Below are 56,233 nucleotides of genomic sequence, written 5' to 3' on the forward strand. Positions count from 1 at the left end.
CACCGGCGAGTTGCTCAGTCACGCGACGACCACGGTGACCGACAACCAGACCCTCGACTATGTGCTGTTCGTGCGCAAGGAGCGGGCCGACCGGACCACCGGGAACGGCTGCGCCTGACGTCACCCGCAGCGACGCTGCACGTAGTTCGGCCAGTTGCGATAGGGCGACGCGTCGCCGCGGACCCGGTTTCCCGCGCCGACGTCGAAGAGCCTGGTGTCGTAGTAGTAGAACGAGACCGAACCGCTCGTGAGGTTGTAGTGCGCCGACTCGACGCGGAACTGCCAGTACCAGGTGGCGAGGCTCTGCCGCCCACAGTCGGAGAGCCGACCCCGGGGATAACCGTAGTTGGGCCACTCGTAGAAGCAGTACCACCCCGACGGACAGTCGGCGACGGCGAGCGTCCCGATCGGCCTTCGCAGGGTCACGACGAACGCCCCACCGTCGTAACTGATCTCGTTGTCGTTGATCGCCTTACCGCCCGGGTGGGTTGCCAGATAATCGGCTATTTCCTGACTTCCCGACGAGGCAGCACCGGCCGGACCAGGCGTCGGAAAAACGATCAAAAACCAGCAGAGTACGGCCGCGAGCGCCGCGACAACGGGACGGGGAATGACCATTCGACACCTCGCGATGGATGGACCGCCCGCTCAGCGTATTGAGGGCACCAGATTGATCGCCAGCTCGAATAGGTGCAGAGTCCTGACAATGCGCTATTGGGACGCGCCGCACCACATCCCCCGCCAACACGTGAGACATCACATTGATCTGCATGCATTGCCGCTACCATTCGGCCATGCCTGCTCGCCGATTGACCGCCGCCGTCGCCCTCGCCGCGCTGGCGAGCCTGCTCGCCGTCGACACCGCCCGCGCCGACGGCCCGGCGATCAGCACCCCCGGCAGCCCCACGGTGGTGGTCAACCAACCACACCAGCTCACCCTCAGTTGGGCGCCCGCCACCTGGATCGGCGATCCGGCCGCCGAGCAGCCGATCACCTACGAGGTGCAGGTTCCGCTGGGTCCGCACACGTACCGCTGGCTCGGCACGTCGACCGACACCACGATCACGCTTACCGACCTGGCCCCCGGCACGACGTACCAGATCGCGGTTGCCGCCCGCGCGCTCGGCGGCTTCTCCGACCCCTCACCCGTCACCACCGTGCGCACCGCCACCGGCCGCGCGACGGTCAGCTACCTCAACCTCGACTGGTCCCCGACCAACAACCAGATCCAGCACACCCTGAACGTCACGAACACCGGCACCGGACCGCTCGACCTGAGCACCGCGCGGCTGCGCTACCACCTGCGCTTCGAGGGCGCCAACACCTCGCTGGTGCCCAACTGCGACTGGGCCGCCCTGGGCTGCGACCGGATCCGGCAGACCGTGCAGTTCTTCATCCCACCGGCCGGGCCGCCCCCGCTGACCACACCCACACCACCGGGCTACCCGATCCCGGGTACGCCGGTCTTCGGCTGGGTCGAGCTGACCGTCACCGACGGCACGCTGGAGCCGGGCGAGTCGACCGGGCCGATCCAACTACGGCATCACCGGCACAGTTGGAGCGACATCGACGAGCGCGACGACCCGAGCTGGCTCGCCGCCACCAGCCAGTGGACCGAGAACACCCGGATCACGCTCGACGTCGACGGCGTACGCGAGTTCGGCGACCCGAACAATTGACACGCTGTCGGATGACCTCTCCTGACTGTCGATTGTCACAGTCCTCGGTCTTGACCGATCACCCTACGATCCGCACATGCGGCGCGAGGAGATAGACGGAGTTACTGTCATCCAACGCAATCTGCCCGGCATGCTGGCCGCGTCACTGACGTTCGGCTGCGGTGGCCGCGACGACGAGATCGACTCCATCGGCCTCACTCATCTCGTGCAGCACCTGGTGGCCTGGACCGATGATCACGTCGCGGAAAACTTCGAGGACTACGACTGGATGAACGAGACGTCGTTCGTCGCAGGCGGTCCGCCCGACCAGGTCGTGGAGCATTTCGCCACCATCTGCTCGGCCATCAGTGCTCTGCCGCCGGAGGATCTGTCCGACGCCGTCGCAGGTCTCGATGCGGACAGCCGGAGCGTCACGAACATCGACGAGGGCGTGCTCGACCCCTGGGGAGCGCTGCTGTCGCGCCGGTTCGGGCCGCGCGGAGTTGGCCTGTCGCGCTGGCCGGCTGTGGACTACCGACTCTTCACGCCGGACGAGATCCGACGGCATGTCGCAGGGTTCTTCACAAGTGGCAACGCCGTCCTCACCCTGACCGGCGACGCACCTGAGGCGATGCGACTTCCGCTGCCCGCCGGCCCGCGAGTCACTCGCGGCACCGCACTCGCCAACCACCAGATCGGACCAATCTGGTACGCGGACGAGGTCCGCGGCGTCGCGCTGATGGTCAGCGTCGAGCCCAGCGCGGAAGCGGTCCTTCTGATGTGGGCGCTGCGGTCGCGGGTCGCCGAAGCAGTAGACCTGGCCGGGGTGGCCAGAGGTGCCGAATTTATGTGCGAGGTCGTCGACAGCACGCGGCACGAGCTCGGGTTGAGGGTCGAGCCGGAGTACGGCAGGAGGGGCAAGGATTTCGACGCCACCGCCGTGGCCGAGCTGATCTGGGACGAGCTGCAACGGCTCGTCTCTGACGGGATTGATCGAGTGGAGCTCGCCGACCTGGTGCCAACGCTGCGGATGCCCATGACGGGCGATGTCGAATGGACGCAGGCGATTCACGACCTCGAACCCTTGACCCACCGGGAGCTGCTCGGCACGGCTGAGATCTACGGCTCGGAAGCGCTCGCCGAGCTGGCCGGGATCACCCCGCAGGTGGCGCGGGACGTCGTGGCGAGCTGGCTCCCATCCGTCATGCTCGTCGTGCCGTACGGGACGAAACCCAACCTGCCTGGCGCCACCGCCGATTCCTGCCCCACCACCCGCTTCGTGCCGGCGGGCGAGGTGGTCAGGCCGCCGTTCGCCAAGCGATTCCGCAACAAGGGCTCGCTGGTCATCGGCATCGACGCGATCTCCACAGTCGATGGCGACGGCAATGTCCACACCGTTCCGCTGTCCCAGGCGCTCGTGGTCGAGCGGTTTGGCGTCATCCGGCTCGCCCACCTCGGCCACGGCTGCGTCACCACGATCTCGGACTTCACTGACGCCGTCGACAAGCTTCGGTCCATCCTGCCGCCCCGGCGTTTCCGTCAGGCCGCCATGCAGCTCAGCGCACGCCTCTAACCGGACGTCGACAGTCAGCAGGTGAAGCTGTCGGGCAGGTGGATGCGCTCGGCGGCCATGCCGATGGCGCGCAGCCGTGACCGGGCACCGGCCAGCATCGCGGGTGGGCCGCACAGGTAGATGTCCTGGCCGGGCCGGTGGTGGTCGAGGGCGATGGTCAGGGCGTCGCCCTGCTCGGCCGGCTCCGCGCAGGGATCGGCGGAGAACGCCGGCACGATCGTCAGCCAGTCGTGGGCGCATTGCAGCTTGTCGAGGGTGATCGCGTCGTAGAGGTCGGTGAAACTGCGGGCACCGACGACAAGCGTCACCCGTCTGCCGTCCGGTGCGGCGGCGACCTGCTCGACCAGGGCGCGCAGTGGTGCCAGTCCGGTGCCACCGGCGACGAGCAGTAGATCGTTCGCGCGCGACGGGTCGAGGCTCAGCCCGATGTCGCCGGGTGGGCCGAGCCAGAGCTGCTCGCCGGGGCGTACCTCGTGGACCAGGCGGTGGGAGACGATGCCGGCGGGTACGGCGCGGACGTGCAGCTCGACGGTGCCGTCGGCGCGCGGGGCGTTGGCCGGTGAGAGCCAGCGCCAACGCCCCGGCAGGCGCGGCGTGCACACCGGGACCGCCTGGCCTGGCTGGAAGGGCAGTCGCCGCCAGGGACGTACCGTCAGGATGGCGATGTCGGGCGACGGCCGCTCGTGGCCGATCACCTGGACGTGCCACCAGGCCCGGCCGCAGCCGACCCGCGCGGCGGACTGGCGGATGGCGTGCGTGGCGCGGCACAGGGCGCGCTCCGCGACGAGGGTGAGCCGTGGTGTCCACAGTGGGCGGGCGTGCCGGGCCACGGTGGCGAGCAGCGCGTCGCCGATGGTGGTGGAGTGCGGGAGCAGGTCGAAGTGACGGTACGCGCGGCCGAGCACGTTGAGCAGCGCGGATCGGCCCGCCGGGTCGTCGCCGCCGACAATGAGTTGGCCCAGCGCGGTGAAGAACAGTGGCGCGTCGCGGTGCCGGAGCAGGCCGGGTCGGCGGTCTTCGAGCGTGCACCAGAAGTCGCCGGCAGCCCGCACGTCGACCGACGCCCAGGCAGCGGCCAGGCTCGCGGGAGACGGATGGTCGTCGTCGATCAGGGTGGGCATGCCGGCTCCGAGACGTTGACGGATCGAGCGGCACCGGGGCGGGCGGGGACGGAGCTGCGCCGTTGAGGGCCGGCGCAACTCCGGGACAAGGCACCCGCCCCGGGCCATGCGTCGACTCTCGCGGCTGAGCAGGGACAACGGCATGCCGTGGTGATCGTCGGCAGCATGCGCGGCAGGTATGCGGTCGATGACGCGTCATCGCCGTCGGGCAGACTGCGGGCATGACGGAACGTCCGGTGCTGTATCTGGTCGTCTGCGCCGCGGGGCCGGCGGAACACATCGACGAGTTGGTCGACCTGCTGATCGCCGCCGGGTGGCGGGTGTGCATGATCGTCAGCCCGACCGCCGCGCCGTGGCTCGACCGTGAGGCGTTGCAGAACAAGACCGGTTATCTCGTACGCGTGGAGTGGCGCATGCCCGGCGACCCGGAGCCCCACCCGCCGGCGGATGTGGTGGTGGCCGCCCCGATCACGTTCAACACGGTGACGAAGTGGGCGCTCGGCATCAACGACACGCTGGCGCTCGGTGTCCTCAACGAGTCGCTGGGGGCGGGGCTGCCGATCCTCGCCTTCCCACACGTGAAGACGGAGTTGGCCGCCCATCCGGCGTACGCGGGTCACCTGGCGGTGCTGCGCGGCGCCGGTGTGATCGTCGCCAAGGGAAAGGTGCTCGACCCGATGGATGAGAAGGGTCGTTGGGTCATGGTCATCGAGGCGCTGCGGTTGCTTCGTCCAGCCTGAGCATCTGCTCCCTTGTTGGGCTGACCTTGAGATATGCGTCGTGTGTATACCAGCGCGCCACGCAGCGTGTTCAATGGCTAGGTTCGATGAGGCGAGACGGACGGAGCCGCCGGTGACCCACGCGAACTGCCCCCGGTGCGGCGGACGGCTGGCCCGGGACAACGACAGCGGCCGGTGTACGCCGTGCCAGGCCGCCGAACGGGACCGGTTGAGCGCGCCGCCGGTGGTGCCGGCGAGCTTCTGGGAGCACGAGCCGGTGCGACTTGCCCTGTTGGAGCGGCATCTCGGGCGGGTGATCCGGGCGTACCGCTGCCACCCGTACCACGGTCGGGTCGCGTTGCCGCAGAGCGTGGTGGCGGGGTGGCTGGGGATCACGCAGGCGCAGCTCAGTCGGGTGGAGAACGGCCCGCCGCTGGTGCACCTGGATCGACTGGCGCACTGGGCACAGCTTCTCGGGATACCCGCTTCCTGCCTCTGGTTCGGTCTTCCTGATCAGCCTTACCTCGCCGAAAACGGCGCAGCAGATGGCACGACAGACGATCTTTATGCCCACGACCAGGTAACTGAGCAGAGCGACCTGCCAGCCATGGCGGTTACCGTGGAGGGGGCAGCAACCGGAGGGGGTGGCGCTACGGACCGGCGACGTTTCAACGCAATGGCCGCGCTCGCGGGACTCGCCGCAGCCGGACACTCCTACCTGCTCCCGGAAGCCGCTGACCCGAGGAACATCGGCATGGAGCAGGTACGACTGGCCAGCTCGCTGGTCGAAGATCTCCGGCGAGCCGATGCGGCAGCCGGTGCCGACCAACTCTGTGACGTCGCCGTCCAGGCGCACGCCAGGCTCTCGGCCTGGGCCGCGAGAGCGACATACAGCCGAGAGGTCGGCGACGCACTCCAAAGCACCCTGGCTGACCTCGGCATCCAGGCGGCGTGGCTAGCCATCGATGCCTGTCGCAGGTCGCAGGCTAGGCCGTTTCTGAACGAGGCCATTGCCCGTGCCCGCATCGCAGATGACCCTCGCGTGGAAGTACGTGCGCTGACTCAGCTATCTCTGCTGCTCCGTGAGAGTCAGCCCGGTGAGTCGCTGCACTGCACCGAAGCCGCGCTGCGAGTCTCTGCTAGATGGGCGACACCTCGACTCACCACGCTGCTCCACCTTCGGCGGGCGCACACGTACGCCGTGCTGAGGGATGCGAGCGGCTTCAGTCGGGAGATGACCAAGGCTCGCCGCGAGCTGGAGCGTGGACCCCACGAGGACGATTTGGGCTTTGTCGACTTCGTGAACGCGCAAGAAGTGAACGGCATCCAGGGGCTTTCCTACCTCGCGATGGAGAGGCCCGACCGAGCCGCTCAGTCGTTCCGCGCCATCATCGCCAATCCGTCGCCGGGCCATCGACGCAACCAGGTCCTATACACGGTCGACCTCGCTGAGGCCGCGTACCAGCAAGGTGACACCAACGGGGCAGCACGCATAGCACTGGACGTCCTGCCGGCAGCCAGTCAGATGAACTCGGGGCGCATAAGCCGCCAGCTTGCGCACGTGCGCTCAAACCTAGCCGCGTTACGGCACCCGACCACGGCAACGCGGCAGTTCGTTCACGCCTACAACCGAGCGGTGAGTGTGTGATCGAGGGCCTGCAACTTCGCCATCACAGCGCCGAGGAGGCAGTGGAGATCCTCGATCAGCTTGTGGACCTTTTCTTGCAGGTCTACGCGGGTGGCGGCGATTTCTACAGCGAGGATCGCTACCGGCGTCAGCTCGACCTTCACATGCGGCGCGTTGGCTGGGAGTTGGTCACCGCCAGCGTCGACTGCGCTTTGGTCGGCTACATCTACGGCTTCCCGCTACCTCCGCAGACACGATGGTGGGAAGGCATCCACGAACCCGTGCCGCCCGGGTTCACCGAAGAGGACGGCAGCCGCACCTTCGCGCTCAGCGAGCTGCTGGTCCACCCCGCCTGGCGCCGCCGGGGCATCGCTGCCACGTTGCATGACGAGCTGATCGCTGCCCGAGGTGAGCCGCGAAGCACGCTCCTGGCTCGCCCCGACAATGCTGCCGCTCAATCGGCCTACCGCTCCTGGGGTTGGACCAAGGTGACCAAGCTTCAGCCGACCTGGGAGAACGCGCCGGTATTCGATGTCCTGGTCCGAACACCCGCCCACAACACCGCGGCCTTGGGCGGCAGAGTGGACAGGTGAGCAAAACGCGTGCCGCCCTAATCGTCATCGACATGCAGAACGGGTTCCTCAACGACCGCAGTCGAGGAGTCATCCCAAAGGTCGTCGAACTGGTCGAGCACTGGGAGGCGATCGGGCGGCTGGTCATGTTCACCCGCGCGGGGCACGTGGCGGTGCTGCGCGCCGCCGGCATTGTCGTGGCCGAGGGGATGCCACTTGACGCGGCCCACGCGTCCGGCCGTTGGGGCGTGGTCATCGAGGCGCTGCGGTTAGTTCGTCCAGCATGAGTGGGCGGTTCTCCGAGGCGGCGATGACGGCGGCTATGCGGCACATCGCCAGCACCCTGGGCGTTTCGGCCGACGGCGCACAATTGCTGCGACTGACCAACAATGCCGTCTTCGCGCTGCCCCGGGCCGGAATCGTCATCCGTATCGCACGGACCCATCAGCTTCAGGACAGGGTGCGGAAGGTGGTCCGGCTTGCGCGTTGGTTCGCCGAGATCGACGCCGCGACGATCCGTCTCGCGCGAGACGTCGAGCAGCCAATCGAAGTCGGGGATCTCGTCGCTTCGGTCTGGCAATACCTCCCGCCGCAACCACCTACCCTCACGGCGGAGGACCTTGGCACGGTCCTGCGTGAATTTCACGCACTCGGCGTGCCACCCTTCCCGCTGCCCATCTGGGACCCAATTGGCGACGCACGGCGAAGGCTGGCCGACGCCGACGGGCTCAGCAAGCCCGAGCGGGACTTCCTGGTCGACTGGTGTGACCGCCTGGAGCCACAAGTCACGACCCTCATCGAGGGTGGGACGCAGACGCTGATCCACGGGGACGCCCACGCAGGCAACCTGCTCAGAGATACGTCGGGTCGAACGGTCCTGTGTGACTTTGACGCGACATGCATCGGCCCCTGGCAGGTCGATCTAGCAGCGGTTGCGGTCGGCGAGGCAAGGTTCGGAGGAACAGGGGGACACCGCGCGTTGGCCACCACGTACGGCTTCGACGTCACCTCGGACCCGTCCTGGCCGCTTCTTCGGCAAGCACGGGAGTTGAAGATGATCGCAGCCGCGGTGCCGCTCCTGACGACCTCGACGGCCGTGGCTGCGGAATTCGTCAACCGCCTCAACTCAGTGCAGAAAGGGAGCCACGCCCAGCCCTGGCGGCCATTCGCCGACCTCGTCACGCCTCAGCCCGAGCGGAATTCTCCGATATCACCACCTGAGGGCGAAAACCTTTCCAGCACGTGCTGAGACGTGGCTGCCGCGAGCCTCAACGCCGTGCTCGTCGATGTCAGACCCAACTGGTACCAAGGATCACCATGGGGAAGGCACGAGTTTGATCATTATCGCGCAGGGCAACCTGCTGACCGCTGACGCCGTTGCCCTGGTCAACGCGGTCAACACCGTGGGTGTGATGGGCAAGGGGATCGCTCTCCAGTTCAAGCGCGCCTACCCGGCCAACTACGCCGCCTACCGGGCAGCATGCGCCGCCAAAGAGGTGAAGCTCGGTCAAATGTTTCTCTTTGATTCGGCTCGTCCAGGACCAGGCCGCTACGTGATCAACTTTCCGACGAAGGGCCACTGGCGTACCGGCTCGAAGGTGACAGACGTGCAGGCCGGGCTCAGCGACCTCGTCCGCGTTGTCCGCGCGCACGACATCTCCACGGTCGCGGTGCCGGCGCTGGGCTGCGGTAACGGCGGCCTCGACTGGGAGGACATCCGACCGTTGATAGAACGGGCCTTCGCTGCCCTCCCGCACGTACGGGTGCTGGTGTTCCCACCGGAGGGTGCGAACGACAGCCCGACGTCAGCTTCCACAGCGCGGCGAGCGGCAGTACAACCGCAGAGAGAGCTACCGTGCCGTGATGACGGATCTTGAGCGGGGCGTCTACGAGCACCTGATCACCCGTGAACTGTCCGACCGCCTCCGGCACGTCGACCCCGCCCTGGTCCAGCATCACAAGCTCGACCCCGCCGACGCCCACCACACCCTCGCCCGCCACCTCGCGACCCTGGCCGCCCGCGCCCTACAGTCCGTCCCCAACGGAGACGACAAGCTCCACCACCAGATCGAGATGGCGAACCAGATCGCCGACGCCATCGCCGCCCTCAGCCCGAAAGCGGCAACCGATCAGGACCAGGTGACCGACGCCAAGCACCTGCTCCACGCCATCGCCGCCCCGCCCACCCCACCTGCGGAGCCCACCTTCCCGCAGCGCCCCACCACTCCCCTCTCCACCGGCGCGCTGCTGGTCAACGGCCGTCACCAGCCGCGCATCGGCCACGAGGTCAACCACGAGATGGCCTCCGCCGAGAGCGTCGATCTGCTCTGCGCGTTCATCAAGTGGTACGGCCTGCGCATCGTCGAGCCGGCCATCCGCGAGCTGATCGCCCGTGGCGGCACGGTCCGCGTCATCACCACGACCTACCTCGGCGCGACCGATCAGCGAGCACTCGACCGGCTCAAAGAGCTCGGAGCCGAGATCAAGGTGTCGTACGAGACGAGGACGACAAGGCTGCACGCCAAGGCGTGGCTGTTCCGCCGGGCCAACGGCACCACCACCGCGTACGTCGGCTCGTCGAACCTGTCGAAGACCGCGCTGGTGGACGGCGTGGAGTGGAACGTCCGCATCTCGAACATCGAGCAGCCACACGTCATCGACACGTTCACGGCGACGTTCGAGGACTACTGGAACGACCCGGCGTTCGAGACGTACGACGCGACCAGGGACGCCGAGCGCCTACGGCACGCGTTGAGCGGGGAGCGCCGCGACCAGGCACCCACCGAGATCTCGAACCTGGACGTGCGCCCGTACCCGTACCAGGCCGAGATCCTGGCCGACCTGGACGCCGAGCGGCTGGTGCACGGGCGTTGGCGCAACCTGGTCGTGATGGCGACCGGCACCGGCAAGACAGTGGTCGCCGCGCTCGACTACCGCCGGCTACACAAGGCGGGCAGGGCAGACTCGCTGCTCTTCGTCGCTCATCAGGAGCAGATCCTGCGGCAGAGCCTGTCGACGTTCCGGCAGGTCATGGGCGACGGCAGCTTCGGCGAGACGCTCGTCGCGGGCGACAGGCCGAACGGCTGGAAGCACGTCTTCGCCTCCATCCAGTCGCTGCATCGGCGGGAGGTCGACCCCGAGGCGTACGACATGGTGATCGTCGACGAGTTCCACCACGCGGAAGCGCCGACGTACACGCGGTTGTTGGAGCGCCTGCGTCCCCGCGTACTCCTGGGGCTGACGGCGACCCCCGACCGGGCCGACGGCGGCGACGTGCGCCGGTGGTTCGACGGGCGCGCGGCCGTTGAGCTGCACCTGTGGGACGCGTTGGAGCGGCAGTTACTCGCGCCGTTCCAGTATTTCGGGCTGCACGACGACGTTGACCTGTCGCACGTCACCTGGAAACGCGGCCAGGGCTACGACCTGGGCGAACTCACCGTCCTCTACACCGCCGACCACGCCCGGGCACGGACGGTGCTGCGCGCGGTTCGCGAGAAGGTGGACGTCGGGCGGATGCGGGCGCTCGGGTTCTGCGTGAGCATCGGGCACGCGGAGTTCATGGCCGACTGGTTCCGGCAGCACGGCGTCGAGGCGGCGGCGGTGACGTCGGGAGTGGACCGTGCGACGCAGAAGGGGCTGTTGCGGGACTTCAAGGCCGGCAAGTTGCGGGTGCTCTTCACCGTCGACCTGTTCAACGAGGGCGTCGACCTGCCGATGGTCGACACGATCCTGATGTTGCGGCCCACCGAGAGCGCCACGATCTTCCTGCAACAGCTCGGCCGTGGCCTGCGCCTCGACGACGACAAGCCCTGCCTGACCGTGCTCGACTTCATCGGCGGGCAGCACGCCAACTTCCGCTTCGACAGGCGGTGGCGTGCCCTGACCGGGGTGAGCCGGCGGGCGATCACCGAAGCGGTCCGCGACGACTTCCCGAGCCTGCCGAGCGGTTGCCACATCGAACTGGACCGCGTGGCGAAGGAGAAGGTGCTCGCCAACCTGAAGAGCGCGCTGCCCACCTCGAAGGCAGGCCTGCTGTCCGAGCTGCGGCAACTCGGTGACGTCAGCCTGACGACGTTCCTGCACGAGACCGGCCTGGAGATCGAGGACGTGTACCGCTCGGCCAGCATCGGCGGCTGGACCGGTCTGCGGCGGCTCGCCGGCATCGACACGTCCGCGCCCGGCGAGGATGACCGGGAGTTGGGCCGGGCCATCGGTCGCATGCTGCACACCGACGACGTCGACCGGCTGGAGCTGCTGACCCGGGTCGCGGCCGGACCGCCCGCGCCAGGTCAGCAGGTGTACGACGGAAACGGCCGCCTGCTGGACATGCTGCACTTCAGCCTGTGGGGGCCAACCGCGCCACTGGCGACGCGGGACGAGCGGTTGACGCGGCTGTGGAAGGACCCGGCGCGCTGTGCCGAGGTGCGGCAGGTGGCCGAGGTGCTGCGGGACCGCATCCACCGGGTCACACCGACCGCCGCCCCGGGTGCGGTGCCGCTGCGGGTGCACGCCCGATACAGCCGCAACGAGGCGTGCGCCGCCTTCGGGGTGACCAACCCGGGCTCGCTGCGCGAGGGGGTGAAATGGCTGCCCGCCGCCCGAGCCGACCTGTTCTTCGTCACCCTGGTCAAGTCGGAGGCGCACTACTCCCCCACCACCATGTACGCCGACCGGGCCGTCACCGAGACGCTGTTCCAGTGGGAGTCGCAGAGCACCACCTCGGCGGCGTCGGCGACCGGGCAGCGTTACAGAACGGGCGGTTCGGCAGTGCACCTGTTCGTCCGGGAGACCCGGGTCCCCGACCGGGACCTGGGCGCTCCGGCGTACCTGTACGCCGGCACCATGACGTACGAGTCGCACACCGGCGACCGGCCCATGCGGATTCTCTGGCGGCTCCACCACGCCCTGCCCGCCGACGTCTACGCCACCGCCCGCACGATCGCCGCCTAGTGCTGCTCCTGGAGTGGGTCAGGGACAGCGGTGTCGAATTGACTCGCCTCCTGCTGGCGCAGCGTGACTAACTCGGTTGGTCGACGGCGCGGGCGTGTCGCCCGCCGGCCGGCCGCTCGTCCCCGTGGCCCGGCCACCACGCCTTGTGCCCGATCAGCGCGGTCAGCGCCGGGACGAAGAACATCGACATGACGAACGCCGACAGCACGATGCCGATCGCCACCGCGAAGCCCATCTGCTGAAGGAAGGAGATCGGCGCGAGCAGCAGCACCGCGAACGTGCCGGCCAGGATCAGTCCGGCTGCCGCGACGGTTGGGCCGGCGTGTTGCACACCGATGGCGGCGGCCTCGTGTGGTGCGTTGCCCTCCCGCGCTTCCTCGCGTAGTCGGGCGATCATCAGGATGTTGTAGTCGGTCCCGATCGCCACCACGAAGAGGTAGAGGATGATCGGCAACTGGAAGGTGACACCGGGCTCGCCCTGAAGCCCTTGGAAGAGGTAGACGGTCGCGCCCAGTGTGGCGGCGAAGTTGAGCAGCACCGCGATCACCAGATAGATCGGCGCGACCAGGCTGCGCAGGAGCAGCGCGAGGATGAGCGCGATCAGGCCGGCTGCGACCGGCAGGATCACCGACAGGTCGCGGTTGTTCGCCGAGTTGATGTCCGCGAAGATCGCGGTGGTCCCGCCCACCAGCGCCCGGGTGCCGGGCGGCGCCGACGCGTGCACGGCATCGCGCAGGTCCTCGCGGACGAGGGTGATCGCCTCGTTGGAGACCGGGTTCTCGTTGAGCAGCAGGTTGACCCGGGCCACACTCGGGTCGGTGCTGCGCTCCGGCGGCTGTGCCTGGCCCACACCCGGGGCTTTCGCTACGGCCGCCGCGAAGTCGTTGACCTGCTGCTCGGTCAGCTGCGACCCGTTACTGGTGGTCAGGTAGACCTCGGTGGGGGCGAGCGCACCGGCGGCGAACCCGCGCTGGAGGTCCTGCGCGGCCTTCGCCGACTCGGTGTCCTGCGGGAAGCCGGCGCTGAAGTCGTAGTCGGCCTTGTAGCTCAGCACGCCTGCGGCGAGCGCTACCAGGATGATGCCGGAGATCGCCGCGACGAGTGCCGGCCGGCGCCCGACGGTGCTGCCGAGCCGGTGCGAGATGGTGGCCTTGGGCGTACGCTGCCAGGCCTTCGACGGCCAGAAGACGTACCGGCCGAGCAGCGAGACGACCGCCGGGACGAGGGTGAGCGAGGTGACGAGCATGACGCCGACCGCGATCGCGAGCGCCGGGCCGAGCGAGCCGAAGAAGCCCAGGGAGGCGAGGAGCAGCACGAGGAACGCGACGATTACCGCTCCGGCGGCCGAGGTGATGACCTCGCCGACCCGCTGGACGGTGACGATCATCGCGGTGCGCTTGTCGTCGCCTGCGCGCAGCCGTTCCCGGTAGCGGAAGAGCAGGAACAGGATGTAGTCGGTGCCGATGCCGAACAGCACGATCAGCAGGATCGTCTGGAGGTCCTGACTGACACTGAGGTCGAATGCCTTGCCGGCGGCGGCGACGAGACCCGTCGTGATGCTCAGGACGACGCCGACGACCACCACGGGCAGCAGCGCGGCGATGGGGCTGCGGAAGATGACCAGGATCAGTCCGATGATCAGGATGATCGTCGCGATGCCGACCACGGCGAAGGCGTTGTTGAAGGTGTCCTCGTTGTCGACGAAGCTCGCCACGTCGCCGGCCACGCCCGCGGTCAGTCCACTGTTCGCCAACTCCGGGCCGATGTCCGCTCGCAGATCGCGGACGGCGTCGAGCAGCGTCGGGTCGTCGGGGGTGGGGGCGTCGAGCCCGACGTTGACGATCTGCACCGACCTGTCCGGTGCCACTGCTGGCGGACCGGTCTGGTAGCCGGACGTGTGCGGGATGTTCTTGGCCTTGAGCGCCTGGGCGAGCTTGCCCACCGTCGACTCGTCCGCCGGCGTCAGCTTCTGCCCGTCGGCGCGCTTGACCACGATGACCGCGGTCGCGGTGGCCTGCTGTGGAAACGCCTTCTGCCCGAGTTCGGTGGCCTGCACGGACTCGTACGAGCGGGGCAGGAAGCTTTCCTGATCCGCTGAGGTGATGTCGCTGAGCGATGGTGTGGTGAGGATGATGGCTGCCGCCACCACCACCCACCCGGCAATCACCCACCACGCTCTGCCCACAACGAATCTGCCCAGCCGCTCGAACATGGTTCCCCCCGTGCGTTCGACACCACAGTCGTCTGGGCCTGGAGCGCCCAGGGCGCGCACCCCATCACTCTTCCGGGCGGTCTTCGCTACCCGCTGTGCAGACTACAGTCGCCCGCCAATCCTTTTCGGATGCTTGGCCGTCGATGGTGGCGCGAGTTTCAAATGTCGGGACACCACGAGGATCGGCAGCCCAGGCAGCTACGTCCGGGCCGCGAGTGCGGCTTGCCGGCCTGAAGAGTGCCGGTCTGCGACAGCACGGCGTAGCCGCGAGGGAATTCCGGGGCCGGAGTTGCCCTACCGGCCAGGGCCGGCGGCCGAACTGGCCCGCGCTGTCGCTGGCGCGCTCATCGTTGCAGCGTCGCGGTGGCGTAGCCGTCCGGGTAGAACTGGTAGTAGTCGCGGTACCGGACCGTGAAGGTGGTGGTGCCGCGCGGCAGCGAGTAGGTGAGGGTGTATCTGCCGGTGGCGTCCAGCTTGTCGCGCCAGAACTCCCGCTCGCCCCCGCCGTTGGTCGACGCGGTGATCCACCAGTAGTTGTCGTCACCGATGGGCGAACTCCACGTCACGGTGAGCTGCGCGGTCTGCTTGTCCTTGCCGCCCCCGAGCTGGGCGGTGACGGCCAGGTCGGTGACCGGCGGCGTCGGCGGGTGCGCCGGCCCGAAGGAGTGCAGCAGCTGAGTTTCCTGGTAGGGATCGGTCGAGGTGACCGCCCAGGCCCGGGTGCCGTCCCGGTTCACCAGCAGCGTGCCCGCCCAGAGGTTGTCGTCGCTGCGGAAGTCGACGGCGTACGTCGGGACCGTGCTGCCCTTGGCGTAGAGGTAGACATCGGCGTCACCGGAGGCGGTCAAGGCGCGGCCGATGGCGACGGTCGAGCCGTCCCCGGACCAGGCGGCGTCCTTCGGATAGACGCCGCTCGGATAGACGTTGGCGTCGGCGAGATCCGGCAGCCGGTACGAGTGGTGCTCGTACGGGCTGCCCACCGTCTCCACCACTTCGGTGCCGTCCGGGCTCACGGCGTAGTCGATGAGGTTGCTGCCGGTGTAGTCCCGCTGTGCGACGATCGTCGGGCTGTCACCGGAGACATCGATGACATACGTGGTGACGGGCGAGTATCCGGTGTCGCCGGCGACGAGGAGACCGGGCGCGCCGGGGCTGGCGTCGATGATCGGATGGTAGTTGGGACCCGCGGTGTAGACCACCGGCGAGGTTCCGGGCGCGGACCAGACCAGCAGACCGCCGGAGCCGATACCGGCGTCGATGAACCCGCCGACGACCTTCTCGCCAGTCGGTTCGACCGTGTACAGGTGGGCGCCGACGGGTGCGGGATAGCTGGCGACGATGGTGAGCGTGGCGGCATCCAACGCGATGATCCGGTTGAAGCCCTGGGCCGCGTACAGGAAGCGTCCGTCGGCACTGAGGACGAGGTCGGAAATGTCAGCGACCGCGGTGACCCGGGACAGCAGGCGGCCGTCGAGATCGGTCACCACCAGCGGCAGTGCGGCACCAACCCCCTGTGCGATGTACAGGCGGCCGCGCGCTTCGTCGAGCTCGATCGCGCGCAGGTCGTCCACCGGCAGCTGGACGCCGACGCTCTTCAGCAAGGCTGGCTCGGCGGCGGCCGGGGCAGCTCTCAACAGCCCCTCAGCACTGAGCCCGATCGCCGCGAACACCCCGGACGCCAGCAGTTGGCGACGCCGCATGACACCTCCCCGTGTCGGCCAGCCGCATGCTGACGGCAAGGCGAGACTTTAGTACCGGGCTCCCTGCTGGCGCTGTCCCGCACCGCTCGGCCCGCCCTACCGCAGGCGTCCACGGTGGGCAGACGGGATGACCAACCCGGGCTCGCTGCGCGAGGGGGGTCACACCGGCGACCGGCCCATGCGCATCCTCTGGCAGCTCGACCATGCCCTGCCCGCCGACGTGTACGCCACCGCGCGGACGATCGCCGCTTAACCCTGCCCGATCAGGCGGCGTCCGCGTTCGGCGTGAACCTGACGTCGAGCCTCCTGTCCAGGGCGCGCGCGAGGCGTTCCAGGACCGGCAGAGTCGGCACGGTGCCACCTGCCTCGAAGCGGGCCACCGCGGACTGGGTCATGCCGGCGGCTCGCGCCAACTGGCTTTGGCTCCAACCATGCCCCTCCCGCAGGTGGCGCACCTCTTCACCAAGCTCGAAGGCGATCCGGGTGGCCTCGTAGGTTTCGGCCGCCCCCGGCTCCGCCATGCGGCGCTCACGCAGGTCATTCCAATCCAGGCGATCATTCATCGCTCTGCCCCCTCGTTCACGATGTGCCGCTCTGCCACGCACCGCTCGAACGCGCGTCGTAGAACGCCGCTCTGGCGAAGTCGGCCGTTGGCAATTCCTCCAGCCAGTCTCGAACCTCTGGTTCCAGCGCCGGCTAGCCCAACCCATAGCATCGATGCTATGGGTTGCGCGTTTGTCCGAGAGCTTCCTCTGGACGCGTGTCGCCAGTCGGCTTGGCGTCGACCTCTCGCCGAGACGCCAGGGCCCCTCTTGGCGACGGTGCCTGGAGGAATACGTCGTCGCGCCGCGCACCTCGACGCTGGGGTCGAGGTGCGCGGCGATCAACTGGTAGCTCCCGTTCCAGGCCGCAGGTTCACGGCCGAGAGCTGGTCACGGGCTGGTGCAGGTCGGTGAGGTGGTGGCTGGCGTGCCCGAGGCGAGGAAGCCGAAGCTCGTCGTGGCACCGGAGGCGAGCGAGCCGTTGTAGGAGACGTTGCGGACCGTCGCGGTGGCGCCGCTGCTGCTCAGGGTGCCGTTCCAGACCTGGTCGATGCGCTGGCCGTTGTTCAGTTCCCACCTGACGGTCCAGCCGTTGATGGCGGCGGTGCCGGCGGTCACTGTCACCTCACCCTGGAAGCCGCCGGACCACGTGTTGACGGTGCGGTAGGTCGCGGTGCAGGCGGCCCCGGAGGGTGGCGGCGTGGTCGGCGTACCCGTGGTGGGCGGTGCGGACGTGGGCGGCGCGGACGTGGGCGGCGCGGACGTGGGCGGCGCGGACGTGGGCGGGGCGGACGTGGGCGGTGCGGACGTGGGCGGTGCCGGCGGGCCGTCCGGCGGCACCAGGGGGCAGGTGGCGTTGTACCGCGAGACACCCGTGCTGTTCGCCAGGGGGCAGAGGAACTGGGTGTAGCGGGTGTCGTTGTCCAGGAACGTCTTGAGCCACGGGATCAGGAGTCGCATCTCGGTGGCGTTCGGCCTGGTGAACGAGAGGTGGTCGTTGCCGGCCAGTTCCGCCCAGGCGTGTTCCACGCCGGCGGGCAGCGTGTTGTAGATGCCCTGCACGTACGAGGGCGTGACAGTGCCGTCGTTCTGTCCCGACAGGAGCATGGTGGGGACCTGGGTGGTGGACATGTTCAGGTTGTTGCCGGGCGTACCGGGTGCGAGGCCGACCGCCGCCTTCAGGGTCGGCCTCCGGAGGGCGGCAAGGAGGGTGCCGGCTCCGCCCGCGGAGTGGCCCATGACGCCCAGCCGGTTGGCGTCGACCCGGTTGCGGATCGGGCTGGTGCGGGTGAGGTAGTCCAGTGCGGCGAGCAGTTGGGTGGCGCGGGCGTCGGCGCCGTCGGTGCGGCTGTTGGTTTCGATGCCGATCACCACGAACCCGAAGGACGCCAGCCAGGGGCCCATCCAGGCTTCCTCGTCGGCAAAGAGTGCGGAATAGCCGGGCACGATCGCGACCGCGCCCCAGGTGCCCTGGCTGGTGTCGGTCGGGTAGTAGACGTACCCGCCGTTGAAGCCGTTGCCAGCGGGCACCGTCGCCTGCGTGGTGGCGAACGGGCCGCGGGTGGCGGCGACGCTGGCCGGGGTCGGATCCGGACCCCGTTGGTACGGGCTGTCGGCGGCGGCCGCGGCCCGCGTCGTTGTCGCCATCGCCAGGCCGAGGACCACCGCGAGCGCGGCCGTCAGCCATCGTGTTGGCTGCTTCATCGCCGGCTCCACTGCTGGTTGGCCTGGCCGGTACAGGTCCAGAGGACGAGCTTCGTGCCGTTGGCGGTGCCCTGGTTGTACGGGTCCAGGCAGAGGCCGGACTGCACGCCGGTGATGGTGCCGTTCGCGTTGACGTTCCACTGCTGGTTCGTCCCGCCGTGGCAGTCGTAGATGGTGACCTGGGTGCCCGGCGCGGTGCTGTTGCCGGCGGCGTCGAGGCACTTGTTGCCGTAGACGGTGAGCGTCTTGCTGGACGTGTACGTCCACTGCTGGTTCGTGCCGCCGTGGCAGTCCCACAGGTTCAGCTGGGTGCTGTTCGTGGTGGAGTAGCCGGGGACGTCGACGCACCTGCCGGACCGGGTGCCCACGATCGCTGTGGTCTGTCCGCCGCCGCTGCCCGGGTTGCCGATGCTTCCGGGCACCGACTGCAGCGCGCTGTACCAGCGGGCGGCCATCTTGTCGTAGCCACCGGCGGTGGGGTGGACGCCGTCGATCAGGTCGGCGGTGGTGAGGGCGCTGTGCATGTCGACCAGGTGCACCCGCTTGCCGGCGCTGACCTTGCTCTGGACGATGCCGGGGATCGCCGCGTTGAAGGTGCGGTTGGCCGCCTCCTGGCCGCTGTTGGAGAGCGGGATGAGCTGCGCCACGAACACCTCGGCGGTGGGCGCGGTGGCGGTGATCTTGTCGATCAGGGTGGAGAGCCGGTTCGGCGCGGTGCTCACGTTGTAGTTCTGCAGGATGTCGTTGGTGCCGATATGCAGCAGGACGGTCTGCGGTCGTTGGGTGTTCAGCCAGCCGACGATGTTGGCGTCGATCTGGTCGATGCGCCAGCCGGGATGCCCCTGGTGGTCGTGGTCACCCAGGCTGGCCGGCCCGTTGAACTGCGATCCGACGAAGTCCACCGTGTACCGGCCGCTGGCGAGGCGCTGCCAGAGCCCGATGCGGTAACCGCCCGGCACCTGGGTGCCCTCGGTGATGGAGTCGCCGAGCGGCATCACCCGTACCCCGCCGTCGGATTCCGCGTTGGCCGGCCCGGTGGGTGTCACCACTCCGGCGATGACGACACCGAGCGCGGCGAGCGTTGCGAGCCATCGTGCCCTCGTTCGCATAGCTGTCTCCCTGGGTTGGTCGAGCTGGCCGAGGGCATGGGCCGGCCGGTGGGGCCGCCACGGGCGGCCGGCAACCGTCTGGGAACGGGGCCGGCCGGACCGAGCAGCCGCCGGCTGCCGGGTCCTTACCCGGCGGTCGCCGATCGTCACATCGGCATGGCGTTACTGCCTCAGCACTGGGACGAGTGTGAGCGCTAACAGAGAAGAGTGTAGATTCCTCGGATTGATCTGGTCTACCTCTGCCCGTACCGCGCCGGCCGGGTGATCGCGCGTTAGGTTACGAGGATGGAGCAGCGGATCAGTCTGATCACCCTCGGCGTCTCCGACCTGGCGCGCGCCAAAGCCTTCTACGAGCACCTCGGCTGGCGGGGCCAGGAGGTCGAGGAGACGGTCTTCTTCCAGGCCGGCGGCCTGGCCCTGGTGCTGTGGAGCCGGGACAAGCTGGCCGCCGACGCGGGCGTGCCCAACCCGGACACCGGCGGCTTCGGCGGCATGACCCTGGCCCAGAACGTCCGCTCCCGGGCGGAGGTCGACGAGGTGCTGGCCACCGCGGGCAAGGCCGGCGCCGAGCTGACCCAGCCGGCGCGGGAGACGTTCTACGGCGGCTACGCCGGCTACTTCGCCGACCCGGACGGTCACGTCTGGGAGATCGCCTGGAACCCCGGCTTCACCCTCGGCCCGGACGGCTCCCTCACCCTCCCCGACTTCGGCACCACGACCTGACCCGACCGCAGCAGCGTCGGCGACGACGACGGCCGAGCCGACCGCAGCAGCGTCGGCGACGACGACGGCCGAGCCGCGGGCACGAGACGGCAACGGCCCGGAATCACGGGCCGGTCGGCGAGCACAGCAGCCGGTCCACAAGCGGCAGCAGCGGGTCCAGGCACGCCGTCACCAGCGCGGGGTCGGGCGTCGTGGTCGGTGACGGTAAGCCCGGCCGGGCGGCCGTGGGCGGGTCGGTCGGCGTCGGAGTGGGCGTCGGCGTCGCGCTTGCCGACGGGGCGGGAGCGCCGGACGCCGCCGGCTCGGTGAACGGGATCGGAGCGGTGGTTGGCACCGGCTCGGTGAACGGCACCGCAGCGGTGGTGGGGATCGGAGCAGCCGCCACAGCGGCCGACGGGACCGGCGCGGCGGGCCGCGGCGGACCGGCCGCCGGAGGCCGTGCCGGCTCGGCCGGACCGGCGGCCGTGCGCGGGTTCGGCGGTGCCACCAGGACGGAAGGCGCTCGCAGCGAGGCGGTCACCGCGGCGTTCCGCACGGTCGGCTCGACCGTCGCGATGGTCGCCGCTTCCGCCCGTCGCAGAGGGCCGGCCTGCTGTGGCCCCACGGCGCCGGGGCCCAGCGTCGCGAACACCACGGCTGCGACGGCGGCAGCCCCCAGCGCCCGCCGGTCGAGGCGTACCGCCGTCCGGGGCGCGTCGTCGGGCGCCGCCACCACCGGAGGCGCGGGCCGGGCGTGCCGGTGGGCGGCCAGCAGGGCGTCGATCCGCGCGGTGACGGCGGCGCGATCCGCGGTGGCCGCGAGGGTGAGATAGAAGCGGAAGTTCACCACGGCGGTGGCCGGGACCAGCAGCCCGGAGAGTCTGGGCCGCGCAGACTCGGCGGATCCGCGACCGTGGTCGGGCAGCAGGGTGAGCGGCACGTCGGGGTGATGGGCGGGGCCGACCAGGTCCGCGTACCGCCACTCGCGTCGGTGCTCGCGGCCGGCGAAGGCCACGCGGTGGCTGGTCACGACGGCCATCCCGGTGTCGAGCACCCGCAGGCCCGCTGGCAGCGCCGCGTGAACGGTGTAGTCGAAGTCGCAGGCACCCGGGTTGGGTAGGCCGGGGACGTGCCGCGCCTCGGCCTCGACGAGCGTGGCGACGGGAACGACGCGGAAGACGAGTTCGTCGTGGTCGAGGTCGACCGGCAGGCCGGTGCGGGGCTGCGTACACCCGAGGAAGCCGGCAGCCTCGATGCGGAGCCGGGCCAGGTGGTCGTCGCGGCGCAGCCAGGCGTCGGTGGCGGCGCGGTACGCGCGCTGCCGGCGCTCGTTCTCGCGCTCGGCCCAGGCCAACCGCCAGGGGGCGCAGGCCACAGAGGTCACGGTCACACGCGGTACAACCGCTCACGTACGTGACAGGGAACGCGACCACGATCGATGCATCCCGTTGCGCCCGAAAGGAGAGAATTGACGGACAGGTCAGGCAGGGGCGGGCTCGAACAGTTCGACGGGGTTGCCGGCCGGGTCGTCCAGGACGATCTGCTGGCCACCCGGACCCGCGATGACGTCGCTGCGGAAGTCGACCCCGGCGGCGTGCAGCCGGGCAACCTCCGCGTGGATGTCGGCGACGATCAGGTGGATGCGGTTCCAGCCGCCGGGGTGGGGACGGCGTCCGTCCGGCATGGACCGGCCCGCGGAGCTGGCCGGGCCGGACAGCAGTAGCCGCAGGTTGCCGCGTCGGACGTCGGCGAACGCGGGCAGGAACGTGCTGGTCGACGTGAAGCCGAGGTGGGTGGTGTAGAAGTCGATGGCGGCGGCGACGTCATCGACGAGGTAGCGCACGCTCACGGTGTTGTCATCGACGGGGCTGGTCATGATGCCTTCTCTCGTCGGCGGAGAACGCGTGCAGCAGGAAACCGATGCGTTCGGCGAGGTCGTCGGCGACCCGCTCGAAGGCGGGCAGCCCGTCGGGATCGGCGGCCGGGTCCGGGATGCTCCAGTGCACGAGCCGTGGATTGTCGAAAAACTCGGGGCAGACTTCCTTGACCCGGTCACACAGGGTGATCACGACGTCGAACCGCTGACCGGTGAACGCGTCCACGTGTTGGGGCAGCGCCCCGGTCAGGTCGATGCCGCGCGCCGCCATGGCGGTTGTGGCGTGCGGATGGACCGGCTTGGGTCGACTTCCGGCGCTGTAGGCCGCCACGGCACCGGCGGTGCGTTCTCGCAGCAGCGCTTCGGCCATCTGCGAACGTGAACTGTTGCCGGTGCAGAGGAACAGCACTCGTCCGGTCACCGCGGTGGCCGGCGTGGGCGGAGTGAGCCGCAGCCCGGGGTGCAGGGCGGCGCCGATGCCGGACAGCAGGTCGCCGCAGCGGGCCAGGGCGAGCGAATAGTAGGTGTCGCGGCCGTCGGCGCTGCTGCGCCGCGCGGTCACCACCTCGGCCTTGCGCAGTTTGCCGAGGTGGTAGGAGACGAGGTTCTGAGGTTGGCCGAGCAGCGCCGTCAGCTCGTGCACGGCGAGGTCACTGTGGGCCAACTCGCTGATCAGCCGCCACCGCACCGGGTGCCCGACGGCGGTCACGAACCCGGGCGCTGCGATGCTGCCGGCCGCCTCGTACGTCACCACCGCAGATTACATCAAACTGATTTGATGTAATAGGGATCGGATGTGTCCCGATGAGATCCCAAGCCGCCGCCCGGGTGACCCGGGCGGCGGCGCGACGAGGGGTCAGCCGTGCTGGCCGGCCTCCGGAGCCTCGTAGACCCGGCGGACGTCCACCTCCACCTCGCCGATCGTCTCGGCGAAGACGTCGGTGAACCGTCGCCCCCAGTGCACGGCCTCCTCGTGGGACCGCACGTCCACGAGCGCGAACCCGGCGATCAGTTCCTTGGTCTCGGTGAACGGCCCGTCGGTGACGGTGGTCGTGCCGCCGCTCACCGTGATCCGGGTGGCGTCGGTGACGGTCGGGCAGAGCCCCTCGGCGGCGACCAGGATCCCGGCCTGCGCGACCTCCTTCATGAAACCTTCCATCCGGGCCATGAACTCCGGGCTCGGGTTGAACGCTCCGGGCAGGTTCTCGTCGAGCTTGTGCATCATCATGTAGCGCATCGGTGTGGTCCTCTCGTGATCGGTGAATGACGGGTCAGCGGGTGCTCGGTCGGGCGCAGAGCGCGGTGAGCCAGCCGAAGGTGACGAGGCAGGCGAGCGCCATCCGGATGCTGAGGGTGCCCTGGTCGGGCCAGGCCAGGATCGCGACGACGGCCACCGCGCTGCCCAGCGAGTAGGCGGCCCGGCCGCGCTGCCCGGCCCGCCACCAGGTGCGGGCGAAGACCAGGCAGGCGATGGGCAGCGAGCCGAAGGCCAGCCCCGCGCCAACCCCGTGACCGGCGGCGTGCCAGCTCATCGTGTCGGGTGCGCCCTCCGGCGCACCGGCCGGCCAGCCCATGCTGGGGTCGGAGACCAGCACCCCGGCGATGACCAGGCCGAGGCCGTGCACGGCGATCAACGCCGGCCCCCACGTCCCGCCCGGCTCACCTCGCAGCGTCCGGCGCAGCCCGACCGCGCCGGCCAGGGCCAGCAGCCCGGTCAGCACGAAGTTGGCGGTCTGGATCCAGCCCAGGTCGCCCAGGGCCAGCAGGCTGAGCGGCTGCCGGCTCAGGTCGAACCCGTCGCGGGTGAGCACCTGGGCGGCTGCCACCACCACGAACAGCGGGCCGGCGGCGGCTCCGCCGGCCAACAGCGCCCTGGTCGTCGTACGCCGGGAGTCGACGTCCGCCACCGCGGACCCCGCGCTTGTCACCTTCGCCGTCGTCGTCATGTCGCTCTCCTTGTCTGTGCCGGCCGATCGCCGGTCCCGCTTGCCGGTGCGAGCCGGCTTTCGCTGACGCGTCGAGCGGCCGGGGCGGGATACGACAGGACAGTCGAAGAATTCTTCAACGGGTTGGCGTGATCCCGCGGGCGCAGTCGGCCGCGCGGGCGCGGAGCAGCGCGCGTTCGCGTTCGTTGCCGGTCAGGTCGGCGGCCCGTTCGAACTCGGCGCGCGCCTCGTCGTGGCGGCCCAGCTTGGCCAGCAGGTCACCGAGCACGCTGGGCAGCAGGTGGTAGCCGGCCAGCGCCGGCTCGTCGGCCAACGCCCGGGCGAGTTCCAGACCGGCGGCCGGGCCGTCGGCGAAGGAGACCGCGACGGCCCGGTTCAGCTCCACGACCGGCGACGGTACGACCCGGGCCAGCTCGGCGTAGCCGGCGGCGATGCGCGCCCAGTCGGTCTCCCGCGGGGTGGCCGCGCGGGCGTGGCAGGCCGCGATCTCCGCCTGGAGGGTGTACGGGCCGGGCGTACCGTTCGCCGCCCGTGCCCGGTCCAGGGCGGTGAGGCCCCGGCGGATCAGCAGCCGGTCCCAGCGCCCCCGGTCCTGCTCCAACAGCAGGATCGGCTCGCCGTCGGCGTCGACCCGGGCGGCGGTACGCGACGCCTGGATCTCCAGCAGCGCGGCCAGCCCGTGCACCTCCGGCTCCTCGGGCATCAACTCCTGGACGAGGCGGGCCAGCCGCAGCGCCTCCGCGCAGAGGGCCGGGCGCATCCAGTCGTCGCCGGCCGTCGCGGAGTAACCCTCGTTGAAGATCAGGTAGATGACCTCCAGCACGGAGGCGAGCCGTTCGCCACGCTCGGCCACACCGGGCACCTCGAACGGCACCTTCGCCTCGGCGAGCGTCTTCTTGGCCCGGGTGATGCGCTGCGCGACGGTGGTCTCCGCGACCAGGAACGCGCGGGCGATCTCGTCGGTCCTCAACCCGCCCAGCACCCGCAGGGTCAGTGCCGCGCGCGCCTGCGGCGCCAGCAGCGGGTGGCAGGCGGTGAACACCAGCCGCAGCAGGTCGTCGTCGATGCGGTCCTCGAACGCGGCGTCGAAGTCGGGGGTGAACTGGTCGTCGTCGAGGTCGCGCCCGAGGTCGGCCACCCGGCGTTGCAGCAGGCTCCGCCGGCGCAGCGCGTCGATCGCCCGCCGTTTGCCGACGGTGGTCAGCCACGCGCCCGGGTTGGCCGGTACGCCGTCCCGGGGCCACTGCTCCAGCGCGGCGACCAGGGCGTCCTGGGCCAACTCCTCGGCCCAGCCGACGTCGCGGACCAGCCCGGCCAGGGCGGCGACGACCCGCCCGGATTCGATGCGCCATACCGCCTCCACCGTGCGGTGGACCTGCTCAACCCCCATGACCGCACATCAGAGCAGGGGCGGCACCGGCTCCACAAGGACCGGGCGTGGTGGGCGGCTCAGCCGGCGCGGCGCGGGTGGTGCACCGACCGGGGATCCTCGGCGGGGAACCTCGACCGGGTCCGCGGCGGGTACGCCACGCAGTGCTCGGCCCACTGTTCGGCGGCGGCGGCGAGGGCGTCCGCCGAGACGGTGAGGATCAGCGGGTAGATCGCGCCGGACGGGCGGCGCATCCACGGCGGCAGCGACTCGGCGGAGAACTCCACGATCAGCTCCAGCCGGCGGCGGCGGAGCACCCGGGCGCGGAGGGCCAGGTTGGGTTCGGTGAAGCTGACCATCGCCGGCGGCGCGTTCGATTCGAGCGCCGAGGTGGCCTGCCCGCGCAGCCAGCCGCCGAGCGCTCGGGCTTCCTCGACCATCAGGCTCGGGTAGTGGTGCGACCAGGTCTGGCCGTCGGCGGTGCGGGCGTCCACCTCGACGAGCAGCCAGTCGTGCCAGCCGGGCGCGACCCGGTCGGGGTCGTCGGGCGGGTCGATGCCAGGCTGGTAGCCGACGGGGCGTATCCGCACCCGCGCGCCATCGTCAGACCTGATCTCCACGTGCCAATTGTGGCGGAACGAAGCGGACTTCAAACCCCAAACCGGTCACTTGGTGATGGTTCGCCGCACGCTGCCGTGCGCGGCGCAGGCCTTGCCGCTGCCGCCGGCCAGGCTTACCGAACCGTCGTGGCACTGCACGAGGTAACCGCGTCCGGCCCAGAACTGCGGCACGCAGTCGAACCAGTCGCACACCTCGGCGGCGGGCCGACGGATCCGGGTGCCGCCGCAGAAGCCGTACCCCAGCGGGTTTTCCGGCGCTCCGCAGAGCGGGTCGCCGGTCGTGCGGGGTGCCGGGCGTGGCGACTTCGTCGGCGGCGGCGGGGGTGGCGTGGCGCGGGCGGGCGGCGGGGCAGCCGGGCGGATCAGCGCGGGCTCCCCGCTCGGAGTGGCGGCGGCGGCGACCTCCGGGCCGCCGGTCGGGTCGGACGGATCCGACTCGATGAGCGCCGCCGGCACCAGCAGCGCCAGGGCGGCAGCGACCGCGATGGTCCGGCGTCCACCGGGGACGAACGACGTGAGCCGGGCCTGCGCCGGGGTCGCCGCGGCCGGCCGGAACGGCTTGAGCTGGGCGTGCTCGGCGATCAGCTCGTCGAGCTGGGCGAGCACCGCGGCCCGCTGTTCGATCGCGTCGGCGAAGGCCAGGGTCAGCTTGAACCGGAAGTCCGGCGCCGCGTCGGTGGGCAGCAGCAGCCCGGCGGTCGACCGCCGGTCCAGCACCTGGATCAGCGTGACCGGCGACGCGGGGTCGTGGGCCAGGCCGGTCATCCGGCCGTACGCCCAGTCGCGCCGGCCGCGTCCGCCGAGCAGCACCAGGCGGCGGCTGGTGATCACGGCCATGCCGGCGTCGGTGACGCGTACGCCGTCCGGGCGGCGGGGGCGCAGCGGCCCGGCCGGCACGGCGACGGTGAGATCCGGGGCGGGCAGCACCGGGGTGTGCCGCACCTCGACAAGTTGCGCGGCGGGCAGCACCCAGAGCACCACCTCGTCGGCGGCCAACTCCAGGGGCAGGCCGTCGCCGGCGGCGGCGGAGCCCTGGAAGTCGACGGCGAGAGCGCGCAGTCGCCGCAACTCGTCGTCACGACGCCGCCAGGCCGTCTCGGCGCCCCGGTACGTGCTGACCCGCCGCACGTTCTGCCGGTGCGCCCACCGGTACCGCCAGGTAGAACCCGTTGAATCAGTCTTTGCCACGCCGACTCCTTCGCCGCGTAGGCCACCAATCTGGGTGTCTCCTCGTTCAACAGGCGCGGCGTGGCACCCGGACACGCCAGAACGGGCCAAAATACCCGATCGGTGGAGGAAACTAGACGATAGGCCGATACTGCCGCGTCGGCGGTTGACCTGCGCGAGTGTCGCGCGAGGGCGGTCGCCGTCTCGGTAACGTCAGCCGCAGCCGGGTGGCGTCGCCGCCGCACCGCCGCGCGAAGGGGGTGAGCGTCTTGCCGCAGGACACCCGACCCGGAGTGGTCATCGGCGTCGACATCGGCACCACGAGCACCAAGGCCGTCGCGTACGACACCGACGGGCGGCAGCTCGGCAGCCACTCGGTCGGCTATCCGCTGAACGACCCGCAGCCCGGCTACGCCGAGCAGGATCCGCACCTCATCCTCGACGCGGTGCTCAAGTCGGTGAGCGTGGTGGTGGCCGAGTTGGTCCAGCCGGTGGCCGGCCTGTCGTTCAGCTCGGCCATGCACAGCCTGATCGCGCTCGACCCGGACGGCAACCCGCTCACCCCGTCGGTGACCTGGGCCGACTCCCGCGCCACCCTGCAGGCCGAACGGTTACGGGCGGTCCCGTCCGGGCTGGCCCTGCACCGGCGCACCGGCACGCCGATGCACCCGATGTCGCCGCTGCCCAAGCTGCTCTGGTTCGCCGAGCAGGAGCCGAAACTGTTCGAGCGCGTCGCGCACTGGGTGGGCATCAAGGACTGGGTGCTGCTGCGGCTCTGCGACGCGCTGGTCACCGACCACTCGATCGCCTCGGCCAGCGGCCTGCTGGACATCCACCGACTCGAGTGGGACGGCGAGGCGCTGACCATCGCCGGCATCACCGAGGAGCAGCTTCCCCAACTGGTCGCCACCACCGCCGTGCTGCCCGGCCTCACCCCGCAGGCCGCGGCCACCACCGGCCTGCCGGAGCGCACCCCGGTGGTGGTCGGCGCCGGCGACGGGCCACTCGCCAACCTGGGCCTGGGGGCGGTGCACCCCGGGATGGTGGCCTGCTCGATCGGCACCAGCGGCGCGATGCGCGTGATGGTGGAGCGGCCCGGGGTGGACCCGCTGGGCGGTGTGTTCTGCTACGCGCTGACCGAGCACCGCTGGGCGGTCGGCGGTGCGATAAACAACGGCGGCATCGTCCTCAAGTGGGCCGGCGAGGCGCTCGCCCCGGATCTGGGTGAGCACTCCGAAGAGGACCTGGTCGCCCTGGCGGCCCGCGCGCCGGTCGGCTCGGGCGGGCTCATCATGCTGCCGTACCTGCACAGCGAGCGGGCACCACACTGGAGCGCGCTGCCGCGCGGCGCGTACGTGGGGTTGACCCACAGCCACCGCCGCGAGCACCTGGTCCGCGCCGCGTTGGAGGGGGTCTGCCAGCAGCTCGCGCTTGTGCTCAGCTCGGTGCGGGCGGCCGGCAACGAGGTCCGCGAGATCCGTGCCGGTGGCGGCTTCGCCCGCAGCGGCCTGTGGCGGCAGATGCTCGCCGACGTGCTCGGCCTGCCGGTGAGTTTCCCGGCCGCACACGAGGGGTCCAGCTTCGGTGCGGCGCTGCTCGGCATGCAGGCGCTCGGGCTGATCCCCAGCATCGACGTCGCCGCCGACCTCGTCCGGATCGAGGAGACGATCCGCCCCGACGCGGCCGCTGCCGCCACGTACGCGGCACTGCTGCCGCTCTTCGCCGAGCTGTTCGACGCGCTGACGCCCACGTTCGCCTCGATCCGCCGGCTGGCGCCCGGCCTGCCCGCGGAACCCGAGCCCGCGACGGGAGCGCCGATGTGACAGGCCGGCCGGGTCAGGGTGCCTCGACGCCGGCGATCAGGTAGCGCCGCACGTCGGCGTCGAGGATGGCCGCCTCCTGCGCGTCACTCGGCCCGGAGCCGCGGAAGGCCGCCAACTGCTCCGCGGACTCCCAGCGTTCGTAGACGTGGATCCGGCCGGGCTCCAGCGGGTCGGCCGCGAGCAGGAAGTCGAGGCAGCCAGCTGCGGCGCGTGCCTGCGCGATGACCTGCTCGGCGTCGGACAGGTACGCCTCGCGGGTGGCCGGTTCGACCTGCAAACTGCCTGCGATGATCAACAAGGGGGGACCTCCAGGGGTCGGTGGGGCTGCGGGGTTCGATACCGCTGAGTCATTTCTATACCCGTGTGTCCTGCCGCTCGCCGGGACGTCGCCGCCCGGATGGGTGACACCAGTCCCGCCGACCCCACCCGCCCCCGACGCTTCATATCGTACAAACGTGAGAAAAAGCGACAAGAGGCGTTCATCTTCCCTGCTCGGTGCCGCTGCCCGCGTACCTCGGAAAGGGCTGGCGGCGGCGGTCGCGCTCGCCGTGCTGGCCACGACCGGGCCGGCCACCGCGGACGGCCCCGGGCCCGGCGCGGACCCGGCGCGACCGGGGTACGCGGGCGAGCAGGGCGGCGGGCAGGGCCACGAGCCAGGTATCGCGCCGACGCCGGAGCGGGCGCCGACGAGCGAGGTCTCCTGGTTGTCGTTTCCCGGCGGGGTGTTCGCGGTGGACTCGCTCGGGCACACCGTGCGCTACCGGGCCTGCGACGGTGACACCGGTCGGGTCGCCGACCCGGGCATGCGTGTCGCCGCCGGAGTGGCCAGCGGCACGGTCGTCGTCGGCGGCACGGCCTACCGCTACCGGGTGCCGTTGACCGGGCGCGGCGAGGGCACGCTCGAGGTGATCCAACGACACCGGCCGCCGGTCGAGCTGACCGGAGTGGTGGTCACCAGCCCGCAGCCGCCCACCGACCCGGTCGCGGGCGCCCGGCTGTTCCCGCTCAGCGGGCAGCTCGCCCGGGTGGTCGCCGACGCGAGCCTCAACCCGGCCGGTGTCACCGTGCGCGACCTGTCCGGCCGGTACGGCGACCAGCAGATCGCCGTCAACGGCGCGCTGCGCCCCAAGGCCGCCAGCGTGATCAAACTGTGGATCCTCGTCGAGCTGCTCCGCCGCGTCGACTGTGGACAGGTGGCCCTGGACGACGGCGTGCTGGTCACCCCGCAGGACGTCGTCGGCGGCACCGGTCAGCTCCAGTTCGAGACGTTCCCCCAGGTGGTCACCCTGCGTCGGCTCGCCCAATACCTGATCACGTACAGCGACAACGTCGCCGCGAACGTGCTGATCACCTACCTCGGCGGGTTCGCCCCGGTCAACGCGCTCATCGACTCGATGAACCAGCGATCGACAATCCTGGCCCGCCGGATGCTCGACAGCGCGGCGGCGCAACGTGGCGAGGAGAATTACACGAGCCCGGACGACGTGGTGTCCCTGCTCGGCGCGGTCTGGGACGGCGAGATCCTCACTGCCGCGTCCCGCGACCTGATGATCGGGTTCATGCGGGAGCAGACCCTCAACACCAAGATCCCGGCGGCGCTGCCACCCGGTGTGCCGGTGGCCCACAAGACCGGTGACCTGCCGGACGCCTCCCACGACGTCGGCTACTACCTGATCCCCGGCACCGAGACCGCCGTCGCGTTCCTCACCGCCGGGCCGATGGCCAGCGGCGACGAGACGGTCCGCCGGATGGCCCGCACCGTCTACGACTTCCTGGTCACCCCCACCGCCGGCGCGGTCGAGGAGTGACCGGCGATCAGGCGCCGGGGATGTTCGCCGGCGGATCCTCGCCGACCAGGTTGGCCGCCGGCGGATCCGCCGACACCGCCAACCCGAAGTCCGAGTACGTCAGTTCGAGCTGGGCGGTCTCCGACTGCTCCCGGGCCAGCTCGATGCGGTAGCGGACCAACCGGCCCTGCTCGTCGACGGCCGCCGTGAACGGCACCGCACCGGCCCGGTCGCCGAGCCTTCCGCCGACCCCGGTGCCGAGCACCGCGCTGCTCTCCCGCAGGTCCAGCGTGCCGGCGTACTCCCGTTCCCCGGTCTGCCGCACGGCCGCCGCCGTGCTGAGCGTGCCGGCCAGCTTGGTGTTGTCCAAGCCCTGTTGGGCGGGCGGCGAACCCGGCGCCCCGACGTGCCACCAGGTCTTGCTGTCCCACACCGGGACGCGGCGGTCCGGGGCGCTGACCCGCACGTAGACGTCCGGCCCGGTGGTGAGCCGTTCGATCTTCACCTCGCCGCTGGGCACCTTGAGCGAGGTGGTCTCCAGGCCCCGCTTCGTCGTCGGGTCCCAGAGCACCACAGTGCCGTCGCCGCCGGCTGTCCCGCCGGTGCTCAACGTCAGCTTGTAGGTCCGCTGGTCGACCTTCGCAGCGGCGGCCGTCAGCACACCGGCCGGATCGGTCGGGCCCGCCGACGCCGCCGGGCGACCCGCGTCGGGCTCGTCGCCGATGGCCACCAGCGCCCACACCCCGGCGGCGACCGCCACCGCGAGGACGGCACCGGCGACGATCAGCTTCGGCTTCTGCACGGTCTTCTCCCCCGGGGCGGTGGCGGTCCGGCCAGACTAGCCGGACCGGACCGCACCGCTGCCCCGGGTGCGACGCCGACCGCCGGCCTCCGGCCGATCAGGCGCGGCTGATCGCGTTGGCGTGGATGGCCTCGTTCAGGTACACGGCCAACCCCGGGGCGATGTTCTCGTAGTACGCGGTGAACCGCTCGTCGGCCAGGTACATGTCGGCCAACCCGGTGTGCCCCTCGTACGTGCACTCGTAGAACCAGCTGCCGATGAGCTGCCGGTGCTCCTCGGCCAGGTCCATCGCCTCCGGACTGTCCGCCGGCACGCCCGAGGCCAGCACCGCGACGATCCGCCGACCCCAGTCCTCGTTCTCCGCCTTGTACCGCAGCCAGTCGGCCTTCGTGTAGCGGGAGACCCGCCGGTTCGACTCCCGGTACGCCTCGGTGTCACCCCACCGCTGCTCCGCCTCGGCCTGGTGCTCCTCCGGGTCGACGTCACCGAAGACCTCGAACCGCTCCTCCGGGGTGAGTTGGATGTTCAACTTGCTCGCCTCCATCGCAAACTCGATCGCCGTGACCATCTCCTGCAACCGCTTCACCCGTCCGGTCAGCAGTTCGTGCTGGCGGCGCAGGTGCGCGGCCGGGTCGGCCGCCGGGTCGTCGATGATCGCGGTGATCTCCTCAAGCGGGAAACCCAACTCCCGGTAGTACAGGACGAGTTGCAGCCGTTGCAGGTCCGCGTCGTCGTAGCGGCGGTAACCCGCGAGGGTCCGCCCGCTGGGCGAGAGCAAGCCGATCTCGTCGTAGTGGTGCAACGTCCGCACCGTCACGCCGGCGAGCTTCGCCACCTGACCCACCGTGTACGCCATGGTTTCCCTCCCTTCCGGAAACCAGGCTCCCGCCTGCCGTTACGTCAGGGTCAAGCCCTGATTCTGGCCCACCATCGCGGGTGCGTCCGGCCGCCCGTACAGATAGCCCTGACCGCGTGGGCAGCCGATCGCGGCGACCGCCTCGTGCTGACGCTCGGTCTCCACCCCCTCGGCGACGACTGTCAGGTCGAACGCGCCGGCCAGCCGGGTGACCATCTCCACCGTGGCGTACGCGCGTTCGTCCGACCCGAGCCGGGCGACGAACGACCTGTCGATCTTCAACTCGGTCGCCGGGATGCGGTGCAGATAGCTCAGCGACGAGTAGCCCGTACCGAAGTCGTCGATAGCGATCTTGATGCCCAACTCGCGCAACTGGTGCAGCCGCTCCAACACCGCCTCGGTGCCCTCGATGAGCGCCGACTCGGTCAACTCCAGGGTCAACGCCCGAGGCGCCAGCCCGGCGGCACTCGTGGCAGCGGTGACCGTGGCGATCAGGTCTGGACGGCGCAGGTGCGCCGCGGCGATGTTCACCGCCACCGTCGCGTCCGGCGCCCGGTCCCGCCAGGTCGCCGCGGCCCGGCACGCCTCGTGGATCACCCACCTGTCGATCGGCAGGATCAGCCCGGTCTCCTCGGCCAGCGGCAGGAACCGCGCCGGCGGCAGCATCCCCAGCCGGGGGTGCCGCCACCGCACCAGCGCCTCGGCACTGCGCACCGCGCCGGTGGCCAGGTCGACGATGGGTTGGAACTCGAGACACAGTTGATCCTCGTCGACGGCGCGGCGCAGGTCGGCGATCAGCTCGGCACGCGACACGGCCGACTCGCGCAGCGCCGAGGTGCACGTCCGGTACGCGGACTTCCCCGCCGCCTTGGCCGCGTACATGGCGATGTCGGCGTCGCGCAGCAGATCGGTGTGCGAGGCGTGCTGCGGGCCGAACTCGGCGATGCCGATGCTCGCCGACGGGTGCACCCCGACGTCGTCGTCACCGTCGGAGGGTCGCAGCGCGTCCAGCAGCCGCTCGGCGAGCCGCTCGGGGGAGACCTGCCGGTCGCCGGCCACAAGCACCGCGAACTCGTCCCCGCCGAGCCGGGCGATGATGCCGTCGTCGGCCACGACAGCCCGCATCCGGGCCGCCAGTCCGGTCAACAGGGTGTCGCCGGTGGCATGCCCGAAACGGTCGTTCACCTGCTTGAACCCGTCCAGGTCGAGCAGCAGCACGGCCGCCGGCCGGCCGTCTCGCAGGGCCAGCCGCAGTCGCCTGTTGAACAGCAACCGGTTGGGCAGCCCGGTGAGCTGGTCCCCGTACGCGAGGCGGCGCAGCCGGACCACGAGCCGCAGGTTCTCGTTGGCGGCCAACCCCTGCCGCACGGCGAGGGCCCCGAGCAGAACCATCATGGTCACGAAGATCAGTTGCGGGGTCTGGCCGGTGGGTCGGCGGGCCAGCACCACCGCGACGATCGCTCCACCCACCGGCAGGTACGGCAACGCCACCCGCCACCAGGGCGGCAGCGGCGACTCGGCGGCGTCGTCGGTGCCGTCGCAGTCCGGCGGCGGCGGCTTGTGGCTGGCCAGGCCGATCAGCAGGTAACTCACCGGCCAGCACAGGTCGATCGGGTGACCGGCGGCGTAGTCGGCGCGCACGACGAGCGAGACGTAGACGACGTCGGCGACGACCCGCAGGGTGAGGCTCGCCGCGAGCAGACTCATCGGCCGCCACATCGGCCGGACCGGCCCCGCCACCGCGACCAGGATGGTGAGCTGCATCAGGTCGAACATCGGGTAGAGCAGCCCCAGCGTTTTCGCCGGGTCGGCCAACTCGGAGGCGGCGACCCCCCGAAACACCAGCACCCAGGCGATCGGCACCAGGGCCAGGGCGACGATCACCCCGTCCAGCAACGTGCGGGCCCGCCCCACCGCGCTCCGTGGCGCGGACGGCGAACTGAGCAGCGCGGCCGTGCCGGTGAGGATGCCGACGGTGAAGACCACCCCGACCACAGGTGTGTGCGGCAGGTCGCCGCCGGCGAGACGCTGCACCGTCCAGATGGCCCGGCCCAGCGCGGCGAGCGCCATGGTGACGGCGAGCAGCATCCAGAACCTGCGCAGCGGCGCGGGATGTCGACGGGCCACGCCGACGCACGCGACCGTCGCCCAACCGGCCACCAGCAGCGCGCCGACGTCACTGACCAGCGCGGCCCCGGGCAGGGCGGCGAACAGCCAGCACGCCTCCACGAGGATGACCCCAGCCGCGAAGATCACACCGGCGGGGTTGAGCTTCCCCACAGCCTGCTTCACGTCCTGACGGGACACGGTCGCTCCGGCTTCGTCGTGCGTGCACCCTCAGGAGGACCGGTCCACGGCAAACCCCGAAAGCCTAACCAGCGCCCAGGTACGCCGCCAGAGCCGGCCGCCCGCGCCGGTCGAGCCATGCCGGGCCCGGCAAACCCCGGGCTCGACGCCGCAACTGGGCCGGGTCTGAGGCCCGGGCCTCCCTTGTCTGCCCCCTGTAGACCTGCCCCGCAGGTGGGGCAGCTCTACAGGGACCGAGAGTGGTGGCACCACCCCACCGACGGCCGCCTCGACGATCACCCGCGACCGCCGGAGCGGTTCCAGGGTGAGCGGGGCAGCGCGGTGCCGGCCACGGGGCGGCGTGCGCGACGGCGTCTGCGCCGGCCGGGGGTGCAGGGCGGACGGGCGGCGGTGTGTACGGCCACGTCGGCCGGTGACGTCGGTCGGCCGATCAACCAGCACAGGAAGCGATCCATGGCGGGCTCAGCCGACCGGGAGGCGCTCGGCGTCGGACCGGGAGATCTCGTACTGCGCCCCGCAGAATGTGCACTGCTGCGCGTAGCGGGTCCGGATCGGAATGAGCGGGATGAAGAAGAGGGTAAATTTCGTCGAACGGCGGGTGATCACCTGCGCGGCGTGGTTGCCGCAGTGGCGGCAGACCTGTTGCACCACCCCGGAGCGGTCGACCTTGGTACGCAGACCAAAGATGAAGAACATCGCCCGGCAGTACCCACCCCAACGCGAAAAGTCACCCCGCAGCGCTGACGAACGCGCCGCGAGCGTCGACCTCTGCTGGGTCGGCGCTCGCGGCGGGTGTCGGTGGGTCAGTTGGCCGGTGCGGGCTCCAGGCCGGGGACCTCCTCGGCGATCCAGATCGGCTGCCAGTTCGGCACCTCGTGGAAGCGGCGCAGCTCGAACAGCCCGGCAACCGACCCGCTCCAGGCCGCGTACGGCGGCTTGGCCTCGTCGAAGCCGCTCTGCACGAACGTCAGCGTGGTCCGGCCACCGGACTCGGCCAGCTCCCAGCTCGTGACGCCGACCGGACCCCAGTCGACGGACATCCGGCGACCGGGCTCCAGGTCGACGACCTTGGCGGCGTAACCGGTCTCGAAGCCGCCCATGGCGTACCGGCCGCCGACCCAGGGCTCGATGCCGATCGGGTAGCCGAACCAGGCGCTGGCCTGGTCGGAGTCGGTGAGCGACTCCCACACCTTGTCGGCGGGGGCGGCGATGACCAGCTCGCCGCGCAGGTCGGCGGAGGTGAAGTCGGTGCGGGGCAGCAGTGGCTTGCCCTCCAGGTGGGCGGCCAGGTTGGCGATGGACAGCGCCCAGTACGTCTGGAGCACGCCCCGGATGCTGGAGCCGCTCATCGCCTCGGCGAAGTCGAAGTGGCTCTGCGTCAACGTGAGCACCGTGCTGTCCGGGCTCTCGGCGGTGAGTTGGAGCTCGGTGGTGGTCTCCACCCCGTCGAGCAGCCAGCCGAAGCGCAGCGTGTCGTCGTCGGCGTGCAGCAGCTTCTGGTGCGGGGCGTCACCCTCGGGCGTGTAGCGGCCCCAGAACTCGTACCGCTGGGGCAGCTCGACCTCGGCGTGCTCGGCCAGCCAGAGACGCAGCTCGGCCGGGTCGGTCAGGGCCGCGCGGACACGCCCGACGGGCGCGGAGAGGCGGGCCTGGACCTTCAACGGCTCACTCATTGTCGTTCCCTTTCGGATAGCAGGCGACGGCCAGCTTGAAGGCGTCGCCTTCGCTGCCGCCGTAGCGGGTGAACAGATCCTGAAGTGCGGTTTGCAGGTCGTGCAGGAACTGCTGGCGCTGCTCGGCGGGGACCCGGATCTCGCCGGAGACCCCGATCGAGGGCAGCTCGGGCGCCGCCCGGTCCAGGCCGGCGATGTCGGCCTGGACCTCCTCCATCAGGTCGAGCAGGTAGCCCAGGCTCAGCTCGTCGCGGGCCCGGCGCAGGCCGATCCGGCCGACGAGGCGCGGGGACAGCCAGTACGACCGGGCGGCCGCCTGGTAGATGCCCTCGGTGATGCCGCGGACCTTGCGTTCGTTCACCAGCTCGACGAGGCCGGCCGCGACGAGCTGCTTGACGTGGTAGTAGACGCGCTGTGGCGTCTGGTCGAGTCGGGCCGCGACCTCGGTGCAGGTACGCGGTTCGGCGAGTTGCCGCAGCACCTCGACGCGCTGCGGCTTGAGCAGGACTTCGGCCTGCTCGATCTGCTCCAGGTACAGGACGTCTCTCATGGCAAAATCAGTTTGTACGTACAAAATTAGTTTGTCAATCGGTTCGCGAGAAGCCGCGCCGACTTTCTCGACGCGGCTTCAGGCAACTGTCAGCAGGTGATCAGGGCAACCAGTCCGGCCGCAACGGGTAGCCGTTCACCCCGTCCGGGCCGTTGTGCGTGGCCAGCACCTGGTGCAGCTGGATGCCGTTGCGCTCGAACGCCATCCGGGAACCGGCCATGTAGAGCCCCCACACCCGGGCGGTGCCCGCACCCACCTCCGAGACGCAGAAGTCCCAGTGCTCCACCAGGTTGCGGCACCAGGCCGCGAGCGTCAGCGCGTAGTGCTGGCGCAGGTTCTCCTCGTGGTGCACCTCCAATCCGGCGTCGTGCACCTCGCTGATCAGCCGACCCGGGCCGGCCAACTCGCCGTCCGGGAAGACGTACCTGTCGATGAACGCGCCGGAGCGGTGCGGCGCCCGGTTGTCCGCGCGCGTGATGGTGTGGTTGAGCAGCCGACCCCCCGCCCGCAGCCGGGACCGCAGCGCCCCGAAGTAGGTCGGGTAGTTACGCACCCCGATGTGCTCGGTTAGCCCGATCGAGGAGATGGCGTCGAACTGCTCGGCCGGCGCGTCCCGGTAGTCCAGGTGCCGCACCTCGGCCAGCCCGGTCAGCCCCTCCCGCTCGATCGCCGCCTGCGCCCACTCCGCCTGCGCCTTCGACAGGGTCACCCCGAGCGCCTTCACGCCGTACTCGCGGGCGGCGTGGCGCACCATGCCACCCCAGCCGCAGCCCACATCCAGCAGCCGCATCCCCTTCTTCAGCGCCAGCTTGCCGGCGACCAGGTCGTACTTCGCCGCCTGGGCCTGCTCCAGCGTGTCGTCCGGAGACCGGAAGACCGCACAGGTGTACGTCATCGACGGGCCGAGCACCTTCTCGTAGAAGGCGTTGGAGACGTCGTAGTGGTGCGAGATCGCCGTGCTGTCGCGCACCCGCGAGTGCCGCAGCCCGTTCATCACCCGCTTCCACCGCGGCAACGCCTCCTGCGGTGGTGCCGGCGGCGGCATCAGCCGCTCCCAGCCCAGCCCACGCACCAGCGCCAGCCCCTCGGCCAGCGACGGTGGGCGCAGCCGCAGCTCGTCCTTGAGCACCCGCAACGCCTCGTACGGGTCACCCGGGTGCACCCCGTGCAACGCCAGGTCACCACTGACGTAGGCCCGGGCCATGCCCAGGTCGCCCGGAGCGGTGAGCAGGTAGGACAAACCTCGCTCGGAACGGATCGCCAGGGTGATGCCCGCGTCGGACGGGCCGACGGAACTGCCGTCGTACCCGCTGATCCGCACCGGCAACGGCCCGGCGGTGACCGCGCGGATGACATCCGCCACGGTCGGACCCGTGTGCCGGCCCCCCGCCGGCGGGGTGGCGGGGACGCTCGCCGCCCCCTGATCTCTGTCGGTCAGGCTCATGCTCGTGCTACCGCCTTTTCGTACAGTCCCGTCAGCCGGTGGTCCGGGTCGTAGCGGTCTTTCACCGCCCGCCACGTGTCGCCGCCGTACAGGCGATCGAAGGCGTCCCGGTCGTAGTACGCGTCGGAGTAGAGCGACTTGTGGCCGCCCGACTCCGACACCCTGCGTTCGATCGTGCGGTTGACGTCGCCGTCGGCGGCGCCCGGCGCGATCGGCACGCTCCCCCAGAACCCAATGTTGACGTAGTCCTGCCCTGACCGGAGTGGATACAGCGGCCAGGACCGCGCCGAACCGGCGCCGGCCGGCTCGCGCAGCCGCAGCGGGCACAGCCACACCGGGTTCATCCCCACGGCGCCGGCGAACCAGCGCAGGAAGTCGGCGGTACGGTCCAGCGGGATCTCCACGTCCTGCACGACCCGTTCCCGGGCCGGCTGCCCGCGCAGTCGGTCGATCCGGGCCGCCACCTGGTGTCGGTGTTCCAGCCGCACCAGTCGGTGGTAGAAGTCGCTGCGCCGGTACCGCGACGGCCAGAACCGGCGGACGACCGGATGCTGCGCGCCGAACGCCGCCGAGCACCAGAACCAGTCGGTGTCCCAGCGCCAGAGATAGTCGTACGCGGTGAGCACGTCCCGGGTGCGCCGGCGCAGGGACCGGTAGTAGATCTCCTGACCGGTGTAGTCGCTCGGCGGGTCGGCGGCGTCGGTGAACGTGGCGAACACCAGGTACGCCTCACCGGGGCTGAACATCACCCCGTCCATCGCGTCGACCGGCTGACCGGCCCACGACCGGGTCGCGGTCACCTCGGCGATCGCGTCGGTGAGCGCCTCCAGGTCGGTGAACCGGACGTTGCGCAACGCCACGTACCGGCCGACCGGTTGCAGCTCGATGCGCAGCCGGGTCGCGTAACCGAGGCTGCCCAGCGAGTTGGGGAACGCGGCGAACAGGTCGGCGTGCTCCCCGTCGGGCCGGGCGGTGACGATCTCGCCGGAGCCGGTGAGCACGTCCAGCTCCCGCACCGACTCGTGCGGCAGGCCGTTGCGGAACGAGGTGGACTCGATCCCGAGGCCGGTCACCGCGCCGCCCAGCGTGATGGTGCGCAACTGCGGCACCACGAGCGGCATCAGCCCGTGCGGCAGCGTCGCGTCGACCAGGTCCTCGTAGGTGCACATGCCCTGCACGTCGGCGGTGCGCCCGGTCGGGTCGACCGACAACACGCCGTTGAGGCCGCTCACGTCGAGCCCCGGAGTCCGGGGCGCGGACCGGGGGCGGAACAGGTTGGAGGTGCGTTTGGCCAGCCGGACAGGCTCGCCCGTGGGCACCGCGGCGTACGACCGTCGCAGCGTGTCCACCGCTTGATCATGGTCAATGGGGTGATCCACACGCTCAGCGCGCATGTGATCACCTTACGCTCGTACCTGGGAATCCGTGGGATGTGGGCCGTGGCGGTTTCCCGTCCGGTGGCGGGCCAGGCGGTTACCGTGGCGGGCATGCCATCGCCCGCGATCACCGCCCTGGACGCCGCCGGCCTCACATATCGGCTGGTCAGCCATGGTGCGGTGGGCAGCCTCGCGGAGGCCGCCGCGGTCCGGGGCGTGGCCGTCCCCGATGTCGTCAAGACGATCGTGGTCCGCCGGAGTGTGGACGATCACTTGTTCGTGCTCACCCCGGGCGACCGGGTCATCTCCTGGCCCAAGCTGCGCACCCTGCTCGGAGTGCACCGACTCTCCATGCCGGACGCCGCCGGCGCGCTGGCCGCGACCGGCTACGAGCGCGGCACCATCACCCCGTTCGGCGCGAGCACGGCCTGGCCGGTGATCGCCGACGAGCGACTGCGCGGTCGGGAGATCACGTTGGGCGCCGGGGAACGGGGCCTCGCCATCGCGGTCGACGCCGACACCGCGATCACGGCTCTCGGCGCCACCGTGGCCGACGTCACCGACCCGCAACCCACCCGCTGAGCCCGTCGACAGGGGTCACCCACCGCCGCACCGACTGGCACTGGTTGACGGCGGTGGGTGAGGATGGCGCGTATGTCCGCGCCCGAGGAACGCCCCGACCCCGCCGGCACCGTCTACGGCGGCCGCCGACGGGCGGCACGATCCGGTCCACTGGCCGATCCGCTGCTGCGGGTGGCGCTGGCGGTCGGGCTGGTCGGCGTACTCCTCGGGGTGGTCTTCGCCACCGGGCTGCTCGACGGTGACGACGAGCCGACCGTGCCGGCGACGGTCGGCGCGCCGTCCACCGACGCGCAGCCCACCGGCGCGGCGGCCGAGCCGAGCCCGAGCGCGCCCGCCGCGCCGTCGCCGACCCCGGCGGTCCCGCCGGCCCCGCCGACCGGTCCCCGGGTGTTCAAGGCCGCCTCGGGGCTCTGCCTGGGGCTCGACGGCGACGGGCGGGAGGCGGCGGCCGAGTTGGCGACCTGCACCGGCGGCCCGGAGCAGCAGTGGGTGGTCAACCCGGCCGGGGCGGACGCGGTGACAGTGGCGAACGCCGCGCACGGTCAGTGCCTCGACGTCGAGGGCGGCAGTCGCGACGACGGCGCCCGGCTGATGCAGTTTCCCTGCCACGGCCAGGCCAACCAGCAGTGGCGGCTGAGCCCCACCGGCACCGGCCCGGTGCTGCTGGTCGCCGTGCACAGCGGCAAGTGCGCCCAGGCCGACGAGGAGGGCGTCGAGGCCGGCGACGACATCCGGCAGCGCCCCTGCGACGGCCGACCGGCCCAGCAGTGGATCGTGGGCTGACCGGCCGTCGCGCGGCAGCTCAGCCCCGGAAGCTCCACGCCTTCGGTGCGGTCGCGGCGGCCAGCACGGCCGCCGACACCGGCTGTCCCGGCCGGCGCCGCAGCAGCAACGACAGGCCGGCGGCGCCGATCGACAGCGCACCGGCCACGTACCAGGCCGTCGCGTAGTCACCGAGCTGGTCCCGCACCAGCCCCGCGCCTGTCGCGGCGAGCGCCGCGCCGAACTGGTGGGCGGCGAACACCCAGCCGAACACCACGGCCCCGGCGGATCCGAAGTACTCCCGGCACAACGCCACCGTCGGCGGCACGGTCGCCACCCAGTCCAGGCCGTAGAAGATGATGAACACCAGCATGCTCGGTTTGGCGGTGCCGGCGAACAGGCTCGGCAGGACCAGCAGCGACGCCCCGCGCAGCGCGTAGTACAAGCCGAGCAGCAACCGGCTGTCCACCCGGTCGGTGAGCCAGCCGGAGGCGATGGTCCCGACGATGTCGAAGAGCCCGACCAGGGCGAGCAGCCCGGCCGCGGTGGTCTGGGGCATGCCGTGGTCGTGCGCGGCCGGCACGAAGTGCGTACCCACGAGGCCGTTCGTGGTCGCTCCGCAGATCGCGAACCCGCCGGCCAGCAGCCAGAACGCGCGGGTCCGGGCCGCCGTCGCCAGCGCTCCCAGCGCCCGGGCCGCCGCGCCGCCGGTCGCCGGCGGCGCCGCGACGACCTCGGTCGCCCCGTAGGCGGGCAGCCCGAGATCCGCCGGGTGCTCGCGCAGCAACCACACCACGAGGGGTACGACCGCCAGCGCGGCGCCGGCCACGACGAGCGCGGCGGTACGCCAGCCGTGGTCGCGGACCAGGATGGCGACGAGCGGCAGGAACACCAGTTGTCCGGCCGCCCCACCGGCGGTCAGCACTCCGGTGACGAGGCCCCTCCGGCGCACGAACCACCGCCCGGTGATGGTCGCCACGAAGGCCAGCGCCATCGACCCGGTGCCCAGTCCGACCAGTACACCCCAACAGAGCAGCAGCTGCCAGCTGGCGCTCATGAAGACCGTCAACCCACTGCCGGCGGCGACCAGCAGCAGGGCCACCGAGACCACCCGGCGGATGCCGAACCGGTCCATCAGGGCGGCGGCGAACGGCGCGGTGAGCCCGTAGAGCAGCAGGTTCACCGAGACGGCGGCGGAGATGGTGGCCAGGGGCCAGCCGAACTCCTCGTGCAGCGGGTGCAGCAGCACCGACGGGGTGGCGCGGAAGCCGGCCGCGCCGACCAGCGCCACGAAGGCGACGGCGGCGACCAGCCAGGCGGGATGCAGACGGCGGTTTTTCATCACGCGACAAGTCTGGGCGGGGCCTCGCGCCCCGACGAGTGGCCGGAAAGCCATCATGCGCAATAATCGGGCCATGACGCCTCGCCCGCACCGGATCGCCGTCCTCGCCCTCGACCAGGTGGTCGGCCTGGACCTCGGCACCCCGTCGCAGGTCTTCAGCACCGCCCGGGCCGCCGACGACACACACTTCTACGACGTCCGGGTGTGCACTCCGGGCGGGCGGCCGGTCCGCAGCACGGGCGGCTTCCAGGTGCTGCCCGACCACGGTCTGGAGTTGCTCGACACCGCCGACACGGTGATCGTCCCCGGCATCCACGCCGGCAGCGCGTTGACCTCGGGCATCGTCGAGCCGGAGGTGGCCGAGGCGCTACGGGCGGCGTACGAGCGGGGGGCCCGGATCATGTCGATCTGCACCGGGGCGTTCGTGTTGGCCGCCGCCGGCCTGCTCGACGGGCGTCGGGCGACCACCCACTGGGCGTTCACGGAGCAGTTCCGTCGCCTGCACGGCGGGGTGGACCTCGACCCGGGCGTGCTCTTCATCGTCGACGACCGGGTGCTCACCTCGGCCGGAGTCGCCGCCGGCATCGACCTCTGCCTGCACGTCATCCGCCTCGACCACGGCAGCGAGGTGGCCAACCGGGCGGCCCGCCGCTGTGTGATGCCGCCGTGGCGCGACGGCGGCCAGGCGCAGTACATCGAACGGCCGGTGCCGAAGGTCACCGAGTCCAGCACCGCGGGAGCGCGGGAGTGGGCACGGCAGCGGCTGCACGAGCCGATCGCCCTGCGGGACCTGGCCGAGCAGGCGCGGATGAGCGTACGCACCTTCACCCGACGCTTCCGGTCGGAGACCGGCCTGAGCCCGGCGCAGTGGCTGCTGCAACAGCGCACCGATCACGCGCGACTGCTGCTGGAGACGACCGACCTCACCGTCGACCAGATCGCGCACCGCGCGGGTTTCGGCACCACCGCCGCCCTGCGCCAGCAACTCCACCAACGCATCGGTGTGGCGCCCTCCGCCTACCGCCGCACCTTCCACCCCCGCCCAGCCCTGGCCAAGACCTGACCCCCGCCCCCACCCCGCGATCTTGCACTTACTGTCGTTGACTTGACCCGTTATGCAACTTTCGTCGGGACAGAAAGTGCAAGATCGGCGGAGAGGTTGGGGTGGGCGGCGTCGCTCAGGCGCGGAGGACGTGCAGTTGGGCCTGGTGCTTGGGCAGGTGGACCCTCGTGTGCAGGTCGAGCGTGCGGGACCAGGGCAGCGGCTCGTCCACGACGAGGTCGAAGCCCTCCCGCAGGTGGGTCTCGACCGGGGTCTCCGCCGCCAGGCCGAGCTGGTCGACAAGCCCGCACAACCGGTCGCTGGTGCCGTGCAGCAGGGCGGTCAGCCCCCGCAGACCGCCCTGCTCGGCGACCAACGCGTCGAGCTGTGGCCGGTGGATGTCCTCTTCCAGCTCGTAGTAGGCGAACGGCGACCCGGCCAGCAGCGCCTCGGTGGCCTGGATCATCAACTCGTCGTTGGCGACCAGGTGCGCGACGATCTGCTCGGCGCTGAGCTGCCCCTCCGGGGCCGCCCCGAACTCCCCCGCGTCAAGCTCGACGAACACCCCGTCGTAGGCCTGGCGCAGCCCTCCACTCTCCATGCCCCCAGTCAACCTGCCCGGCGGGACGTTAGCGGCGGGATTGGCGGGAGCGGAGGTAGTCGCTGACCACGTACTCGCCGAGGTCGTCGGTGTCGGGCGTGAACATGCGGCCACGGCTGCGGCGGGCCACCGCGTCGACGAAGCGCCGCAGGCCCGGGTCGTCGCCGAGCATGAACAGGTTGAGCGTGGCGCCGTAACGGCTCAGCCGGTCCACCTCACGGACCGTCGCCTCGATCGTCTCCGGCAGCGGCGGCCAGTGGAACAGCGCCTCCCCGTCGTCCGGATCCAGGTGGGCGGTCGGCTCGCCGTCGGTGACCACCAGGACCACCGGCTCGGCGTCCGGATGCCGGCGCAGGTGTCGACCGGCCAACCGCAGCGCGTGCTGGAGGTTCGTGCCCTGCTCCCCGTCCGGCTCGACGGCGGCCAACTGCTGCTGGGTCAGCGTCATCGCCTCCCGGCCGAAGCCCACGATCTGCAGGGCGTCCTGCGGGAAACGCGTCTCCATCAGGTGCGCCAGCGCCAGCGCCGTCTGCTTCATCGGCCCCCAACGACCCTGCGAGATCATCGAGTACGACAGGTCGACGCAGAGCACCACCGCCGCCGAGGCCCGCCTCTCGGTCTCCACCACCTCGAAGTCGTCCACCGCGAGCTGCACCGGAACCGTCGGCCCGGCCCGGCGGACCGCCCGGGTCAGCGTCCGGACCACGTCCAACGGCTGCTCGTCGCCGTACTCCCAGGGTCTGGACCCACCGCTGACCTCGCCGGCCGCCCCCGCCGAACGCAGGTCGTGCTGCCCGCGCGGCCCGGCGGTCAGGTCGGCGAAGACCCGTCGCAGCGCGGTCCCGCCCAGCCGGCGCAGCGCCTTCGGGCTCAGCGTGAGCCCCTCCGCGTCCCGGCTCACCCAGCCCTGCCGGCGTAGCTCCCGTTCCAGGTCCCGCAGCCGGCGCACCTCGTCGGCCGCCTCCCGGCCCAGCGTGCGGGCGACCGCGTCGACGTCCACGTCGTCGAGCGTGGCCCCGGGGTGTTCCTGGTCGAGTTGGTCCAGCAGGTCGTCCAGCTCACCGATCTCACCCAGCGCGCCCGCCGCGTCGGCGTAGCCCAGCGGCTGGTCGCCCCGGACCCGCTCGCCGCGCCCCCAGCGCAGATCCGGGCGCAGCGCCCGCAGGTTGGCGTCGAGCGCCGACAACTCCCCCGCCAGGCGGTCGCCGAGCGACTGCTGCATCAGCCCGGCCAGCTCGGCGCGCTGCCGGTCGGAGAGCGAGTTCATCAGCCGCTCGCCGGCCGCCGAGCGGCGGGCCAACACGTCGATCAGCTCGTCGACGGTCTCCGGCTGCTCCGGGAAGAAGTCGCCGTGTCGGCGCATGAACTCGGCGAACGCGTCGGTGGTGTCCTCCGCGCGGCCGTGCCGGGCCAGCAGGTCGTTCAGGTCGCCCATCATCTCGGCCAGCCGCTGCTGGGCGGCCGGGTCGGCGGACGCCCGTACCGCGTCGCGCAGGCCGGCGAAGCGCTGACCGAGCACGTCGTCGCGGAGCTGGTCGAGGATCTGCTGGTACGACCGGCGGGCGTCCTCGCTGGCCCACTGGTAGCCGGACAGCTCCTCCACCGCCCGTGCCGTCGAGCGGGGCAGATTGTCGAGCACCGACTCGGCGAACCGCGCGCCGTCGTCGTCGCGGCCCCGCAACTCGTCCCGCTCGGCGGCGAGCGCCTGGTCGAGCAGGGCCCGTGCCCTGGTCACCGCGCCGTCCAGGTCGCCCCGGCGGAGCGCCTCCCGGCGGAGTCGCCGAGCGCGGGCGGCCAGGTCGTCCAGCCCGCCCCGCCCCTGCGGACCACGGCGCAGCAGATCCCGCAGCGCCTCCCGCAGGCTGCCGCCGGCCAGCACCTCGGCGCCGACCTCGTCGACAGCTTCGCGTACGTCGTACGGGGGTGCCAGCGGGTCGGGCCCGCCGGTCCACTGCCCGTACCGGAACCGATTGCCGGCCATGGTCAGCCCCGGCCGCCGTAGACGGTGCGCCCCGAGTCGGTGACGTCCTTGCCCAGCCGGCGGGTCAGGTGCAGCCCTTCGAGCACGAACTCGACGGCGGCGGCGGCCTCCTCCGGGGTGGGCGCGTCGCCCAGGCCGAGCCGGTCGAGGACCTTCGCCAGCCCGGGTACGGTGCCGACCTGGCGCAGCAGCTCCGTCGCGCTGACCAGCTCGCCGGTCTCGATCGCCGCGCCGTCCTCGACAAGCGCCGTGAACCCGGACAGGTCCAGCCCGGCCAGGTGCGCCCGGAACGTCTCGGCGGTCGCGGTCCGCAGCAGGTGGGCGAGGATCTCGATCTCCCGCCCCTCCTCGCCGGACTCGAACTCCACCTTGCCGCGCAACGTGCTGGTCACCGACACCGCGTCGCCGACCCGGGCCACCGCCGCCTCGGGGCGGCCCTCCGGGGTGCCGGCGCCGGCGAGCAGGCCGGCGCGACGCAGGGCGGCACCGGCGACCGTCTCGGCGGCGGCGATGGCGAACCGGGCGGAGACACCCGAGCGCGGGTCCACCGAAGGCGACTCCCGGACCGCGCGGGCGAAGCGGGCCAGCACCTCCAGGACGTGCTCCGGCACGGCGGCGACCAGGTCGGCCTCCTGCCGGATCAACGCCAGCTCCAACTCCAGGTCGACCGGGTAGTGGGTACGGATCTCCGCGCCGAACCGGTCCTTGAGCGGAGTGATGATCCGGCCCCGGTTGGTGTAGTCGTCCGGGTTGGCGCTGGCCACCAGGAGCAGGTCCAGCGGCAGCCGCAGTTGGTAGCCCCGGACCTGGATGTCGCGTTCCTCCAGGACGTTGAGCAGCGCCACCTGGATGCGTTCGGCCAGGTCGGGCAGCTCGTTGACGGCGAAGATGCCCCGGTTGGTGCGCGGCACCAGCCCGAAGTGGATGGTCTCCGGGTCGCCGAGGGTGCGGCCCTGGGCGATCCGGATCGGGTCGACGTCACCGATCAGGTCGCCGACGCTGGTGTCCGGGGTGGCGAGCTTCTCGCCGTAGCGCATCGAGCGGTGCAGCCAGCCGATCGGCAGGTCGTCGCCGGCCTCGGCGACCTGGGCGCGGGACGCGGGGGTGAGCGGGTGCAGGGGGTGCTCGTTGAGCACCGAGCCCACGATGACCGGGGTCCACTCGTCGAGCAGCGCGCCGAGCGAGCGGATCAGTCGGGTCTTGCCCTGGCCGCGCTCACCGAGCAGCACCATGTCGTGGCCGGCGAGCAGGGCCCGCTCGACCTCGGGCAGCACGCTGTCGTCGTAGCCGACGATGCCGGGAAAACGGGTCTCGCCGGAACGCATCCGGGCGAGGAGGTTGTCGCGGAGTTCCTGCTTGACGGTGCGGTATCGGTGACCGGCTGCCCGCAGCGCGCCGAGCGTGCCGGGCAGGTCGGCCGGTGGAACCGGGATTACCGGGTTAGGCGCAGTCACCCGACCCACGCTAGCTCACATTCGCAGGGGCGCCCCGGGCATCAGGGGGCACCCCCACTCCCACCCTCACTGCCGGCCGCAGCGCCGGCAGGCGCCGCGCCGGCGCAGGTGGTACGCGTAGGTGGCCGCGCCGAGTGCCACGCCCCACAGCGGCCAGAGCAGCATCGGCGCCCCGGTGAGGCTGAGCCCGCCGGTCAGCCGCCAGAACTCGGGATTGCTGAGCAGCCCCAGTGAAGCCGCGGTCACGGAGATGGCGACCAGGCTGGCCGGCACCACGGCCAGCTTCACCGGCACCCGGCGACCGGCGAGGCCGGCCATCCAGCGCGGGAACCGCTCGCCCCAGCGCTGCACCAGACCGAGGGTGAGGATCGCGCCGACGGTGGCGAAGGCGGCCAGCCCGAACCCGGCCCAGACCAGCCCGGTGTCCTGCATCTCGGTCAGGAACTCGCGGGAGATGCCGAGCGGGATGCCGGCCGCCCAGGCGAACCGGGTCAGCGCGTACGTCAACGGGATGGCCGCGGCGATGCCGGCGGCCCACCGGCCCCAACGGGTGGCGGCGGCCGGGGTGGTCCACCCTCGGTCGGTGTGGCCGCGGCCGCAGCCCACGCAGGCCGCGGCGGTACGGCGCTGCCAGGCGAGCACCGCCCCGACCAGCAGCAGCCCGCCGGCCAGCGCCGCGAACCGGCCGAACAGCGCCCAGTTGAAGACGTCGGAGTAGTCGATCGGCGGCCAGCCGAACGGCGCACCGACGATCAGGATCGGCAGGTAACCGAGGACGATCAGCACTCGGACGTCCGGCACGACCAGGACCAGCACGAACGCGACCGCCCAGCCGTAGCCGGCGAGCAGCGCCCGCAGCGGGCCGGACGGACGTGCCGCCGGGCGACTCATGGCCAGCGCGGCCACCGCGGCGGTGAGCAGCACGCCGGCGAAGAGCGGGGTGGCCACCTCCACCGGCACGAGGCGGAGCAGACTGACGTCGCCGCCCTGGGGGTCGTTCGGGCCGAAGGGGTAGCCGGTGCCGGTGAGCATGCTGAGCAGGGCGAGAACGCCCCAGAGGCCGAGCCAACCGGCGGCCAGTGGGGCGAGCCGGTCGGGCCAGCGGGAGTCGGTACGAGGCGGGGAGGCGGTGATCGTCGTCATGCTCTCAGCCTCGACCGATGTCCGATCGGTTCCCTCCCGGCCGGCGGTGAAGCCGCTCCCCCGGTAGAGGGAGCGATCAGCCGGACGGGGTGACGAAGCCGGACTCGTAGGCGGCGATGACCGCCTGGGTGCGGTCGCGGGCGCCCAGCTTGGCCAGCACGTTGCCGACGTGCGTCTTGACGGTCTCCACCCCGACCACCAGGTGGGCGGCGATCTCCGGGTTGGACCGGCCGGTGGTCATCAACCGCAGCACCTCGGCCTCCCGCTCGGTGAGTCGGGCGGCGCGCAGTTGGTCGCCGCCGGCCGGCCCGTACGCCCCGACGAGCTGACGGATCGCCGCCGGGAAGAGCAGCGACTCCCCCGCCGCGACCACCCGGACCGCCTCCACCACCTCGGCGGGCCGGGCCCGTTTGAGCAGGAAGCCGGACGCGCCCGCGCGCAGCGCCTCGTAGACGTACTCGTCGTTGGCGAACGTGGTGACCACCAGCACCCGGGGCGGGTCGGCGGAGGTGGCCAGCAGGTGCCGGGTGGCCTGGATGCCGTCGATGCTGGGCATCCGCACATCCATCAGCACCACGTCCGGCCGGTGCCGGGCGACCAGCGGCGGCACCTCGGCGCCGTCGGCGGCCTCGGCGAGCACCCGCAGGTCGGGTTGGGCGTCGATGATGGCGCGCAGCCCCACCCTGATCAACTCGTCGTCGTCGACGATCAGCACCCCGGTGGTCATGTCGCCTCCTCGTAGGGCAGACGGGCCCGGATCAGCCAGCGGTCGCCGTCGGGGCCCACGGTGATCCGGCCGCCGAGCAGCAGCACCCGCTCCCGCATCCCGTCCAGTCCTCGACCGCCGCGGCCCGGGTCGGCCCGTCCGGGACGGTCCACCGCGTTCACCAGTTCCAGTTCCAGTGCTCCCGCGTGCAGGTCCAGTCGCAGCGTCACCGGCCCCGCACCGTAGCGGGCGGCGTTGGTCAGGCCCTCCTGGACGATCCGGTAACCCTCCCGGGAGACCACCGCGGGCACCCGGGCCGGGTCGCCGACGCGGTGTGCGTGCACCGCCAACCCGGCCGCGCGGGCGTCGGTGACCAACCGGTCCAGGTCGGCGAGGGTACGCTGCGGCGCCACCACGGGCTGGGCGGTGCCGGCCTCCCGGAGCACCCCGAGCACATGGTCCAGCTCGTCCATCGCGGTCCGTCCGGTCTCCTCGATGGCGGTCAGCGCCCGACGGACGAACTCCCGGTCGGTGTCAAGGACTTCGCGGGCGGCACCGGCCTGGAGGGTGGCCACGGTCAGCGCGTGACCGATCGAGTCGTGCAGCTCCCGGGCCAGCCGGTTGCGTTCGGCGAGCCGGGTGGCCTGCGCCTCCAGGGCGGCGATCCGCTCCGCCTGCGCGGGGCCGAGCAGCACCGGCGCCATCGAACCGGCAAGCGCGCCGAGCCCCGCGACGGCGTAGCCGAGACCGACGAGCATCGCCACCCCGGTCACGGTCAGCCAGCCGCTGTCCCGCCCGTCCAACGGCCCGAACCGTTCCTGGCTTGTCAACTCGGTGTCGACGCCGAACTGTTGGGCGATGAAGGCCAGCGCCATCGGCAGGGCACTGAACAGCGCGATCATCACCACCGCGCCGACGATGAGGTGGGTGGCGATCCACAGTGCGCTGCGCAGTCGGGTCTCCCGGTCGCCGCGATGCCCCAGCGCGGGCTCGGGGAGGTCGACGCCGAGCAACCTCCGCACGGCGGCGATCTCCAGGGCCCGGCTGCCGTCCAGCAGCAGCGGCACCACGGCGATCAGCACCGCGACCACCAGCAGCGCGTAGGTCAGGGAGCGGGGGATCGCCGAGTCGCCGAGCAGTTCGACGAAGGTGACCACGAGCAGCCCGTACGGCAGCGCCAGCACGCCACCGAGCAGCAGGAACACGCCGCGTCGCCAGGTGGTGCCGGCGACCAGCGGGGCCAGCGCCGCGCGGAAGGTCATTCCGTCATTCTGCGGCCCGGATCGGTTGCGGCGACTCCCCCAAGCCGGGGAGATCTCAGCGGTGGTCGGCCACGTACTGCTGGGGGTCCTTGTCGCGGAACGGCAAATTGCGGCCGTTCTTGTGCTCGCCGTAGAAGGTGAGCCAACGTTGGCCCAGCTCGGCGCGGAGTTCGGTGCTGGCGTGCCGGCGGAAGTCGGGCAGTGCCTCGTCCTCCTCCTCGGCGAGGTGTTCGCTGTTCTCCCGGCGGGCCGTGCCGACCGCCGCCCACCACTGCTCCGAGCCGACCGGGTGCAGTTTCGCCTCGGCGACGGCGTCGCGGATCTTGTTGTGGTCGCCGATCGCGTCGGCGGTCTCGTCCTCGCCGTCGTCGCCGTGCTTGACCAGGTGCGGGTAGAGGATCGCCTCCTCCGCCTCGGCGTGGATGTCCAGGTGCAGGGCGAGGGCGTCCCAGATGGCGAGCATCTCCTGCTCGTCGCGGGCGTCGTCGAGGCGGGCGAAGCCGCGCCGGAAGGCGGCGTGGTCGTCCAGGATCAGAGCGGTGATGTCGTCCACTGTGCTCACTTTCCGGTGGTGTTGGCGAACCGGGCACGCAGCATCGCCGGCATCGCGGCGAGCCCGGTGACCGGTCGGAAGCGTTTGGCGGCCTCGGCCAGCGCCGCGTACTCGTCGTCGGCGAGGTCGAGGTCCGCGGCGGCGGCGTTGCGTTCCATCTGCTCCACCCCGGACGCTCCGGGGATGGCGAGCACGTTCGGGTGGTGCAGCAGGTAGGCGAGCGCGATCTGGCTGGGGGTGGCGTCGTGGGCGTCGGCCACCTGGCGCAGGGTGTCGATCAGGACCGCGCCGCGTTCCAGGTTCTCCGGCAGGAAGTACGGGTTGGCCCGCCGCACCGCGCCGCTCGGCGGGTTCTTCGCGTCGTAGCGGCCGGAGAGGAAGCCCTGCGCCAGCGGGCTGTACGCGATGACCACCCGCCCGGCCTGCCGCGCGTACGGCAGCAGGTCCTGCTCGGGCGCGCGGTCCAGCATGCTGTAGCGGACCTGGTTGCTGAGCACCCGCCGGCCGAGCGCCGCCTCGGCGACCTGCCAGCGGCGCAGCCCGTAGTTGCTCACCCCGACCTCGCCGATCAGCCCGACGTCCTGCAACACCCGCATGCCGCGCATGGTGGTGTGGTCGGCGACGAGCGGGTGGGGTTGGTGCACCTGGTAGAGGTCGATGCTCGTGACGCCGAGCCGGGCCGCCGAGGCGACCGCCCGCTGCTGCACCACAGCGGCCACCGGCAGCACGGGAAAGATCTTGCTGGCGACCACGACCTTCGGCCGGTCGTCGCCGAGCGCCGCGCCGAGGATCCGCTCGCTGCGCCCGAACCCGTAGACCTCGGCGGTGTCGAAGACCGTCACGCCCAGCTCGACGGCCCGCCGGACGATCTGCGCCGCCCGCCTGTCGAAGTCCGGGCCGTAGCCCCACTCCCGGGAGCCGAACTGCCAGGTGCCCAACCCGATCCTGGACAACGGTTTGGGAGTGTCGAGGCCGATGAACCGCATGGCGTCGAAACTACCCCGCTGTCCTGATTCGCACGCCTGATCCGGGGTACCACGGCCCGGAGTTAGGCTCATGATCGTGACCTACCTCGCCGCGGATGACCGCTACGACACCATGACCTACCGGCGCAGCGGACGCAGTGGCCTGCGACTGCCCGCCGTCTCCCTCGGGCTGTGGCACAACTTCGGCCCGGACCGCCCGTTCGACAGGCAGCGCGACATCGTCAGGCGGGCCTTCGACCTGGGGGTCACCCACTTCGACCTGGCCAACAACTACGGGCCGCCGCCCGGATCGGCGGAGGAGAACTTCGGTCGGCTGCTCGCCACCGACCTGCGGGCGTACCGCGACGAGTTGGTCATCTCCAGCAAGGCCGGCTACCTGATGTGGCCCGGCCCGTACGGCGAGTGGGGCTCGCGGAAGAACCTGATCTCGTCGCTGGACCAGTCGCTGGGCCGGATGGGGCTCGACTACGTCGACATCTTCTACTCGCACCGGTTCGACCCGGACACCCCGCTGGAGGAGACGATGGGCGCGCTGGATGCCGCCGTCCGCTCCGGCAAGGCGCTCTACGTGGGCATCTCGAACTACAACTCCGAGCAGACCGCACGGGCCGCCGCGATCCTGCGCGACCTGGGTACGCCGCTGCTGATCAACCAGCCGTCGTACTCGATGCTCAACCGCTGGACCGAGTCCGACGGCCTGCTCGACACGCTGGAGCAGGTCGGGGCGGGTTGCATCGCGTACAGCCCGCTGGCCCAGGGGCTGCTGACCGACCGTTACCTGGGCGGCATCCCGGCCGACTCGCGGGTGCGCACGAGTGTCTTCCTCAACGAGAGCGACCTCAGCGACGAGAAGATGGCCACCATCCGGGGGCTCGGGGCGATCGCCGAGCGGCGCGGCCAGTCCCTCGCCCAGCTCGCGCTCGCCTGGGCGCTGCGTGATCCCCGGATGACCAGCCTGATCATCGGGGCGAGCAGCGTCGGGCAGTTGGAGACGAACATCGCCGCGCTGGACAACCTCGACTTCACCGCCGAGGAGTTGGCCGAGATCGACGGTCTGCTGCGCTGACCCGCGCGGGCGGGCCGGGTCACCAGATCCGGCGCCGCCCGACGCGGTGGTTGCGTACCTCGCACTGACGGCCGACCGGGGCCGCGGGGGTGCGGCGTCGCCGCCCCGCGCCGACAAGCAGCACCAGGAGCAGCACGACGGCGGCGCCCGCCAGCACCGGCCAGCGCGCGCCGAGGTCGGTCACCGACGCCACCGGCACGCCCGGGTCGGCCGCCGCCGCCACCGCCGGGTCGGTGGCGGCCGGCCGGCTCGCGGCGGTACGCGGCGCGGCAGCGCCCGCCTTAGTCGCGGCCCTCGTCGGGGTGGCCTTGGCCCTGGCGTCGCGGAACACCACGTCCGAGCAGGAGTAGTAGGTGTCCGGGGTGGTCGAGTTCTGCCAGATCGTGTAGATCAGGTGTCGACCCGTACGGCCCGTCGGCAGTCGACCCGGCAACTGGTACGCCCCGGCCCGCACCCGCGGGTCGCTAAGCGTCAGAAACGGACGTGTTTCGAGGTCCGACCAGGTCAGCGGGGCTTTGGGGTCGTACCCGGGCCTGGTGACGTAGAGCCGGAAGGTGCCCCGGTGCTCGATCGTGGTCCGGTACCGGAAGGTGAACGTCGCGCCCGCCGTCAGGTCGGTGGCCGGCCAGTCGGTGCGGGGCAGGTCCAGCCCCCGGTACGCGGACAGCCCGCCGCTGCACAGCTCACCGTCCGGGATCCGTTCCCGGTCTCGCCCGTTGATCGCGGCGACCCGCACGTTGTCCCATTCCCGGACGGCCGCGCCCGCTTCGACGGCGGCCTGGCAGGCGGCGGTGGTCGCGTACCGGCCCTCGGGTCCGCAGGCCGCCGCCCGGCTGATCGGGTCGGTCGGGGCGCCGTGCGCGGCGGCGGGTGTGGCGGCCAGCGGCACGGTCGCGGCAGCGACGAGCACCGTGGCGAGGAGCCGGCGTACGGTCATGAGGTTGACCTCCCGCCCACTGATACGGCCGGCGGGCGGCAAAGGTTCGACGTCGGCACCTGGTCACCGTTTCCGGTCGAGGGCGGGTCGCGCCGCGTTCGGCGAGATGGCCCAGGTGGGGGCACCACGGCGGCGGGAATCTCCGGGCTGGGTGCGGCGTTTCGATACTCGGAACCGCTGGAACCGAGGAGGCAGACATGAAGGTACGTAGCTCGTTGCGTGCGCTGAAGCAGAAGCCGGGTTCGGTGGTGGTCCGCCGTCGTGGCCGGGTGGTCGTGGTGAACCGCGCCAACCCGCAGTGGAAGAGCCGCCAGGGCTGACCCCGCCCTTAACGGACATACAGTCGACAAGCGCCCTGACCGGTCACACCGGTCAGGGCGTTTGGTCTGTGCCCCCACGGAGAAGCTGACTCTTGTCCGGTTTGCCGCTGGGCGCGAGCGGGACTCGGTCGATGACCGTGACGGTGCGCGGCACCGCGAGATCGTTCACCTGCACGGCCACGAGTGCGCGCAGCACGTCTGGGTCGGGCGTTCTCCCGGCCCTCGGCACCACGAAGGCGTGCACGGCCTCGCCGGTCGTCTCGTCCGGCCCCCCGACCACGTACGCCTCGGCGACCGTCGTGTCGGCGGCCAGCGCCCGTTCCACCGGCCCGGCGTGGATCACCTGCGCGTTCACGATGATCACGTCCCGCGCCCGCCCGAGCAGCCGCAGGTATCCGTCGGCGTCGAGCTTTCCCAGGTCACGCGTACGCACCCAGCCGTCCACGAACACCTCGGCCGACTCGCCCGGGTCCTGCCAGTACGAGGAGGCCTGCGCGGGGGTGCGGACGAAGATCTCCCCGTCGCGGACGCGGACGTCCACGGCCGGACGACCGACGGTGGCGAGCGTGGCCGCGTCGGCAAGCATCTCGGCCGGGGTCACCATCGCGATCATCGACGTCTCGGTCTGCCCGTACCCGTGGAAGAGCACCGGACCCAGCACGTCGAGCGCCTCCGCCAGCCGGCCCGGCGCGAGTGGCGACCCGGAGACCATCAGCGCCCGCAGGTGACGCAGGTCCACCGGGTTGGCGCGCTGGTCCCGGACCAGCTGGTGCAGCTTGCCGACGGTGATCACGCTCGCCGTGGCCCGGTGCGCGACAAGGGCGGCCGGGAAGACCGGCCGGGGCGCCACGACGAGGGTGCCGCCCGCGACGAGGGCGAGGACGCCGTACTCCAGCATCACCTGACTGGCCAGCGAGCCGAAGACCAGGTAACGCCGCAACCGGGTGGCCAGGTCGGCGATGGCCGGGGGCCAGCGGTCCGGGTACGCCACCCAGGCCGCCGACATGGCCGCGTAGGTCTGCACCACGCCCTTCGGTGTCCCCGTGCTCCCACTTGTCCAGATGATCCGCGCGGGATCCGCGGCCCGTCCCGCCGCGACGAGCGGCAGCCCGTCGTCGGGATGCTCGGCGAGCGCGGCCAGCGCGGCCGAGTCGACCACGAGGGAGCCGGACAGCTGTGCCGGGCTCAGGTCGGCACGCCACCCGGACACCCGCGCCCCGACGGCGAAGGCGGCCATCGTGGCGGCGAAGGCGGCGGCGGTGACCGGCAGGTCGAGCGTGACACCCACTCCGGGCCCCGCGCCGCGGGAGCGCAGCCCGGCCGCGACGCGCCGGACCAGACCCGCCATCGCCGAGGCGGTCGTGACTGTCGACGCGTCCTCGAAGACCGGCCGGTCCCCGCCGGACTCCAGGAGGTCGAGGACGGGCTGCGGCCAGACGTCAGCGGGCATCGGCGAGGACGCCCTTGACGAAGACCTCCAGGGGCTGCCGATGCACGGTCGGTAGGTCCCACTGGTTTTCCAGGTTCTCCGCCAGGTGGTGCTCGGCGACTGTCTGCCCGTCGCGCAGCACCCGGACGACGGGGTGCAGATAGCTGGCGTCGTGCGCGGCGCTCGCGTCGTTCTCGGCCGGGCGCGGCACGGTGATGTCGAACGGGTCGACCTGGTCGTGGTCGGGGCCGTACTCCAGGGTGACCAGCAACGCGAACACGT

Annotated in this window: 55 protein-coding genes (2 of these 55 only partly in view); 19 read left to right on the top strand and 36 right to left on the bottom strand. The window is 71.3% G+C overall.

The annotated features are described in order from the left end of the window. Positions 1-118, top strand: the 3' portion of a protein-coding gene (locus tag ACPXBU_RS11890) for a hypothetical protein (RefSeq protein WP_425758074.1). 2,378 nt of this gene lie to the left of the window's left edge; only the last 118 of its 2,496 coding nucleotides appear in the window; its start codon lies beyond the left edge, outside the window; the stop codon is at positions 116-118. A 2-nt stretch (positions 119-120) separates the two neighbouring features. On the opposite strand, the gene ACPXBU_RS11895 is transcribed toward ACPXBU_RS11890, so the two are convergent. Further along, the gene (locus ACPXBU_RS11895) at positions 121-618 is read right to left on the bottom strand and encodes a peptidase inhibitor family I36 protein (RefSeq protein WP_425758075.1); all 498 of its coding nucleotides are present in this window, start codon (positions 616-618) and stop codon (positions 121-123) included. A gap of 176 nt (positions 619-794) precedes the next feature. Here ACPXBU_RS11895 and ACPXBU_RS11900 point away from each other — a divergent pair, with 176 nt between their 5' ends. Both ACPXBU_RS11900 and ACPXBU_RS11905 read left to right on the top strand, forming a co-directional pair. Next, positions 795-1,679 (top strand): fibronectin type III domain-containing protein, encoded by an 885-nt coding sequence (locus ACPXBU_RS11900; RefSeq protein ID WP_425758076.1) that lies wholly within the window; start codon positions 795-797, stop codon positions 1,677-1,679. A 76-nt stretch (positions 1,680-1,755) separates the two neighbouring features. Further along, entirely contained in the window at positions 1,756-3,231 is a 1,476-nt protein-coding gene (locus tag ACPXBU_RS11905) for a hypothetical protein (RefSeq protein WP_425758077.1), read from the top strand. Positions 3,232-3,245: 14 nt separating this feature from the next. On the opposite strand, the gene ACPXBU_RS11910 is transcribed toward ACPXBU_RS11905, so the two are convergent. Beyond that, positions 3,246-4,352, bottom strand: a complete 1,107-nt coding sequence (locus ACPXBU_RS11910) for an FAD-binding oxidoreductase (RefSeq protein ID WP_425758078.1) — start codon at positions 4,350-4,352, stop codon at positions 3,246-3,248. A 221-nt stretch (positions 4,353-4,573) separates the two neighbouring features. Between ACPXBU_RS11910 and ACPXBU_RS11915 the strand changes: the two genes are divergently transcribed. The 7 genes from ACPXBU_RS11915 (at position 4,574) to ACPXBU_RS11945 (ending at position 12,220) form a co-directional block, all read left to right on the top strand. Beyond that, positions 4,574-5,092, top strand: a complete 519-nt coding sequence (locus ACPXBU_RS11915; protein ID WP_425758079.1) for a flavoprotein — start codon at positions 4,574-4,576, stop codon at positions 5,090-5,092. Positions 5,093-5,204: 112 nt separating this feature from the next. Further along, positions 5,205-6,719, top strand: coding sequence for a helix-turn-helix domain-containing protein (locus ACPXBU_RS11920; RefSeq protein WP_425758080.1), 1,515 nt, complete (start codon positions 5,205-5,207; stop codon positions 6,717-6,719). Beyond that, complete coding sequence (locus ACPXBU_RS11925; RefSeq protein ID WP_425758081.1) at positions 6,716-7,291, top strand: GNAT family N-acetyltransferase; 576 nt, start codon at positions 6,716-6,718, stop codon at positions 7,289-7,291. The genes ACPXBU_RS11920 and ACPXBU_RS11925 overlap by 4 nt, the downstream gene beginning before the upstream one ends. Further along, positions 7,288-7,557, top strand: coding sequence for a hypothetical protein (locus ACPXBU_RS11930; protein ID WP_425758082.1), 270 nt, complete (start codon positions 7,288-7,290; stop codon positions 7,555-7,557). The genes ACPXBU_RS11925 and ACPXBU_RS11930 overlap by 4 nt, the downstream gene beginning before the upstream one ends. Beyond that, positions 7,554-8,519, top strand: a complete 966-nt coding sequence (locus tag ACPXBU_RS11935; RefSeq protein ID WP_425758083.1) for an aminoglycoside phosphotransferase family protein — start codon at positions 7,554-7,556, stop codon at positions 8,517-8,519. The genes ACPXBU_RS11930 and ACPXBU_RS11935 overlap by 4 nt, the downstream gene beginning before the upstream one ends. 85 nt (positions 8,520-8,604) lie before the next feature. Next, the gene (locus ACPXBU_RS11940) at positions 8,605-9,147 is read left to right on the top strand and encodes a macro domain-containing protein (RefSeq protein ID WP_425758084.1); all 543 of its coding nucleotides are present in this window, start codon (positions 8,605-8,607) and stop codon (positions 9,145-9,147) included. After that, positions 9,134-12,220, top strand: a complete 3,087-nt coding sequence (locus ACPXBU_RS11945; protein WP_425758085.1) for a DUF3427 domain-containing protein — start codon at positions 9,134-9,136, stop codon at positions 12,218-12,220. The genes ACPXBU_RS11940 and ACPXBU_RS11945 overlap by 14 nt, the downstream gene beginning before the upstream one ends. Positions 12,221-12,287: 67 nt before the next feature. Here ACPXBU_RS11945 and ACPXBU_RS11950 read toward each other — a convergent pair whose 3' ends face one another. Then, positions 12,288-14,387 (bottom strand): MMPL family transporter, encoded by a 2,100-nt coding sequence (locus ACPXBU_RS11950; RefSeq protein ID WP_425758086.1) that lies wholly within the window; start codon positions 14,385-14,387, stop codon positions 12,288-12,290. Between the two features lie 389 nt (positions 14,388-14,776). Next, positions 14,777-16,132, bottom strand: a complete 1,356-nt coding sequence (locus ACPXBU_RS11955; protein ID WP_425758087.1) for a hypothetical protein — start codon at positions 16,130-16,132, stop codon at positions 14,777-14,779. A gap of 127 nt (positions 16,133-16,259) precedes the next feature. On the opposite strand from ACPXBU_RS11955, the gene ACPXBU_RS11960 reads away from it, so the two are divergent. Beyond that, the gene (locus tag ACPXBU_RS11960) at positions 16,260-16,385 is read left to right on the top strand and encodes a hypothetical protein (protein WP_425758088.1); all 126 of its coding nucleotides are present in this window, start codon (positions 16,260-16,262) and stop codon (positions 16,383-16,385) included. A gap of 10 nt (positions 16,386-16,395) precedes the next feature. Here the strand turns inward: ACPXBU_RS11960 and ACPXBU_RS11965 are convergent, their stop codons facing one another. The 3 genes from ACPXBU_RS11965 to ACPXBU_RS11975 all read right to left on the bottom strand — a co-directional run bounded on the left by ACPXBU_RS11965 (position 16,396) and on the right by ACPXBU_RS11975 (position 19,487). Continuing rightward, a complete protein-coding gene (locus tag ACPXBU_RS11965) occupies positions 16,396-16,695 on the bottom strand; it encodes a helix-turn-helix domain-containing protein (protein WP_357071943.1) in 300 nt (99 codons plus the stop codon). 369 nt (positions 16,696-17,064) lie between these two features. Beyond that, complete coding sequence (locus ACPXBU_RS11970) at positions 17,065-18,378, bottom strand: cellulose binding domain-containing protein (RefSeq protein ID WP_425758089.1); 1,314 nt, start codon at positions 18,376-18,378, stop codon at positions 17,065-17,067. Then, positions 18,375-19,487, bottom strand: a complete 1,113-nt coding sequence (locus ACPXBU_RS11975) for an RICIN domain-containing protein (RefSeq protein WP_425758090.1) — start codon at positions 19,485-19,487, stop codon at positions 18,375-18,377. Before ACPXBU_RS11975 ends, ACPXBU_RS11970 begins: the two co-directional genes overlap by 4 nt. Before the next feature lie 285 nt (positions 19,488-19,772). On the opposite strand from ACPXBU_RS11975, the gene ACPXBU_RS11980 reads away from it, so the two are divergent. After that, positions 19,773-20,210 carry a VOC family protein gene (locus ACPXBU_RS11980; RefSeq protein ID WP_425758091.1) on the top strand — a complete coding sequence of 146 codons (438 nt, stop codon included), beginning with the start codon at positions 19,773-19,775 and terminating at the stop codon, positions 20,208-20,210. 103 nt (positions 20,211-20,313) lie between these two features. Here the strand turns inward: ACPXBU_RS11980 and ACPXBU_RS11985 are convergent, their stop codons facing one another. The 8 genes from ACPXBU_RS11985 to ACPXBU_RS12020 form a co-directional block, all read right to left on the bottom strand. Then, positions 20,314-21,573, bottom strand: a complete 1,260-nt coding sequence (locus ACPXBU_RS11985) for a hypothetical protein (RefSeq protein WP_425758092.1) — start codon at positions 21,571-21,573, stop codon at positions 20,314-20,316. Positions 21,574-21,669: 96 nt separating this feature from the next. Then, positions 21,670-22,065 carry a VOC family protein gene (locus tag ACPXBU_RS11990; protein WP_393366803.1) on the bottom strand — a complete coding sequence of 132 codons (396 nt, stop codon included), beginning with the start codon at positions 22,063-22,065 and terminating at the stop codon, positions 21,670-21,672. Next, a complete protein-coding gene (locus tag ACPXBU_RS11995; protein WP_425758093.1) occupies positions 22,046-22,816 on the bottom strand; it encodes an ArsR family transcriptional regulator in 771 nt (256 codons plus the stop codon). The genes ACPXBU_RS11990 and ACPXBU_RS11995 overlap by 20 nt, the downstream gene beginning before the upstream one ends. A 105-nt stretch (positions 22,817-22,921) precedes the next feature. Continuing rightward, positions 22,922-23,302, bottom strand: coding sequence for a YciI family protein (locus ACPXBU_RS12000; RefSeq protein WP_425758094.1), 381 nt, complete (start codon positions 23,300-23,302; stop codon positions 22,922-22,924). Positions 23,303-23,336: 34 nt separating this feature from the next. After that, positions 23,337-24,011 (bottom strand): DUF998 domain-containing protein, encoded by a 675-nt coding sequence (locus ACPXBU_RS12005; RefSeq protein WP_425758095.1) that lies wholly within the window; start codon positions 24,009-24,011, stop codon positions 23,337-23,339. A gap of 115 nt (positions 24,012-24,126) precedes the next feature. After that, positions 24,127-25,401, bottom strand: a complete 1,275-nt coding sequence (locus ACPXBU_RS12010; protein WP_425758096.1) for an RNA polymerase sigma factor — start codon at positions 25,399-25,401, stop codon at positions 24,127-24,129. Positions 25,402-25,460: 59 nt separating this feature from the next. Further along, positions 25,461-26,000 carry a WapI family immunity protein gene (locus ACPXBU_RS12015; protein ID WP_425758097.1) on the bottom strand — a complete coding sequence of 180 codons (540 nt, stop codon included), beginning with the start codon at positions 25,998-26,000 and terminating at the stop codon, positions 25,461-25,463. A 45-nt stretch (positions 26,001-26,045) separates the two neighbouring features. Beyond that, entirely contained in the window at positions 26,046-27,188 is a 1,143-nt protein-coding gene (locus ACPXBU_RS12020) for a hypothetical protein (RefSeq protein WP_393366791.1), read from the bottom strand. Positions 27,189-27,427: 239 nt separating this feature from the next. Here ACPXBU_RS12020 and ACPXBU_RS12025 point away from each other — a divergent pair, with 239 nt between their 5' ends. After that, entirely contained in the window at positions 27,428-28,990 is a 1,563-nt protein-coding gene (locus ACPXBU_RS12025) for a gluconokinase (protein ID WP_425758098.1), read from the top strand. Between the two features lie 13 nt (positions 28,991-29,003). Here ACPXBU_RS12025 and ACPXBU_RS12030 read toward each other — a convergent pair whose 3' ends face one another. Then, positions 29,004-29,288 (bottom strand): putative quinol monooxygenase, encoded by a 285-nt coding sequence (locus ACPXBU_RS12030; RefSeq protein ID WP_393366787.1) that lies wholly within the window; start codon positions 29,286-29,288, stop codon positions 29,004-29,006. A gap of 157 nt (positions 29,289-29,445) precedes the next feature. On the opposite strand from ACPXBU_RS12030, the gene ACPXBU_RS12035 reads away from it, so the two are divergent. Continuing rightward, a complete protein-coding gene (locus ACPXBU_RS12035; protein ID WP_425758099.1) occupies positions 29,446-30,798 on the top strand; it encodes a serine hydrolase in 1,353 nt (450 codons plus the stop codon). Positions 30,799-30,805: 7 nt separating this feature from the next. Here ACPXBU_RS12035 and ACPXBU_RS12040 read toward each other — a convergent pair whose 3' ends face one another. From ACPXBU_RS12040 to ACPXBU_RS12075, 8 genes are all read right to left on the bottom strand, one after another. Beyond that, complete coding sequence (locus ACPXBU_RS12040; RefSeq protein WP_425758100.1) at positions 30,806-31,579, bottom strand: hypothetical protein; 774 nt, start codon at positions 31,577-31,579, stop codon at positions 30,806-30,808. Positions 31,580-31,676: 97 nt separating this feature from the next. Next, entirely contained in the window at positions 31,677-32,435 is a 759-nt protein-coding gene (locus ACPXBU_RS12045) for a MerR family transcriptional regulator (RefSeq protein ID WP_425758101.1), read from the bottom strand. Positions 32,436-32,474: 39 nt separating this feature from the next. After that, positions 32,475-34,727, bottom strand: coding sequence for a putative bifunctional diguanylate cyclase/phosphodiesterase (locus ACPXBU_RS12050; protein WP_393366780.1), 2,253 nt, complete (start codon positions 34,725-34,727; stop codon positions 32,475-32,477). A 477-nt stretch (positions 34,728-35,204) separates the two neighbouring features. Continuing rightward, complete coding sequence (locus ACPXBU_RS12055) at positions 35,205-35,438, bottom strand: zinc-ribbon domain-containing protein (RefSeq protein ID WP_393366778.1); 234 nt, start codon at positions 35,436-35,438, stop codon at positions 35,205-35,207. A gap of 107 nt (positions 35,439-35,545) precedes the next feature. Beyond that, positions 35,546-36,415, bottom strand: a complete 870-nt coding sequence (locus ACPXBU_RS12060) for an SRPBCC family protein (RefSeq protein WP_425758102.1) — start codon at positions 36,413-36,415, stop codon at positions 35,546-35,548. Then, positions 36,408-36,965, bottom strand: coding sequence for a winged helix-turn-helix domain-containing protein (locus ACPXBU_RS12065; protein WP_030490876.1), 558 nt, complete (start codon positions 36,963-36,965; stop codon positions 36,408-36,410). The genes ACPXBU_RS12060 and ACPXBU_RS12065 overlap by 8 nt, the downstream gene beginning before the upstream one ends. Positions 36,966-37,065: 100 nt before the next feature. Beyond that, on the bottom strand, positions 37,066-38,409 hold the full coding sequence (locus ACPXBU_RS12070) for a class I SAM-dependent methyltransferase (protein WP_425758103.1): 1,344 nt from the start codon (positions 38,407-38,409) through the stop codon (positions 37,066-37,068). Beyond that, entirely contained in the window at positions 38,406-39,803 is a 1,398-nt protein-coding gene (locus tag ACPXBU_RS12075; RefSeq protein ID WP_425758104.1) for an FAD-binding oxidoreductase, read from the bottom strand. Before ACPXBU_RS12075 ends, ACPXBU_RS12070 begins: the two co-directional genes overlap by 4 nt. Positions 39,804-39,896: 93 nt before the next feature. Between ACPXBU_RS12075 and ACPXBU_RS12080 the strand changes: the two genes are divergently transcribed. Both ACPXBU_RS12080 and ACPXBU_RS12085 read left to right on the top strand, forming a co-directional pair. Next, complete coding sequence (locus ACPXBU_RS12080; protein WP_425758105.1) at positions 39,897-40,367, top strand: aminoacyl-tRNA deacylase; 471 nt, start codon at positions 39,897-39,899, stop codon at positions 40,365-40,367. A 72-nt stretch (positions 40,368-40,439) separates the two neighbouring features. Beyond that, complete coding sequence (locus ACPXBU_RS12085; protein WP_425758106.1) at positions 40,440-41,150, top strand: RICIN domain-containing protein; 711 nt, start codon at positions 40,440-40,442, stop codon at positions 41,148-41,150. Between the two features lie 19 nt (positions 41,151-41,169). Here the strand turns inward: ACPXBU_RS12085 and ACPXBU_RS12090 are convergent, their stop codons facing one another. Beyond that, positions 41,170-42,471 carry an MFS transporter gene (locus ACPXBU_RS12090; protein ID WP_425758107.1) on the bottom strand — a complete coding sequence of 434 codons (1,302 nt, stop codon included), beginning with the start codon at positions 42,469-42,471 and terminating at the stop codon, positions 41,170-41,172. 55 nt (positions 42,472-42,526) lie between these two features. Between ACPXBU_RS12090 and ACPXBU_RS12095 the strand changes: the two genes are divergently transcribed. After that, a complete protein-coding gene (locus ACPXBU_RS12095; protein WP_425758108.1) occupies positions 42,527-43,534 on the top strand; it encodes a GlxA family transcriptional regulator in 1,008 nt (335 codons plus the stop codon). A gap of 115 nt (positions 43,535-43,649) precedes the next feature. Here ACPXBU_RS12095 and ACPXBU_RS12100 read toward each other — a convergent pair whose 3' ends face one another. From ACPXBU_RS12100 to ACPXBU_RS12135, 8 genes are all read right to left on the bottom strand, one after another. Continuing rightward, positions 43,650-44,114, bottom strand: a complete 465-nt coding sequence (locus ACPXBU_RS12100) for a hypothetical protein (protein WP_425758109.1) — start codon at positions 44,112-44,114, stop codon at positions 43,650-43,652. A 28-nt stretch (positions 44,115-44,142) separates the two neighbouring features. Continuing rightward, positions 44,143-46,095: a VWA domain-containing protein gene (locus ACPXBU_RS12105; protein ID WP_425758110.1), complete on the bottom strand. Its 1,953-nt coding sequence runs from the start codon at positions 46,093-46,095 to the stop codon at positions 44,143-44,145. Positions 46,096-46,097: 2 nt separating this feature from the next. Continuing rightward, positions 46,098-47,558: a sigma 54-interacting transcriptional regulator gene (locus ACPXBU_RS12110; protein ID WP_425758111.1), complete on the bottom strand. Its 1,461-nt coding sequence runs from the start codon at positions 47,556-47,558 to the stop codon at positions 46,098-46,100. A gap of 57 nt (positions 47,559-47,615) precedes the next feature. Then, complete coding sequence (locus tag ACPXBU_RS12115; RefSeq protein ID WP_425758112.1) at positions 47,616-48,692, bottom strand: hypothetical protein; 1,077 nt, start codon at positions 48,690-48,692, stop codon at positions 47,616-47,618. Between the two features lie 76 nt (positions 48,693-48,768). Then, positions 48,769-49,419: a response regulator transcription factor gene (locus tag ACPXBU_RS12120; RefSeq protein WP_357376412.1), complete on the bottom strand. Its 651-nt coding sequence runs from the start codon at positions 49,417-49,419 to the stop codon at positions 48,769-48,771. Further along, the gene (locus ACPXBU_RS12125; protein ID WP_425758113.1) at positions 49,416-50,660 is read right to left on the bottom strand and encodes a sensor histidine kinase; all 1,245 of its coding nucleotides are present in this window, start codon (positions 50,658-50,660) and stop codon (positions 49,416-49,418) included. The genes ACPXBU_RS12120 and ACPXBU_RS12125 overlap by 4 nt, the downstream gene beginning before the upstream one ends. A 55-nt stretch (positions 50,661-50,715) precedes the next feature. After that, complete coding sequence (locus ACPXBU_RS12130) at positions 50,716-51,222, bottom strand: hemerythrin domain-containing protein (protein WP_393366756.1); 507 nt, start codon at positions 51,220-51,222, stop codon at positions 50,716-50,718. Next, positions 51,219-52,199 (bottom strand): aldo/keto reductase, encoded by a 981-nt coding sequence (locus ACPXBU_RS12135; RefSeq protein ID WP_425758114.1) that lies wholly within the window; start codon positions 52,197-52,199, stop codon positions 51,219-51,221. Before ACPXBU_RS12135 ends, ACPXBU_RS12130 begins: the two co-directional genes overlap by 4 nt. A gap of 70 nt (positions 52,200-52,269) precedes the next feature. Between ACPXBU_RS12135 and mgrA the strand changes: the two genes are divergently transcribed. Next, positions 52,270-53,265, top strand: coding sequence for an L-glyceraldehyde 3-phosphate reductase (mgrA, locus tag ACPXBU_RS12140; protein WP_425758115.1), 996 nt, complete (start codon positions 52,270-52,272; stop codon positions 53,263-53,265). Between the two features lie 19 nt (positions 53,266-53,284). Here the strand turns inward: mgrA and ACPXBU_RS12145 are convergent, their stop codons facing one another. After that, positions 53,285-54,202 (bottom strand): lytic polysaccharide monooxygenase auxiliary activity family 9 protein, encoded by a 918-nt coding sequence (locus tag ACPXBU_RS12145; RefSeq protein WP_425758116.1) that lies wholly within the window; start codon positions 54,200-54,202, stop codon positions 53,285-53,287. 197 nt (positions 54,203-54,399) lie between these two features. Here ACPXBU_RS12145 and ACPXBU_RS12150 point away from each other — a divergent pair, with 197 nt between their 5' ends. Continuing rightward, the gene (locus ACPXBU_RS12150; RefSeq protein ID WP_030490864.1) at positions 54,400-54,522 is read left to right on the top strand and encodes a 50S ribosomal protein L36; all 123 of its coding nucleotides are present in this window, start codon (positions 54,400-54,402) and stop codon (positions 54,520-54,522) included. A gap of 52 nt (positions 54,523-54,574) precedes the next feature. Here ACPXBU_RS12150 and ACPXBU_RS12155 read toward each other — a convergent pair whose 3' ends face one another. Then, on the bottom strand, positions 54,575-55,972 hold the full coding sequence (locus tag ACPXBU_RS12155) for a class I adenylate-forming enzyme family protein (RefSeq protein ID WP_425758117.1): 1,398 nt from the start codon (positions 55,970-55,972) through the stop codon (positions 54,575-54,577). Further along, a protein-coding gene (locus tag ACPXBU_RS12160; protein ID WP_425758118.1) for an NAD(P)-binding domain-containing protein crosses the window boundary here: on the bottom strand, positions 55,962-56,233 show its 3' portion. Its footprint extends 1,267 nt past the window's final position; only the last 272 of its 1,539 coding nucleotides appear in the window; its start codon lies off the right edge, out of view; its stop codon occupies positions 55,962-55,964. Before ACPXBU_RS12160 ends, ACPXBU_RS12155 begins: the two co-directional genes overlap by 11 nt.

The organism is Micromonospora sp. DT231 (assembly GCF_049847025.1).
Classification (GTDB): Bacteria; Actinomycetota; Actinomycetes; order Mycobacteriales; family Micromonosporaceae; genus Micromonospora.

Coding starts and splice junctions, on each gene's coding strand:
- ACPXBU_RS11895 (WP_425758075.1), bottom strand. CDS start 618: ATGGTCATTCCCCGTCCCGTTGTCGCGGCGCTCGCGGCCGTACTCTGC.
- ACPXBU_RS11900 (WP_425758076.1), top strand. CDS start 795: ATGCCTGCTCGCCGATTGACCGCCGCCGTCGCCCTCGCCGCGCTGGCG.
- ACPXBU_RS11905 (WP_425758077.1), top strand. CDS start 1,756: ATGCGGCGCGAGGAGATAGACGGAGTTACTGTCATCCAACGCAATCTG.
- ACPXBU_RS11910 (WP_425758078.1), bottom strand. CDS start 4,352: ATGCCCACCCTGATCGACGACGACCATCCGTCTCCCGCGAGCCTGGCC.
- ACPXBU_RS11915 (WP_425758079.1), top strand. CDS start 4,574: ATGACGGAACGTCCGGTGCTGTATCTGGTCGTCTGCGCCGCGGGGCCG.
- ACPXBU_RS11935 (WP_425758083.1), top strand. CDS start 7,554: ATGAGTGGGCGGTTCTCCGAGGCGGCGATGACGGCGGCTATGCGGCAC.
- ACPXBU_RS11945 (WP_425758085.1), top strand. CDS start 9,134: ATGACGGATCTTGAGCGGGGCGTCTACGAGCACCTGATCACCCGTGAA.
- ACPXBU_RS11955 (WP_425758087.1), bottom strand. CDS start 16,132: ATGCGGCGTCGCCAACTGCTGGCGTCCGGGGTGTTCGCGGCGATCGGG.
- ACPXBU_RS11960 (WP_425758088.1), top strand. CDS start 16,260: ATGACCAACCCGGGCTCGCTGCGCGAGGGGGGTCACACCGGCGACCGG.
- ACPXBU_RS11965 (WP_357071943.1), bottom strand. CDS start 16,695: ATGAATGATCGCCTGGATTGGAATGACCTGCGTGAGCGCCGCATGGCG.
- ACPXBU_RS11970 (WP_425758089.1), bottom strand. CDS start 18,378: ATGAAGCAGCCAACACGATGGCTGACGGCCGCGCTCGCGGTGGTCCTC.
- ACPXBU_RS11975 (WP_425758090.1), bottom strand. CDS start 19,487: ATGCGAACGAGGGCACGATGGCTCGCAACGCTCGCCGCGCTCGGTGTC.
- ACPXBU_RS11980 (WP_425758091.1), top strand. CDS start 19,773: ATGGAGCAGCGGATCAGTCTGATCACCCTCGGCGTCTCCGACCTGGCG.
- ACPXBU_RS11990 (WP_393366803.1), bottom strand. CDS start 22,065: ATGACCAGCCCCGTCGATGACAACACCGTGAGCGTGCGCTACCTCGTC.
- ACPXBU_RS12000 (WP_425758094.1), bottom strand. CDS start 23,302: ATGCGCTACATGATGATGCACAAGCTCGACGAGAACCTGCCCGGAGCG.
- ACPXBU_RS12005 (WP_425758095.1), bottom strand. CDS start 24,011: ATGACGACGACGGCGAAGGTGACAAGCGCGGGGTCCGCGGTGGCGGAC.
- ACPXBU_RS12010 (WP_425758096.1), bottom strand. CDS start 25,401: ATGGGGGTTGAGCAGGTCCACCGCACGGTGGAGGCGGTATGGCGCATC.
- ACPXBU_RS12045 (WP_425758101.1), bottom strand. CDS start 32,435: ATGGCGTACACGGTGGGTCAGGTGGCGAAGCTCGCCGGCGTGACGGTG.
- ACPXBU_RS12055 (WP_393366778.1), bottom strand. CDS start 35,438: ATGTTCTTCATCTTTGGTCTGCGTACCAAGGTCGACCGCTCCGGGGTG.
- ACPXBU_RS12060 (WP_425758102.1), bottom strand. CDS start 36,415: ATGAGTGAGCCGTTGAAGGTCCAGGCCCGCCTCTCCGCGCCCGTCGGG.
- ACPXBU_RS12065 (WP_030490876.1), bottom strand. CDS start 36,965: ATGAGAGACGTCCTGTACCTGGAGCAGATCGAGCAGGCCGAAGTCCTG.
- ACPXBU_RS12070 (WP_425758103.1), bottom strand. CDS start 38,409: ATGAGCCTGACCGACAGAGATCAGGGGGCGGCGAGCGTCCCCGCCACC.
- ACPXBU_RS12075 (WP_425758104.1), bottom strand. CDS start 39,803: ATGCGCGCTGAGCGTGTGGATCACCCCATTGACCATGATCAAGCGGTG.
- ACPXBU_RS12080 (WP_425758105.1), top strand. CDS start 39,897: ATGCCATCGCCCGCGATCACCGCCCTGGACGCCGCCGGCCTCACATAT.
- ACPXBU_RS12085 (WP_425758106.1), top strand. CDS start 40,440: ATGTCCGCGCCCGAGGAACGCCCCGACCCCGCCGGCACCGTCTACGGC.
- ACPXBU_RS12090 (WP_425758107.1), bottom strand. CDS start 42,471: ATGAAAAACCGCCGTCTGCATCCCGCCTGGCTGGTCGCCGCCGTCGCC.
- ACPXBU_RS12095 (WP_425758108.1), top strand. CDS start 42,527: ATGCGCAATAATCGGGCCATGACGCCTCGCCCGCACCGGATCGCCGTC.
- ACPXBU_RS12100 (WP_425758109.1), bottom strand. CDS start 44,114: ATGGAGAGTGGAGGGCTGCGCCAGGCCTACGACGGGGTGTTCGTCGAG.
- ACPXBU_RS12105 (WP_425758110.1), bottom strand. CDS start 46,095: ATGGCCGGCAATCGGTTCCGGTACGGGCAGTGGACCGGCGGGCCCGAC.
- ACPXBU_RS12115 (WP_425758112.1), bottom strand. CDS start 48,692: ATGACGACGATCACCGCCTCCCCGCCTCGTACCGACTCCCGCTGGCCC.
- ACPXBU_RS12120 (WP_357376412.1), bottom strand. CDS start 49,419: ATGACCACCGGGGTGCTGATCGTCGACGACGACGAGTTGATCAGGGTG.
- ACPXBU_RS12125 (WP_425758113.1), bottom strand. CDS start 50,660: ATGACCTTCCGCGCGGCGCTGGCCCCGCTGGTCGCCGGCACCACCTGG.
- ACPXBU_RS12135 (WP_425758114.1), bottom strand. CDS start 52,199: ATGCGGTTCATCGGCCTCGACACTCCCAAACCGTTGTCCAGGATCGGG.
- mgrA (WP_425758115.1), top strand. CDS start 52,270: ATGATCGTGACCTACCTCGCCGCGGATGACCGCTACGACACCATGACC.
- ACPXBU_RS12145 (WP_425758116.1), bottom strand. CDS start 54,202: ATGACCGTACGCCGGCTCCTCGCCACGGTGCTCGTCGCTGCCGCGACC.
- ACPXBU_RS12150 (WP_030490864.1), top strand. CDS start 54,400: ATGAAGGTACGTAGCTCGTTGCGTGCGCTGAAGCAGAAGCCGGGTTCG.
- ACPXBU_RS12155 (WP_425758117.1), bottom strand. CDS start 55,972: ATGCCCGCTGACGTCTGGCCGCAGCCCGTCCTCGACCTCCTGGAGTCC.